Source organism: Streptomyces sp. NPDC001822 (assembly GCF_042892135.1).
GTDB lineage: Bacteria > Actinomycetota > Actinomycetes > Streptomycetales > Streptomycetaceae > Streptomyces.
Window position 1 is genome coordinate 172343 of sequence record NZ_JBIATW010000003.1, and the last position, 54168, is coordinate 226510.

General features: G+C 71.1%; 56 protein-coding genes and 1 pseudogene (2 of these 57 only partly in view). 30 read left to right on the plus strand and 27 right to left on the minus strand.

Going from position 1 to position 54168, the window contains the following annotated elements:
* The 5 genes in view from ACFYY2_RS08765 to ACFYY2_RS08785 are tightly spaced (at most 18 nt apart) and all read left to right on the plus strand, a layout consistent with a single transcriptional unit that may run on beyond the window.
* Nucleotides 1-707: the 3' portion of a beta-ketoacyl-[acyl-carrier-protein] synthase family protein gene (locus tag ACFYY2_RS08765; protein WP_388739004.1), read on the plus strand. Its footprint begins 562 nt before the window's first position; only the last 707 of its 1269 coding nucleotides appear in the window; its start codon lies off the left edge, out of view; it ends in the stop codon at nucleotides 705-707.
* Nucleotides 704-1963, plus strand: a complete 1260-nt coding sequence (locus tag ACFYY2_RS08770) for a ketosynthase chain-length factor (RefSeq protein WP_388739006.1) — start codon at nucleotides 704-706, stop codon at nucleotides 1961-1963. Before ACFYY2_RS08765 ends, ACFYY2_RS08770 begins: the two co-directional genes overlap by 4 nt.
* Nucleotides 1964-1978: 15 nt before the next feature.
* On the plus strand, nucleotides 1979-2236 hold the full coding sequence (locus ACFYY2_RS08775) for an acyl carrier protein (RefSeq protein WP_388739008.1): 258 nt from the start codon (nucleotides 1979-1981) through the stop codon (nucleotides 2234-2236).
* 1 nt (nucleotide 2237) lies between these two features.
* On the plus strand, nucleotides 2238-2717 hold the full coding sequence (locus ACFYY2_RS08780; protein ID WP_329034526.1) for an SRPBCC family protein: 480 nt from the start codon (nucleotides 2238-2240) through the stop codon (nucleotides 2715-2717).
* 18 nt (nucleotides 2718-2735) lie between these two features.
* A complete protein-coding gene (locus ACFYY2_RS08785) occupies nucleotides 2736-3068 on the plus strand; it encodes a TcmI family type II polyketide cyclase (RefSeq protein WP_388739011.1) in 333 nt (110 codons plus the stop codon).
* Nucleotides 3069-3147: 79 nt separating this feature from the next.
* Here the strand turns inward: ACFYY2_RS08785 and ACFYY2_RS08790 are convergent, their stop codons facing one another.
* Together ACFYY2_RS08790 and ACFYY2_RS08795 are read right to left on the minus strand one after the other, a co-directional pair.
* Nucleotides 3148-4233: a methyltransferase gene (locus ACFYY2_RS08790; protein WP_388739014.1), complete on the minus strand. Its 1086-nt coding sequence runs from the start codon at nucleotides 4231-4233 to the stop codon at nucleotides 3148-3150.
* Between the two features lie 34 nt (nucleotides 4234-4267).
* Nucleotides 4268-5425, minus strand: a complete 1158-nt coding sequence (locus ACFYY2_RS08795) for a nitrous oxide reductase family maturation protein NosD (protein ID WP_388739016.1) — start codon at nucleotides 5423-5425, stop codon at nucleotides 4268-4270.
* Nucleotides 5426-5712: 287 nt separating this feature from the next.
* On the opposite strand from ACFYY2_RS08795, the gene ACFYY2_RS08800 reads away from it, so the two are divergent.
* Together ACFYY2_RS08800 and ACFYY2_RS08805 are read left to right on the plus strand one after the other, a co-directional pair.
* Nucleotides 5713-6114 (plus strand): ACT domain-containing protein, encoded by a 402-nt coding sequence (locus ACFYY2_RS08800; protein ID WP_388739019.1) that lies wholly within the window; start codon nucleotides 5713-5715, stop codon nucleotides 6112-6114.
* A gap of 46 nt (nucleotides 6115-6160) precedes the next feature.
* Nucleotides 6161-6661: a hypothetical protein gene (locus ACFYY2_RS08805; protein WP_351274723.1), complete on the plus strand. Its 501-nt coding sequence runs from the start codon at nucleotides 6161-6163 to the stop codon at nucleotides 6659-6661.
* Here the strand turns inward: ACFYY2_RS08805 and ACFYY2_RS08810 are convergent.
* Complete coding sequence (locus ACFYY2_RS08810; RefSeq protein ID WP_388739022.1) at nucleotides 6600-8861, minus strand: family 2 encapsulin nanocompartment cargo protein terpene cyclase; 2262 nt, start codon at nucleotides 8859-8861, stop codon at nucleotides 6600-6602. The genes ACFYY2_RS08805 and ACFYY2_RS08810 overlap by 62 nt on opposite strands.
* Nucleotides 8862-9102: 241 nt before the next feature.
* On the opposite strand from ACFYY2_RS08810, the gene ACFYY2_RS08815 reads away from it, so the two are divergent.
* Nucleotides 9103-10434: an N-acetylmuramoyl-L-alanine amidase gene (locus tag ACFYY2_RS08815; protein WP_388739025.1), complete on the plus strand. Its 1332-nt coding sequence runs from the start codon at nucleotides 9103-9105 to the stop codon at nucleotides 10432-10434.
* Nucleotides 10435-10532: 98 nt separating this feature from the next.
* On the opposite strand, the gene ACFYY2_RS08820 is transcribed toward ACFYY2_RS08815, so the two are convergent.
* The gene (locus ACFYY2_RS08820; RefSeq protein ID WP_388739027.1) at nucleotides 10533-11669 is read right to left on the minus strand and encodes an aminoglycoside phosphotransferase family protein; all 1137 of its coding nucleotides are present in this window, start codon (nucleotides 11667-11669) and stop codon (nucleotides 10533-10535) included.
* Nucleotides 11670-11900: 231 nt separating this feature from the next.
* Between ACFYY2_RS08820 and ACFYY2_RS08825 the strand changes: the two genes are divergently transcribed.
* Entirely contained in the window at nucleotides 11901-13394 is a 1494-nt protein-coding gene (locus tag ACFYY2_RS08825; RefSeq protein WP_388739030.1) for a hypothetical protein, read from the plus strand.
* A 102-nt stretch (nucleotides 13395-13496) separates the two neighbouring features.
* Here the strand turns inward: ACFYY2_RS08825 and ACFYY2_RS08830 are convergent, their stop codons facing one another.
* Nucleotides 13497-14930, minus strand: coding sequence for a PP2C family protein-serine/threonine phosphatase (locus ACFYY2_RS08830; protein ID WP_388739034.1), 1434 nt, complete (start codon nucleotides 14928-14930; stop codon nucleotides 13497-13499).
* Nucleotides 14931-15438: 508 nt separating this feature from the next.
* On the opposite strand from ACFYY2_RS08830, the gene rpmG reads away from it, so the two are divergent.
* A complete protein-coding gene (gene rpmG / locus ACFYY2_RS08835) occupies nucleotides 15439-15603 on the plus strand; it encodes a 50S ribosomal protein L33 (RefSeq protein WP_388739036.1) in 165 nt (54 codons plus the stop codon).
* A 255-nt stretch (nucleotides 15604-15858) separates the two neighbouring features.
* Here rpmG and ACFYY2_RS08840 read toward each other — a convergent pair whose 3' ends face one another.
* Nucleotides 15859-16359, minus strand: coding sequence for a tetratricopeptide repeat protein (locus ACFYY2_RS08840; protein ID WP_388739039.1), 501 nt, complete (start codon nucleotides 16357-16359; stop codon nucleotides 15859-15861).
* A gap of 62 nt (nucleotides 16360-16421) precedes the next feature.
* On the opposite strand from ACFYY2_RS08840, the gene ACFYY2_RS08845 reads away from it, so the two are divergent.
* Complete coding sequence (locus tag ACFYY2_RS08845; protein ID WP_388739042.1) at nucleotides 16422-17276, plus strand: VanZ family protein; 855 nt, start codon at nucleotides 16422-16424, stop codon at nucleotides 17274-17276.
* Nucleotides 17277-17325: 49 nt separating this feature from the next.
* Here the strand turns inward: ACFYY2_RS08845 and ACFYY2_RS08850 are convergent, their stop codons facing one another.
* The gene (locus ACFYY2_RS08850; RefSeq protein ID WP_388739044.1) at nucleotides 17326-19080 is read right to left on the minus strand and encodes a glycoside hydrolase family 6 protein; all 1755 of its coding nucleotides are present in this window, start codon (nucleotides 19078-19080) and stop codon (nucleotides 17326-17328) included.
* 1175 nt (nucleotides 19081-20255) lie between these two features.
* On the opposite strand from ACFYY2_RS08850, the gene ACFYY2_RS08855 reads away from it, so the two are divergent.
* From ACFYY2_RS08855 to ACFYY2_RS08870, 4 genes are all read left to right on the plus strand, one after another.
* Nucleotides 20256-20969 carry a DUF4230 domain-containing protein gene (locus ACFYY2_RS08855; RefSeq protein WP_388739047.1) on the plus strand — a complete coding sequence of 238 codons (714 nt, stop codon included), beginning with the start codon at nucleotides 20256-20258 and terminating at the stop codon, nucleotides 20967-20969.
* A gap of 89 nt (nucleotides 20970-21058) precedes the next feature.
* Nucleotides 21059-21496 carry a nuclear transport factor 2 family protein gene (locus ACFYY2_RS08860; protein WP_388739049.1) on the plus strand — a complete coding sequence of 146 codons (438 nt, stop codon included), beginning with the start codon at nucleotides 21059-21061 and terminating at the stop codon, nucleotides 21494-21496.
* Nucleotides 21497-21667: 171 nt separating this feature from the next.
* Nucleotides 21668-22675: an alpha/beta fold hydrolase gene (locus ACFYY2_RS08865; protein ID WP_388739051.1), complete on the plus strand. Its 1008-nt coding sequence runs from the start codon at nucleotides 21668-21670 to the stop codon at nucleotides 22673-22675.
* 86 nt (nucleotides 22676-22761) lie between these two features.
* Nucleotides 22762-23268, plus strand: a complete 507-nt coding sequence (locus tag ACFYY2_RS08870) for a DUF664 domain-containing protein (protein WP_388739054.1) — start codon at nucleotides 22762-22764, stop codon at nucleotides 23266-23268.
* Here ACFYY2_RS08870 and ACFYY2_RS08875 read toward each other — a convergent pair.
* Entirely contained in the window at nucleotides 23265-24071 is an 807-nt protein-coding gene (locus tag ACFYY2_RS08875) for an AraC family transcriptional regulator (RefSeq protein WP_388739057.1), read from the minus strand. The two genes, ACFYY2_RS08870 and ACFYY2_RS08875, sit on opposite strands and share 4 nt — an antisense overlap.
* Before the next feature lie 112 nt (nucleotides 24072-24183).
* Between ACFYY2_RS08875 and ACFYY2_RS08880 the strand changes: the two genes are divergently transcribed.
* A complete protein-coding gene (locus ACFYY2_RS08880; RefSeq protein WP_388739059.1) occupies nucleotides 24184-24615 on the plus strand; it encodes a DUF2000 family protein in 432 nt (143 codons plus the stop codon).
* A gap of 123 nt (nucleotides 24616-24738) precedes the next feature.
* Complete coding sequence (locus tag ACFYY2_RS08885; RefSeq protein WP_327121704.1) at nucleotides 24739-25026, plus strand: hypothetical protein; 288 nt, start codon at nucleotides 24739-24741, stop codon at nucleotides 25024-25026.
* Between the two features lie 16 nt (nucleotides 25027-25042).
* Here ACFYY2_RS08885 and ACFYY2_RS08890 read toward each other — a convergent pair whose 3' ends face one another.
* The 4 genes and pseudogenes from ACFYY2_RS08890 to ACFYY2_RS08905 all read right to left on the minus strand — a co-directional run bounded on the left by ACFYY2_RS08890 (nucleotide 25043) and on the right by ACFYY2_RS08905 (nucleotide 27071).
* Complete coding sequence (locus ACFYY2_RS08890; protein WP_388740030.1) at nucleotides 25043-25441, minus strand: protein phosphatase; 399 nt, start codon at nucleotides 25439-25441, stop codon at nucleotides 25043-25045.
* 249 nt (nucleotides 25442-25690) lie between these two features.
* The gene (pfkB, locus tag ACFYY2_RS08895) at nucleotides 25691-26638 is read right to left on the minus strand and encodes a 1-phosphofructokinase (RefSeq protein WP_388739063.1); all 948 of its coding nucleotides are present in this window, start codon (nucleotides 26636-26638) and stop codon (nucleotides 25691-25693) included.
* Nucleotides 26635-26805 (minus strand): annotated as a pseudogene (locus tag ACFYY2_RS08900) (D-beta-D-heptose 1-phosphate adenosyltransferase); the annotation flags it as partial. The gene pfkB and the pseudogene ACFYY2_RS08900, both read right to left, overlap by 4 nt.
* A gap of 11 nt (nucleotides 26806-26816) precedes the next feature.
* Entirely contained in the window at nucleotides 26817-27071 is a 255-nt protein-coding gene (locus ACFYY2_RS08905; protein WP_388739066.1) for a DUF6296 family protein, read from the minus strand.
* A 276-nt stretch (nucleotides 27072-27347) separates the two neighbouring features.
* On the opposite strand from ACFYY2_RS08905, the gene ACFYY2_RS08910 reads away from it, so the two are divergent.
* Together ACFYY2_RS08910 and ACFYY2_RS08915 are read left to right on the plus strand one after the other, a co-directional pair.
* Nucleotides 27348-27602 (plus strand): DUF5133 domain-containing protein, encoded by a 255-nt coding sequence (locus tag ACFYY2_RS08910; protein WP_388739068.1) that lies wholly within the window; start codon nucleotides 27348-27350, stop codon nucleotides 27600-27602.
* Between the two features lie 236 nt (nucleotides 27603-27838).
* Nucleotides 27839-28654: a PepSY domain-containing protein gene (locus ACFYY2_RS08915; RefSeq protein ID WP_388739071.1), complete on the plus strand. Its 816-nt coding sequence runs from the start codon at nucleotides 27839-27841 to the stop codon at nucleotides 28652-28654.
* A 157-nt stretch (nucleotides 28655-28811) separates the two neighbouring features.
* Here ACFYY2_RS08915 and ACFYY2_RS08920 read toward each other — a convergent pair whose 3' ends face one another.
* Complete coding sequence (locus tag ACFYY2_RS08920; protein WP_388739074.1) at nucleotides 28812-29318, minus strand: GNAT family N-acetyltransferase; 507 nt, start codon at nucleotides 29316-29318, stop codon at nucleotides 28812-28814.
* A 270-nt stretch (nucleotides 29319-29588) separates the two neighbouring features.
* Between ACFYY2_RS08920 and ACFYY2_RS08925 the strand changes: the two genes are divergently transcribed.
* On the plus strand, nucleotides 29589-30599 hold the full coding sequence (locus tag ACFYY2_RS08925) for a hypothetical protein (RefSeq protein WP_388739077.1): 1011 nt from the start codon (nucleotides 29589-29591) through the stop codon (nucleotides 30597-30599).
* Nucleotides 30600-30775: 176 nt separating this feature from the next.
* Nucleotides 30776-31543 (plus strand): NPP1 family protein, encoded by a 768-nt coding sequence (locus tag ACFYY2_RS08930; RefSeq protein ID WP_388739080.1) that lies wholly within the window; start codon nucleotides 30776-30778, stop codon nucleotides 31541-31543.
* A gap of 57 nt (nucleotides 31544-31600) precedes the next feature.
* Here the strand turns inward: ACFYY2_RS08930 and ACFYY2_RS08935 are convergent, their stop codons facing one another.
* Nucleotides 31601-32032 (minus strand): VOC family protein, encoded by a 432-nt coding sequence (locus tag ACFYY2_RS08935; RefSeq protein ID WP_388739082.1) that lies wholly within the window; start codon nucleotides 32030-32032, stop codon nucleotides 31601-31603.
* Between the two features lie 276 nt (nucleotides 32033-32308).
* Here ACFYY2_RS08935 and ACFYY2_RS08940 point away from each other — a divergent pair, with 276 nt between their 5' ends.
* Nucleotides 32309-32575 (plus strand): hypothetical protein, encoded by a 267-nt coding sequence (locus ACFYY2_RS08940; protein WP_388739084.1) that lies wholly within the window; start codon nucleotides 32309-32311, stop codon nucleotides 32573-32575.
* 81 nt (nucleotides 32576-32656) lie between these two features.
* On the opposite strand, the gene ACFYY2_RS08945 is transcribed toward ACFYY2_RS08940, so the two are convergent.
* The 4 genes from ACFYY2_RS08945 to ACFYY2_RS08960 all read right to left on the minus strand — a co-directional run bounded on the left by ACFYY2_RS08945 (nucleotide 32657) and on the right by ACFYY2_RS08960 (nucleotide 36373).
* On the minus strand, nucleotides 32657-34162 hold the full coding sequence (locus ACFYY2_RS08945) for an alpha/beta hydrolase (protein WP_388739086.1): 1506 nt from the start codon (nucleotides 34160-34162) through the stop codon (nucleotides 32657-32659).
* 145 nt (nucleotides 34163-34307) lie between these two features.
* Nucleotides 34308-34688, minus strand: a complete 381-nt coding sequence (locus ACFYY2_RS08950) for a hypothetical protein (RefSeq protein WP_388739089.1) — start codon at nucleotides 34686-34688, stop codon at nucleotides 34308-34310.
* Between the two features lie 125 nt (nucleotides 34689-34813).
* Nucleotides 34814-35320 (minus strand): GNAT family N-acetyltransferase, encoded by a 507-nt coding sequence (locus ACFYY2_RS08955; protein ID WP_388739092.1) that lies wholly within the window; start codon nucleotides 35318-35320, stop codon nucleotides 34814-34816.
* Between the two features lie 150 nt (nucleotides 35321-35470).
* Nucleotides 35471-36373: a LysR substrate-binding domain-containing protein gene (locus tag ACFYY2_RS08960; protein WP_388739095.1), complete on the minus strand. Its 903-nt coding sequence runs from the start codon at nucleotides 36371-36373 to the stop codon at nucleotides 35471-35473.
* 146 nt (nucleotides 36374-36519) lie between these two features.
* Between ACFYY2_RS08960 and ACFYY2_RS08965 the strand changes: the two genes are divergently transcribed.
* Together ACFYY2_RS08965 and ACFYY2_RS08970 are read left to right on the plus strand one after the other, a co-directional pair.
* A complete protein-coding gene (locus tag ACFYY2_RS08965) occupies nucleotides 36520-37530 on the plus strand; it encodes an aldo/keto reductase (RefSeq protein ID WP_388739098.1) in 1011 nt (336 codons plus the stop codon).
* A gap of 31 nt (nucleotides 37531-37561) precedes the next feature.
* On the plus strand, nucleotides 37562-37978 hold the full coding sequence (locus ACFYY2_RS08970) for an SRPBCC family protein (protein WP_388739100.1): 417 nt from the start codon (nucleotides 37562-37564) through the stop codon (nucleotides 37976-37978).
* A 72-nt stretch (nucleotides 37979-38050) separates the two neighbouring features.
* Here the strand turns inward: ACFYY2_RS08970 and ACFYY2_RS08975 are convergent, their stop codons facing one another.
* Complete coding sequence (locus tag ACFYY2_RS08975; protein ID WP_327121732.1) at nucleotides 38051-38254, minus strand: cold-shock protein; 204 nt, start codon at nucleotides 38252-38254, stop codon at nucleotides 38051-38053.
* Nucleotides 38255-38590: 336 nt separating this feature from the next.
* Here ACFYY2_RS08975 and ACFYY2_RS08980 point away from each other — a divergent pair, with 336 nt between their 5' ends.
* The gene (locus ACFYY2_RS08980; RefSeq protein WP_388739104.1) at nucleotides 38591-39136 is read left to right on the plus strand and encodes an MOSC domain-containing protein; all 546 of its coding nucleotides are present in this window, start codon (nucleotides 38591-38593) and stop codon (nucleotides 39134-39136) included.
* 120 nt (nucleotides 39137-39256) lie between these two features.
* Here ACFYY2_RS08980 and ACFYY2_RS08985 read toward each other — a convergent pair whose 3' ends face one another.
* The 4 genes from ACFYY2_RS08985 to ACFYY2_RS09000 form a co-directional block, all read right to left on the minus strand.
* Entirely contained in the window at nucleotides 39257-39616 is a 360-nt protein-coding gene (locus tag ACFYY2_RS08985; protein WP_388739107.1) for a DUF6204 family protein, read from the minus strand.
* Nucleotides 39617-39707: 91 nt separating this feature from the next.
* A complete protein-coding gene (locus tag ACFYY2_RS08990; protein ID WP_388739109.1) occupies nucleotides 39708-40628 on the minus strand; it encodes an AEC family transporter in 921 nt (306 codons plus the stop codon).
* Between the two features lie 243 nt (nucleotides 40629-40871).
* Nucleotides 40872-42431 carry a mucoidy inhibitor MuiA family protein gene (locus ACFYY2_RS08995; protein ID WP_388739112.1) on the minus strand — a complete coding sequence of 520 codons (1560 nt, stop codon included), beginning with the start codon at nucleotides 42429-42431 and terminating at the stop codon, nucleotides 40872-40874.
* A gap of 7 nt (nucleotides 42432-42438) precedes the next feature.
* A complete protein-coding gene (locus ACFYY2_RS09000; RefSeq protein WP_388739115.1) occupies nucleotides 42439-44514 on the minus strand; it encodes a DUF4139 domain-containing protein in 2076 nt (691 codons plus the stop codon).
* Nucleotides 44515-44665: 151 nt separating this feature from the next.
* On the opposite strand from ACFYY2_RS09000, the gene ACFYY2_RS09005 reads away from it, so the two are divergent.
* On the plus strand, nucleotides 44666-45283 hold the full coding sequence (locus tag ACFYY2_RS09005; RefSeq protein ID WP_388739117.1) for a TOPRIM nucleotidyl transferase/hydrolase domain-containing protein: 618 nt from the start codon (nucleotides 44666-44668) through the stop codon (nucleotides 45281-45283).
* A gap of 116 nt (nucleotides 45284-45399) precedes the next feature.
* On the opposite strand, the gene ACFYY2_RS09010 is transcribed toward ACFYY2_RS09005, so the two are convergent.
* On the minus strand, nucleotides 45400-45759 hold the full coding sequence (locus ACFYY2_RS09010; RefSeq protein ID WP_388739120.1) for a UBP-type zinc finger domain-containing protein: 360 nt from the start codon (nucleotides 45757-45759) through the stop codon (nucleotides 45400-45402).
* 363 nt (nucleotides 45760-46122) lie between these two features.
* Between ACFYY2_RS09010 and ACFYY2_RS09015 the strand changes: the two genes are divergently transcribed.
* Nucleotides 46123-47211: a polyprenyl synthetase family protein gene (locus tag ACFYY2_RS09015; RefSeq protein WP_388739122.1), complete on the plus strand. Its 1089-nt coding sequence runs from the start codon at nucleotides 46123-46125 to the stop codon at nucleotides 47209-47211.
* A gap of 224 nt (nucleotides 47212-47435) precedes the next feature.
* Complete coding sequence (locus tag ACFYY2_RS09020; RefSeq protein ID WP_388739125.1) at nucleotides 47436-48236, plus strand: class I SAM-dependent methyltransferase; 801 nt, start codon at nucleotides 47436-47438, stop codon at nucleotides 48234-48236.
* 148 nt (nucleotides 48237-48384) lie between these two features.
* On the opposite strand, the gene ACFYY2_RS09025 is transcribed toward ACFYY2_RS09020, so the two are convergent.
* Complete coding sequence (locus ACFYY2_RS09025) at nucleotides 48385-50652, minus strand: FUSC family protein (RefSeq protein ID WP_388739128.1); 2268 nt, start codon at nucleotides 50650-50652, stop codon at nucleotides 48385-48387.
* A 304-nt stretch (nucleotides 50653-50956) separates the two neighbouring features.
* Between ACFYY2_RS09025 and ACFYY2_RS09030 the strand changes: the two genes are divergently transcribed.
* Complete coding sequence (locus tag ACFYY2_RS09030) at nucleotides 50957-51508, plus strand: DoxX family protein (RefSeq protein WP_388739131.1); 552 nt, start codon at nucleotides 50957-50959, stop codon at nucleotides 51506-51508.
* Nucleotides 51509-51676: 168 nt separating this feature from the next.
* On the opposite strand, the gene ACFYY2_RS09035 is transcribed toward ACFYY2_RS09030, so the two are convergent.
* Both ACFYY2_RS09035 and ACFYY2_RS09040 read right to left on the minus strand, forming a co-directional pair.
* On the minus strand, nucleotides 51677-52315 hold the full coding sequence (locus ACFYY2_RS09035) for a LysE family translocator (RefSeq protein ID WP_388739133.1): 639 nt from the start codon (nucleotides 52313-52315) through the stop codon (nucleotides 51677-51679).
* 61 nt (nucleotides 52316-52376) lie between these two features.
* Nucleotides 52377-53243 carry an oxaloacetate decarboxylase gene (locus ACFYY2_RS09040; RefSeq protein ID WP_388739135.1) on the minus strand — a complete coding sequence of 289 codons (867 nt, stop codon included), beginning with the start codon at nucleotides 53241-53243 and terminating at the stop codon, nucleotides 52377-52379.
* Nucleotides 53244-54103: 860 nt separating this feature from the next.
* On the opposite strand from ACFYY2_RS09040, the gene ACFYY2_RS09045 reads away from it, so the two are divergent.
* Nucleotides 54104-54168: the 5' portion of an arabinose isomerase gene (locus ACFYY2_RS09045; protein WP_388739138.1), read on the plus strand. Its footprint extends 1399 nt past the window's final position; the window shows 65 of its 1464 coding nt (coding positions 1-65); the start codon lies at nucleotides 54104-54106; its stop codon lies beyond the right edge, outside the window.

Consider the following 54168-nt stretch of genomic DNA (forward strand, 5'->3'; position numbering starts at 1 on the left):
TCGACGTCTGCATCGCCGGGGCCTCCGACACGCCGATCACCCCCATCACGGTGGCCTGCTTCGACGCGATCAAGGCCACCTCGGCGAACAACGACGACCCGGAGCACGCCTCCAGGCCGTTCGACGCCCGCCGGGACGGGTTCGTGATGGGTGAGGGCGGAGCGGTCCTCGTGCTCGAGGAACTGGAGCACGCACGGGCCCGCGGCGCCACGATCTACTGCGAGATATCGGGCTACGCCACCTTCGGCAACGCCTACCACATGACCGGACTGACCAGCGAGGGACTGGAGATGGCCGAGGCCATCAACACCGCCCTCGCGCACGCCAGGCTGGACGGCTCGCAGGTCGACTACGTCAACGCGCACGGTTCGGGCACCAAGCAGAACGACCGGCACGAGACGGCCGCGGTGAAGCGGGCTCTCGGCAACCACGCGTACAAGGTGCCGATGAGTTCGATCAAGTCGATGGTCGGCCACTCCCTGGGCGCCATCGGAGCGATCGAGATCGCCGCGTGCGTGCTGGCCCTCAAGCACCAGACGGTGCCGCCGACGGCCAACTACGAGACCGCTGATCCCGAGTGCGACCTCGACTACGTACCGCGCACGGCCCGGCCCCTCAAGCTGCGCAGTGTGCTCTCGGTCGGCAGCGGCTTCGGCGGGTTCCAGTCCGCCGTCGCCATGACCCGATCAGGCGGGAGGAACCCATGAGTGCCCCGGCAAACCCGGCACGCCGCAGTTCCGTCATCACGGGCATCGGTGTCGTCGCCCCCAACGGGACCGGCGCCGGCGCCTTCTGGAAGCAGACCCAGGAGGGGGTCAGTGTCCTGGACACGGTCTCCCGCGAGGGCTGCGAGAACCTCCCGCTGCGCATCGCAGGCGAGGTCCGGGACTTTGACCCCGTCGCGTTCATCGAGGAGCGCTTCCTCGTCCAGACCGACCGCTTCACGCACTACGCGATGGCGGCCGCCGACCTCGCACTCGACGACGCCCGGCTCGGCCGCGCCGACTACGAGGGCGCGCCCTTCAAGGTGGGAGTGGTCACCGCTGCCGGGTCCGGCGGCGGTGAGTTCGGCCAGCGCGAGCTGCAACGGCTGTGGGGGCAGGGGTCCCGCTTCGTCGGCCCCTACCAGTCCATCGCCTGGTTCTACGCGGCGAGCACCGGTCAGATCTCGATCCGGGGCGGCTTCAAGGGGCCGTGCGCCGTCGTTGCCAGCGACGAGGCCGGCGGCCTGGACGCCCTCATGCACGCGGCGCGCTCCATCCGCCGCGGCACGGACGCCGTCGTCGTCGGCGCCGCCGAGGCGCCGCTCGCACCGTACTCGGTCGTCTGCCAGCTCGGTTACGACGACCTCAGCCTGAGCGACGACCCCACCCGCGCCTACCGGCCGTTCACCAAGGACGCGTGCGGATTCGTCCCGGCGGAGGGCGGCGGCATGCTGGTGGTCGAGGAGGAGACGGCCGCCCTAGAACGCGGGGCCCGGGTCCGGGCCGAAGTGGCCGGACACGCCGCTACCTTCACGGGCGCCGCCCGGTGGGAGGAGTCGCGCGCGGGGCTCGCCCACGCGATCGAGGGAGCACTGCGCGAGGCCGGCTGCGCGCCCGAGGAGATCGACGTGGTCTTCGCGGACGCGCTCGGTGTGCCGTCGGCGGACCGAGCCGAAGCGCTGGCCATCGCCGACGCCCTCGGCGCGCACGGACGCCGCGTACCCGTCACGGCGCCCAAGACCGGCATCGGCCGCGCCTACTGCGGCGCCCCCGTACTGGACACGGCGGCGGCCGTGCTCGCCATGGAGCACGGCCTGATCCCGCCGACGCCCAACGTCTTCGACGTGTGCCACGACCTCGACCTCGTCATGGGGCGCGCGCGCCCCGCCGAGATGAGGACGGCCCTCGTGCTGAGCCGAGGACTCATGGGATCGAACGCGGCCCTGGTGCTGCGACGCCCCACCGACACCCCCGCCTGAGAAGGAGCAGTACCGATGACCGCTCAACTGACGTACGAGGAACTGGCCGGACTCATGAAGAACGGTGCCGGCCTCACGGTCGACCCCACCGAGATGGCGAACCGCCCCGCCTCCGCCTTCGACGAGTACGGCCTCGACTCGCTCGGGCTGCTCGGCATCGTCGCCGCGCTCGAGAACAGGTACGGCCACCCCCTGCCGGTCGACGCCGACCGGTGCAAGACGCCCCGCGAGTTCCTCGACCTCGTGAACACCACCCTCGTGACAGGAGCCTGACGTGTCCGGACACACCGAGAACGAGATCACCATCGCCGCGCCCCTGGACCTCGTCTGGGACATGACGAACGATCTCGAGAACTGGCCGCAGCTGTTCAGCGAGTACGCGGCCGTCGAGGTGATGAAGCGTGAGGGGCAGAAGACGACCTTCCGCCTCACGATGCACCCCGACGACAACGGCAAGGTCTGGAGCTGGGTCTCGGAGCGCACCACGGACCGCCAGGGACGGAACGTGCGCGCCCGGCGGGTCGAGCCCGGCCCGTTCCAGCACATGGACATCCGGTGGGAGTACTCGGAGGTCCCCGGCGGCACGCGCATGCACTGGCGCCAGGACTTCGCGATGCGTCCCGACGCGCCGGTCGACGACGCGTGGATGACCGAGAACATCAACCGCAACTCCCGCGTGCAGCTGGAGCTCATCCGGGACAAGATCGAGCAGCGCGACCGCGAGCGGCGCACCGCCTCGGTTCCCGCCAACTGAGCCCGGAAAGGCAGCCGGATGCACCACGCACTGATCGTCGCCCGGATGGCGCCCGAGTCCGCACCGGACATCGCGAAGCTCTTCGCGGCCTCCGACAACACCGAACTGCCCCACCTCGTCGGCGTGAACAGGCGCAGCCTGTTCCAGTTCGGCGACGTCTACCTGCACCTCATCGAGTCCGAGCGCCCCCCGGGCCCGGAGATCGCCAAGGTGATGGAGCACCCCGAGTTCAAGGCCATCAGCGACCGGCTGACCGCCTTCGTGAGCCCCTACGACCCGCAGACCTGGCGTGGTCCGAAGGACGCGATGGCGCAGCAGTTCTACACGTGGCAGCGGGACGGCTCGGCCTGACGCACGGACGATCGCCCCGGGTCCGGCACCATGGTGCCGGACCCGGGGCGATCTCTTCGTGCCTGCCCGGTGCTCCGCGTTACGGCACGACGCACTCGAAGGCGTGCAGGTAGGCGTTGACCGGGTGGATCTCGCCCACCCGCAGACCGGCCGCGGACATCCGCGTGACCAGGCTCTCCCGGGTGTGCTTGGCGCCGCCGACGTTGAGCAGCAGCAGGAGGTCCATGGCCGTGGTGAACCTCATGGACGGGGTGTCGTCGACGAGGTTCTCGATGATCACCACGCGCGCGCCGGGACGGGCGGCGGCGACCACGTTGGCGAGGGTCCTGCGGGTGCTCTCGTCGTCCCATTCGAGAATGTTCTTGATGATGTAGAGATCCACCTCGAACGGGATGTCCTCGCGGCAGTCGCCGGGCACGATCCGGACGCGGTCCGCGAGCGGGCCGCCGTCCCGGAGCCTGGCGTCCGCGCGTGCCACGACGCCCGGCAGGTCCATGAGCGTGCCGTGGACCGAGGGGTGCTTCTCCAGCAGGCTCGCGAGCACATGGCCCTGGCCGCCGCCGATGTCGGCCACGGAGGAGACGCCGGTGAGGTCGAGGAGCTCGGCGACATCCCGCGCGGACTGCACGCTGGACGTGGTCATCGCCTTGTTGAACACCTGGGCGGACTCGCCGGCGTCCTGGTGGAGGTAGTCGAAGAAGCCCTTGCCGAACGTCTCGGGGAAGACGCTCGTGCCGGTGCGCACGGCGTCCTCGAGCCGCGGCCAGACCTCCCAGGTCCAGGGCTCCGTGCACCACAGGGAGATGTAGCGCAGGCTGTTGGGGTCGTCCTCCCGCAGCAGCCGGGACATCTCGGTGTGGACGAACTTCCCGTCCTCGGTCTCCGCGAAGATCCCGTAGCAGCACAGCGCACGCAGCAGCCTCTGCAGCGGTACGGGTTCGGCGTCCACGACGAGGGCCAGCTCCGCGGCCGACGAGGGCGTCTCGCCCAGTGCGTCGGCGATGCCCAGCCTGGCCGCCGCGCGCACGGCCGCGGCGCAGGCCGCTCCGAAGGCGAGCTCACGCAGGCGCATGGACGGCGGCGGTGTCTGGGCGGTGGAGGACGCCGCGTGCCCCGCGGGGGGCGAGGCGACGGGGGTCTCGGGGGTGGGGCTCACGGTGGTCATACCGTCTCGTTCCTCCTGGTGCGGTGATCGGCTGTCATTCGGCACACATCCCGGCCGGGACGGACGTCCCGCACGTGTTGCTGACGAAGGTGTTGCCCTTGCCCGCGGTGTCGCGGTTGGCGAGGTCGGCCGGCTTGTTGCCGCGCACGAGGTTGCGGCTGATCTCGTTGTCGGTGTTCAGCGCGCCGACGAAGCTCTTGAAGAGCAGGATGCCGCCGGAGAGGGGGGTCGAGCCGACGTTGTCCCGGATGACGTTGGAACGAACGATCGTGCGCTCACTGCCGGTGAGAACGATGCCCGACCCCTGGATCGCCGAGAGCCGCGGGGTCGCGGCGCAGAACTTGTTGTTCTTCAGGATCCGGTTGCCGCTGATCGTGATGGCGCCGGCGGCGGGCTTCGACTCGTCGCCGACGACGAACACCCCGCTGCAGTTGCCGGTCATCGTGTTGCCGTCGATCACCATGTTCCTGACCCGGCGGGCCGTGACACCGATGCGGTTGCCGGTCACCGAGTTGTCCACGACGAGCGTCCCGCCGGTGTCGGTCGCGCCGCCCTCCTCGCTGACCGAGTTGGCGACGAAGATCCCCGCGTCACCGTTCGCGGTGGCCGTGTTGCGCCGGAAGTCGCCCCGGGTCGAGCGCTCCTGCGCGATGCCCCAGGTGCCGTTCTTCGAGGCGGTCACCCTGCGGACGGAGAGCCCGTCCGTCCAGGACGCCCAGACGCCGCTCTTGCTGAAGCCGGAGACGGTCAGCGCACGGATCCTGACATCGTCGACGGTGTGGCCCTTGGTGCCGATGACACAGATGCCGTTCCCGCCGGCCGCACACGCGTTGGCGGCCCGCGGGCCCCTCGCGGCCTCGGCGCCCTTGGTGGTCTTGGCGGGCTTCTTGGCCTTCGCGGGCTTGGAGGTCTTCGCCGGCTTGGTGGCGGGCGGCTTGATCACCGTGCGCTCGCCGGCCCCGCGCAGGGTCAGGCCCGGCGTGGTGATCAGGACGCTCTCGCGGTAGGTGCCGGGCAGGAGGACGATCGTGTCGCCCGGCTCCGCCGCGTTCACCGCGCCCTGGATGGATTCGCCCGGGTGCACCACCAGATCCCGGTGTCCGGCCGCTGCGGTGGGCACGGCCGCGAGGCCGAGCACGGAGGCGGTGACGACGGTGACGGCTGCCAGGCTGTTCATGTGTCTTGTTCTCATGAGCCGAAGCTATGGGCGATCAACCGCCGTTGCCACGCAAGGTGACCGTATGGATACAAGGCGTGCCTGAATGGCTTACTCGGCCCAGGCGGCCCGTCACGCACCGCATTCACGGGGCGGTGGGGCTCCGCCGCGGGCACCTCCTGGACGAGCGGGGGAACGTGATCACGGGCGCGTCGCGTTCGGCGCCGCGACCCCCGGGCCGGCGGTGACACCCGGACGGCAGGCGCGGAGCCCCCGCGCCCTTCGGGGCGTGCGGGCAGGACCCGGGCGCGTAGCGTGGCCCCATGACAGGTGAGCGAGACCTTCGGACGCTTCTGCGGAGCATGCGGCCTGAGCTGCACAGCGGCCGCTATGTCTTCACCACCGTGGCGGACGGCGAGGTCCCCGCCGGTGTCACTCCCGTCGCCACCGTCTCCGAACGGGAAGGGCTGACGCTGGTCCTTCCCGAGGCGGAGGCCGACGCGGCCGGTCTCGATCACCACTTCGTCGCCGGCCGCATCACCCTGCGTGTGCACTCCGCGCTGGACGCGGTCGGGCTCACGGCTGCGGTCGCACTGGCCCTCACCGATGCGGGGATCAGCTGCAACGTGATCGCCGGATTCCACCACGACCACCTGTTCGTGCCGTACGGACGGGCGGCCGAGGCGGTCCGGGTGCTCGAAGCCCTGGCGGCGGAGTCCGGGTAGCGGTGCCCGGCTCCGCAACGTGAGCCCGGACACGTAACATGGCCCCATGTCCTTCCTCCGCCGCCGCAGCGCCGCCACTCCCGCGGGCCCGGACTTCGACGTCCTGGCCATGGACCCGGGCGACTGGCCCGGCAACCTCGGCGCCGGTCTCCTGCCCGCCCCCGACGGGAGCTGTCAGGGCGTGTTCCTGCGCTACGACCTGTTCGGCGGACGCGGGCCCGCGATGATCATCGGCAACCTGCCGGAAGGGTCGCCGGCCCGCGAGACCGAGGAGGGCCAGGTTCCCTTCGAGGTCGCGCAGCTCCTCCTCGCGCTCGAGAACGACGAGCCGGTCGAAGTGACCGGCACCGAGGACATGCCCGTGATGCAGGGCGACAGCCTGCTGATCGTGCGCCGCATCAAGCTCTCCGAGAGCCGGATCTCCTGCGTCCAGTTCGACCGGAGCGACGGCGTGCTCGTCACCATCGCCAGTTGGGACCGTCCGATCACGGATGACCTGTACGCCCTGCTGAAGCCACTTCCGGCAGAGCTGTTCCAGCAGGGCTGAAACGTCCCTGCGCAGTGAGCACCCGGGTCACCCGCGCCGCCGACGTCCCGATCCCCGTGGGGCCGCCGAGGCGCCACGGGGTCCCGGTGCCCCGTCGCAGGTCCTCCTCGCGGTAGCGCCGGCAGTCGCGGTGCCAGACGAGGATGCCCGCCATCCAGTTCCGCAGCTCGGCGACATAACCGTCCAGGATCTCCCTGGTCTCGGCGTCGAGGCCGAAATCGTCGTACAGCACGGGGAGTTCGCGCTCCGCGACGTGCTGGAACTGGCGCATCCGCGACTTCATCAGGTCGTCCACGATCGCGACGCCGGTCGGGTAGTCCACTCCGAAGAAGTTCTGCACGACCAGGACGCCGTTGTGCACCTCGCCCTCGTACTCGATCTCCTTCTGGTACGAGAAGACGTCGTTCACCAGGCACGCGTAGTCGGCGGCCGCGTTCTCCAGGGAACGCATCGGGCCGCTGCGGTAGACGGCGTCCGGAACCCTTCTTCCGTGGCCCAGCCTGCACAGGCTCATCGTGAGGTCCGAACCGAACGTCGCCCGGCGCATCTCCATGTAGTCCACCGGGTCGGGAATCCGGTTCTGCGCCTGGTTCGCCAGCTCCCAGAGCCAGCTCGCCGTCATCTTCTCCACGGCGTCACGGAAGGTGCGGCGGCCGCTCTCGTCCATCGGGCCCGCCGTCCTCCGCCAGAGGTCCGCGAGTCCCCGCTCCAGTGCGTTGACCGGTTCGGGCAGCGACGCGCCGTCCAGCGGCATGAACCGAGACAGCCGCTCGTTGGCGAGCTTCGCCCCCGCCACATCACGCCTCCGCCCGTACACCACCGGGAACCAGTCGTCCCCGTACGTCCCCCAGGTCAGCCATCCCGACGACAGGTCGAGCTCGTCGGGGGTCGCATCGGGGTGCAGCCCGGCCGCGCACAGAGGCAGATCGGTCGCGACGAGCCGCTCCTCGTCCCAGATGTGGGAATCCGGTACGCCCGGCTGCGCCTCCAGCAGTCCCATCCGGTGCGACCACTCGACGATCCTGACGCGCGCGCCGTCCAGGTGCGGGCTGAGGGTCGTGCTGAACGGCATGTCGAAGTCCGGCAGCAGGGAAGGGCCGACGCGCTGGTAGGGGACGTGTGTGTGGCTGCGCCGGCGCAGGGACTCCGCGCGGGGGGTCAGCCGGATCGAGGCCGCGGCCATGCCGAATCCGGGGGTGCTCCGTGCCGCGTCGCCGTTCATGTACCTGCTGGAGCGCATGTGCCACTCATGGCCGCCGGACTGCCAGTCCTGGAGCCCCTTGACATAGGACAGGACCGCCACCGTCTCGTCCGGGGTCAGCCCCTTCTCCGCGCACAGGGGCCCGAGTTCGGTCAGGGCGGTGTTCTCGAACTGCTGAAGGCGCGAGGTCAGCAGATCGTTGACCGCCTCGGCCGCCTCCTGTGTCGAGCAGTCCAGGAACCGCTCCAGGACGAGTACGCCGTTGCTGTTCTCGCCCTCGTCCTCGACCTCGCGCTGGTACGAGAAGAGGTCGTTGCGCAGATGCACGGCGTCGGAGAACGCGTCGCTCAGGACCCGCAACGCGCGTGAGCCGGCCACCGGTGGGGGGATCTCCGCGTTCGCGGCGTACTCCACGAGCCCCGCGGACCACGGCGCCCCGCCCACCTTGCGGCGCATCTCGATGTACTCGACGGGGTTGGCGATACGGCCCTCGTTGATGTTCGCGAGCTCCCAGAGGGACTCGTTCAGGAGGTTCTCCGTCGCCTCGGCGAACCGGGCCCGCCACGCGTCGGACATGCTCGGCACGGTCCGGGCCCACAGGTCCGCGAGCCCCGCCTCGACGGGGTTCACCGGCTCGGGCGTCGCGGCGCCGCGACGCATCGGCATGAAGTCGGGAAGCCGGTCCAGGTACCGCTTGCCGCCCTCCCGGTCCGGCGTGCGCTTGAACAGCTCCAGGAAGTGGTCGTCGAAGAAGAAGACCCACACGTACCAGTCGGTGACGAGGGACAGCGCCTCTGCCGAGCAGTCGGGGTGGGTGTACGCGCAGAGCAGCGCGTAGTCATGGGATTCGAGGTCCTTCTCCTCCCAGATTCCCGAGCCCTCCAGCATCCCCATGCCGCGCGCCCACTCCCGGGTGTGGTCTCGGGCCGCCTCCAGATGCGGATTGAGACGGGCCGGATACGGTACGTAGAAGTCCGGCAGTGTGAAGGGCTGTGCCATGTGTGCGTCCGGCCTCTCAGTGAACTCCGCGTGAGTCACGCGGACCTGTCCTGTCGGCGGCAGCACTACCCCTGGGCCATCCGGGGCACGCACGGCGGGAAATAGTCACACAAGCTCAGGTGTCGTTGCGCACTGCACTCTTGACTCACCAACCCCTTGCGCAACAGAGTGTGCGCCGACGAACGAACGCGGAGAGCGCTCCCGAGGTGTTCCCCGACCGCCCGGCCCAAGAAGGGTTGTCATGACGTCGAAGCAGAGGTCCAGACTCGCGCTCGCACTGACCACGGCGGGAGCGCTGAGCGTGGCGCTCCTCTCACCGGCGGCGGCAGGCGCGGACACCGTCCGGCCGGAATGTCCCCGCAGCCTGTCCTGCGACTGGGTCCCCGCCGCCTACCAGCAGACCGGTGACCCCGCCGACAAGGACACGTACGGCAACTACGACACGGCGGACCGTCCGGACAGCAACCAGGTCAAGTTCATCGTCCTGCACGACACGGAGGAGGACTTCGACACCACGCTGAAGATCTTCCAGAACCCGCTCAACCAGACCTCGGCGCACTACGTCGTGCGCTCGTCCGACGGTCATGTCACCCAGATGGTGAAGAACAAGGACGTCGCCTGGCAAGCCGGCAACTGGTATCTCAACACGCACTCCATCGGCATCGAACAGGAGGGCGTCGCGGCCGAGGGCGCCAAGTGGTACACCCCCGAGATGTACCGCTCGACCGCACGTCTGGTACGTCACCTGGCGGCCAAGTACGACATCCCGCTCGACCGGCAGCACATCATCGGACACGACGGCGTCCCTCCCACCAGCGCCGCGGGAACGAAGAACATGCACTGGGATCCGGGCCCCTACTGGGACTGGAACCGCTTCATGGCCCTCCTCGGCAGGCCCAGCGTGCCGAGTGCGCCCAGGACCGGTGAACTCGTCACCGTCAGCGCGGACTTCACCAAGAACCAGCAGGAGTTCCGCGACTGCGAGAAGGGCGTGGACCTGCCCCGCCAGGGAAGCAGCGCGGTGCCCCTGCACACGCAGCCGTCGGCGGACTCACCGCTCTTCTCCGACCCCGGACTGCACCCGGACGGTTCGCCGGGGACGAACTGCGCCGCGGACTGGGGCAGCAAGATCAGCGCCACCCAGCAGGCCGTCGTCGCGGACCGGGCCCCCGGCTGGACGGCGATCTGGTGGTACGGCCAGAAGGCGTGGTTCAGCACCCCCGACGGCGCCCGCGTCACCGTCCCCACCTCGGGCACGGTCGTGCGGCCGAAGGCGGGCAAGGCGGAAGTGCCGGTGTACGGGGTCGCGTACCCGGAGAAGGGGGAGTACCCCGCGGACTTCGTGAAGCCGACCGTCGGCACCCCGCTCGTCTACACCATCAAGGAGGGGCAGGCGTTCCCCGGTGGCGGTCAGGCGCCCACCGGCTACTACTACGCCCCGACGATCGACGCGTCGAAGCCGTACGACCACACGTACTTCGCCGGGGACCAGAAGTACGTGACGGTGCAGATCGGCCATCGGATCGGCTTCGTCAGGGCGTCCGACGTCGATGTGGTGCGAGCGCGCTCGTGAGCGGCGGCTGAGGGCACGCGGCGCGCTGCGGGACCTGTGTGTCGGCACCGGTCCCGCAGCGCGTTCCCCCGTTCGTCAGGCCGGTCGCGCCGGCGTGGTCAGCGGGTCCCCACCGCGGCGCGCACGGCCCGCCGGGCCATCGCACAGTCGTCGTGCAACCTGCGCAGCAGGAGCCGCTGCTCCTCGCCGGAGGACAGCGCGCCCTGCCGTGCCTGGCCGCCCCCGGCCGGTGCGCCCTCGCGCATGGCCCGCTGCACGGCCGTCTCATAGGTGCGGATCTCGCGGGTCAGCACGATCATGAGGTTGATCAGGAAGGCGTCGCGGGCCGCGGCGCCGGATGCCTGCGCCAGCTGGCTGATCTGCCGCCGGGACGCCGGGGCGTCACCGAGCACGGCCCAGAGCGTCGCGAGGTCGTACCCCGGGAGATACCAGCCGGCGTGCTCCCAGTCGACGAGCACCGGGCCCGTGGGGGGGAGCAGGATGTTGGAGAGCAGTGCGTCGCCGTGGCAGAACTGGCCCATTCCCTGACGCCCGCCCGCGTGCGCCAGGCCGTGCAGCAGCTTCTGCAGGTCGCCCAGGTCGCGGTCCGTGAAGAGGCCCAGCTCGTGATAGCGGGCGATGCGCGAAGCGTAGTCGAGCGGGGCGTCGAACAGGCCCGCCGGCGGCCTCCACGCGTTGACCCGGCTGATCGCCCCCAGGACGGCCCGGAAGTCCGCACGGGGCGGCGCCTCCGCAGGGTGTCTCGTCAGCGCCGCGACGCGGCCGGGCATCCGCTCGATCACCAGGGTGCAGCTCTCCGGGTCGGCGGCGACGAGCCGCGGGGCCCGGACCGGCGGGCGGTGCCTGACGAACGCGCGGTATGCCGCTATTTCGTGCCGGAACCTCTCCGTCCATGCGGGGGAGTGGTCCAGTAAACACTTCGCCACCGCCGTCGCGCGGCCGGTGGTGCCCACGATGAGGACCGAGCGTCCGCTGCGGCGCAGCACCTGCACCGGGTTGAACTCCGGGCAGATGCGGTGCACCGAGGCGATGGCCATTCTCAACTGCGCGCCCTGGGGGCCCGACAGGTCGAGCCGTCCGCTGAGCGCCTGGGTGCCCGGTCCCGCCGCCCGCCGGGTCCGACCCGCGGCGGACGCCGGTGACGCGGCGCGGGGGTCGAGATACGGGCCGCCGCCCGCTCCCGCGGGACGGAGCGGCCGGGGCGGGGCGGTCACGGAGGACGATGCTGTGTACATGGGCTAGACAGATCCCTTCGTGCGCCGACAAGTCACGTGCGCCGCCCCGGCCGGCGGCCGTTCGGCACCCTGGGGAGTACCTAGGGCTGCCGGGCGGGGTGGCGCTTTCCTACCTGACACCGCGGCGTGGGTGGCACAACATCTGGCGACCCCTGGCGAAGCCTGGCGAATATTCACCCGGCATCCGCCGGGGGGCTAGGGTCAAGTCAGCCGAGAACCTGGGGGCTTGACGTGACCGGAGAACCCAACACCCGCCTATCTGACCTGTTCGGCCTGGCCGGCTGGTCCAAGGGCGAACTCGCGAGAATGGTGAACAGGCAGGCGGCGGCCATGGGCCACCTCCAACTGGCCACCGACACCTCGCGGGTGCGGCGCTGGATCGACATGGGGGAGTCCCCCCGCGATCCCGTGCCCGAAGTGCTGGCAGCCCTGTTCACCGAGCGGCTCGGCCGTGTCGTGACCATCGAGGACCTCGGGTTCGGCCGGCGCGGGCGTGTGGGAAAGCGGCAGAAAGCCGGGACGGAGAACAATCCCGACGGATTGCCGTGGGCGCCCGAACGGACGGCAGCGGTCCTCACCGAATTCACGGGAATGGACCTCATGCTCAACCGACGCGGCTTGGTGGGCGCGGGCGCCGCGCTCGCCGCTGGCTCAGCACTCACCGGCGCCATGCACGACTGGCTGCACTCCGAGCCCGCCCCGGCGGCCCGGACCCGCCCCGGCGACACCCTCCACGCGGACAACGCCGGCTTCGACCGGTACGAGGCCGCCCCCATCGGGTCCGAGGAGATCGAGGCCCTCGAGCGCTCGGTCGAGGTGTTCCGGGCCTGGGACGCCTCCCGGGGCGGCGGACTGCAGCGCAAGGCCGTGGTGGGCCAGCTCAACGAGGTGGGCGGCATGCTCGCCTACCGTCACCCCGACCATCTGCAGCGCCGCCTGTGGGGCGTCGCCGCCAACCTCGCGGTGCTCGCCGGCTGGATGTCCCACGACGTCGGTCTGGAGCCCACCGCCCAGAAGTACTTCATCATCGCCGCCCACGCGGCGCGCGAGGGCGGCGACCGTCCGCGCGCCGGGGAAGCGCTGTCGCGCGCGGCCCGCCAGATGGTTCACCTGGGACGGCCCGACGACGCCCTCGACCTCATGAAGCTGGCCAAGTCGGGGTCCGGGGAGGAGACTCTGCCGCGTACCCGGGCCATGCTGCACACCATCGAGGCCTGGGCGCAGGCGTCGATGGGCCATGGACAGGCCATGCGGCGCACCCTCGGCGAGGCCGAGGAGCTCTTCGTGTCCGACAAGCGCGATGTGCCGGCGCCCAGTTGGATGCAGCTGTTCGACGAGGCGGACATGCACGGGATGCAGGCCCTGGCCTTCCGGACGCTGGCCGAGCACGATCCGCGTGCGGCCGGCACGGCCCAGCGCCACGCCAAGCAGGCGCTGGAGCTCCGGATAAACGGTCGCCAGCGCTCCAAGATCTTCGACTACATCTCGCTCGCGTCGGCGTGCTTCATCGGCGACGATCCGGAGCAGGCCGACCGCTACGCACGCCTGGCCCTGGTGTCGATGGGGGAGACCTCCTCGCACCGCACCTGGGACCGGCTGCGGGAAATGTACCGGCTCACCGGGCAGTTCGCGGGTTACGCCAAGATCGAGGACCTGCGCGAGGAGATCGAGCGCGCTCTGCCGCCGAGTCCGGTCAAGAAGAAGACGAGAGGGTCGCAGATCTGACACACCGCGGCCGCCGGTTGGCGAAGGGCGTCAACGCCCGGGACGGCGCAGGTCCGCGGCTCCGGAGATCCCTCGTGGGCACACCATGAGCGAGGTCTGTCCTCACTCCGTCACACGGGCGACCAACACGCATGCGTCGTCGAGCCGTTCATCCGATGCGAGTGCTTCGACGACGATCCGCACGCACTCCTGTGCCGTGCGCGCGTGGGCGAGGCGTGGTGCCAGGCCCACCAGGGTGTCCGGACCCGCACTCCGGTCATCGTGCCGTGTCAGTCCGTCGGTGTGCAGGACGAGCACGTCGCCCGGCAGCAGGGCCACCTGGTCCTGCTCGTAGGTGACCCCGCTCGCAGCACCGAGCAGCACCCCGTCCGGCGCGGGCAGAGGTCGCCCCACTCCGTTGCGGAACAGCAGCGGCGCGGGGTGCCCCGCCTGCGCCCAGGAGAGCGTGCCGGTCACCGGATCGAAGCGACAGCACACGGCGCTGCCCAGGGCGGGCTGCGCCGAACAGTCGATCAGCTGGTTCAGATGCCCCATCAACGTGCCGGGGTCGACGCCGGCGACGGCCATGCCGCGCAGCGCACCGAGCAGCATCGCCATCGAGGAGGTGGCAGGGATGCCGTGGCCGGTCAGGTCGCCGACGCTGAGGAGGGTCTTGCCGTCGGGGAGAGGCAGGGCGTCGTACCAGTCGCCGCCGATGAGGTCGCTCGCGCCGGACGGGAGGTAGCGCGCGGCGAGGTCCAGCCCTCCCGCCCCCCGGCCGGATATCGGCAGGGAGCCGCGCCAGGGAGGCAGTACGGCCTCCTGGAGTTCCACTGCCATCCGGTGTTCGGCCCGAGCGCGCTGTTCGCGGCGCTGCAGCGTCTCCTGCGTCCTGTCCACGGTGTGCCGGCTGCGGCGCAGCCGGCTGACGTCGCGCAGGACCGCCCACATGGAAGCGGTACAGCCGTCGGTGTCGAGGACGGGCTCGCCCATCATGTGCAGGGTGCGCATGCCGCCGTCGGGCAGCAGGATGCGGAATTCGCCGTCCATCGGTCTGCCGTCCACGAGGCAGGCCGTGACCATGGACGTGAGCAGGGGCTGGTCCTCCGCGAGGAGCACGGAGGGAAGTTCGTCCAGAGACAGAGCGCCCTTGCCGGGATCCCTGCCGAAGATCGTGTACAGCTCGTCGGACCAGCTGACCTCGTCCGTCAGCAGGTTCCACTCGGCGCTGCCCACCCGGCTCAGCAGCGAGCCCGCGAGGGGACCGGCCGTGGATCCCCGGTACGAGTCCTCCGCGGTCTCGGCGTCCGTCGGACGGGGGATTCCGTCGCGCAGCTGCCCCAGGTGCTCGCCCAGATCGTCGAGCTGGTGGACCGCGAGTTCGCAGAGCGCCCTCTGCCAGCGCGAACGCGGATCGTCGTCGTCGACCACGGAGGTGTCCCGGCGCACGGCGTCCACGTCTCCGCGCAACAGCAGGGCCCGGTTGATGAGGGCGTCGACGGCATCCCGCTCGGGCGGCTGTGGGGCGGGGCGGTCCGCGAACAGATGGGACGGCATCTGGTACTCCGATACAGGCGGTGCGGCCGGTTCGTGGGGGTGGACCGAACACGACTGTTGCACAGGGCGGGGGAGCCCGTAAGGGGTTTGGCAACACTCGATGGGTTGTTGCTTCTGGCATATGCCATCGGCGGGGTGAGGCTGAGGTCCGCCGAACACCTTTGCTCCTGGCGGGTAGTTGACGCAAGTCGAGCGGCGCGATCAACCCGGCGTGCGCCCGCGCATGCGACCCCCACGCAGCTCACCGGTGCCCGAACAGGGGCGATGCGGTGTTGTGCGACGGTGTGGATCAAGCCTCGGGGGGTGCCGACCGCAATCCGGTTCGACGGTGTGTTCCAAGGGGCGTGCGCGTGTGTGTCGAGCATTCGTTCGCAGAGCGGCTCCGGAGGCTGGGCGGGGGCGCGGGTGGCGGGAATGGAGACGCCTCCCGTCGCGTTGAGAGGTCCGTAAGGAAAACGACACCCATTCCCATGCGGGACTGGGGTCGGCACCCCCGTCTGGAGGTCCCATGGCACGCAGTGAGACCAGGCCCGTCGTCCAGCTCCGTTCGACGGCCGGAACCGGCCACACCTATGTCACCCGCAAGAACCGGCGCAACGACCCGGACCGGCTGGAGCTGCGCAAGTTCGACCCGTCGGCCGGGCGCCACGTCCTGTTCCGCGAGCACCGCTGACCGACGGCGGGACCCCGCTTCCCCTCGGTCGGCGCGGGTCTCCGGCCTGCGTCGACCGTGGTGTGGATCACATGAGGACATGCGGATTCACGGGAACGCGCACTGGTGGTTTATCGTTCATCTATACGTGGGCGTGAGTGACGGAACCCGGCTCGACCGGCGACCGTCCCGCGAACACTCACAAGCCGCCCCGGCTGGATTCCCCCGATCCGGCCGGGGCTTCCACGTGCTCCGGCCCATGTGGCGCGGGGTGCGTCACATCGTGTGCGTGAGGTCCGCGGCGTAGTACTCGATGGCGGGCCGGTAGCGCCGCACGCGGTCGCTGTCGCTCGTCGACGCGACCAGGCGCAGCAGGATCTGCATGGCCTCGTGGTGCTCGCCCGTGTTGAACAGTGCCATGGCCAGGAAGGTCCGCAGCGCTCCGTCGTCCGGGAACTCGTCCACCCCGCGCCGCAACGTCTCGACGGCCTGTCCGAACCGGCCCAGCACGCGATAAGTGCTGCCGAGCCCGACCAGGGCGCCCCGGCGGTCGTCCTCACCGAGGCCGTCACCCTGCAGACAGCGCTCGTAGTAAGGAACCGCCTCCGCTTCGAGACCGAGCACATCGTGGACCCAGGCGGTCTGATAGGCGATGCCCGCGCAGTCCGGGAATTCGGCCGTGAGGGCGAGGAGGATTTCCCTCGCCTGCTCCGGATGGCCCTGCTCACGCAGCCTCACGGCCTCCGCGATCCGCTCGTCCTTGTCCTGTGCGCTCATGCGCTCATGGTCGCATCCGAACCGTGGGTGTGCGGAACAGGGTTGGGGGCATCAGTTCCGCCATGACAGCAGAGGCGGATCGTAGTACACGACGCAGAAGCGTGGGACGCCTTCTGCTGCGCGCAGCAGTACTGGCTGCCGCATTCCTGGCACTGGTGGCGTTCTCCGTCGTCCTGGCCAAGGTGACACTGACACCGTCACCGGCCTCCGAGGACATCGTGACGTCCAACATGAAGCCGGGGCGCTCCATCCGGCAGTACGCCGAGGACTACACCTTCCTCGGGGCGTGCAAGCAGGCCGGCGGGAACATCCTGCTCGGCACCCCCTTCGGCGTGCTCCTGCCGATCCTGGTGCCCCGGCGCCTGCGGATGCTGCGGATGACCCTGCTGACCGTGCTGGTCATGGCGGTCGTGGAACTCACGCAGGGCGCCCTGGTCGCCGGACGGGCCTTCGACATCGACGACGTCATCCTCAATACGACGGGCGCGCTGCTCGGCTACCTGGTGGTGGGCCGGCGCATCAGCCACCGCTACCACGCGCTGGCCGACGAACCGGTTGCGGTGGACGAGGGGAGGACAGAGCCCCGCACACCGGCGAAGGCGGTGCGGTCCGGCAAACGGGACGGCGATGCCGGTGGGGCGCCGAAGCCCGGGCTCATGGGCAGGCTCCGGAGTGCTGGGAGCGGGACCGGAGGCAAGACCGGGCCGGCGGGCACGCGGAAGAAGTCGAGTGGCGCGGCCAAGTCCGGTGGTGCGGCGAAGTCTGGTGGTGGTGTGGCTAAGTCCGGGGCCGGGTCGGCCGCACGCCGGAGCGCGCCCGCGCCGACGGCCCGCGGACGCGCTCTGTTCGACAGATGGCGCGGTCGTCGGGAGAACCCGGGCGGGGGAGCGCCCGGACCTCGCGGACGTGGGGCGTAGAGAATCCTGTCCGGATCAGGCCGGCCGGGCCTGATCCGGACAGCAGAGCCTAGAGCGCCGGGTAGGCGTTCTTCATGAGCTCCTGGAACTGGGCCGAGAACCACTTGCCGGAGACCGGCGCGTCGGGCAGGGCCCCTGACAGGTTGTTCCCGTTGCGGGCGTTGCCCGTGTAGGTCGGGTCGCACATTCGGTCGAAGCCCTTGCCCTCGTCGTTCGGGATCTCCTTGCTCGACCCGTCCGACTCCCCCGGGGGCTTCATCCAGACGTACGCGTCGATCCCCGCTGCCGGGGCCGCCTTCGGCCGCTCGCCGAGGCCGGCTCCGGCCTGGTTGCACCAGTTCCCGAGGTGGATGCGGCGGTCGTACCGGCCGCCGTTCACGTAGGTGTCGACGCTGGTGCCGGCACCCGGCCCGGTCGGCCGGTTCGCGCCGCCCCAGCCGTTGCGCGAGGTGTCGATCAGCATGCCGATGCCGGAGTCGAAGCCGACGGAGACGAGCTTGGTGCGGAATGCCTGCGCGAAGGACTGCTCGTCCGTGTAGCGGTTCCAGTCGATCCACTTCGACTGGCGCACGGACGTGCCGTTGACCGAGTCGTCGATGGAGAAGTTGGTTTCCCTGGTGGCTCCGTAGTTGGCGGTGTTGACGATGAATCCGTGCACGTCGTTGACGGTCGCGCCCTCCGACGTGGCCGCGATCTTGAAGGTGTCGGCCGACGGGCCGAAGTTGTCGTCCCAGCCGATCCAGCCGTGGTGCCCCGCGTCGATGTAGTTGTAGACGTTGGGCGCGTCGCCCAGCTTGTTCAGCGCGTAGCCGACGCCCTTCTCGTAGTTGCCGTTGGCCTTCATGACGTCACAGGCCGGGGTGGCGGTCGGGCGGCTGCCGGTGTTGGTGACCAGGTTGGGCAGCGAGTCGATCTCCACCGTGGTGACGATGCGCAGGCCGGCGTACTTCGAGTCGGCCAGGATCGCCGCGATGGGGTCGATGTACTCGCTCTTGTAGCGGCCGATCTCCGTGGGGCCGAGTTCGCCGTTGGACGCGAGTGCCGCGCAGTCCCGTCCGGGCAGGTTGTAGATGACGAGCTGGACGACGAGCTCCCCGGAACCCTTCTGGGCCAGGGCCGCGTCGAGGTGGTCGCGCAGGCCCATTCCACCGTTGGCGCCCTCGATGGCGGCGGTGCGGTCGAGCCAGACGCCGGTCGGCTGGCCGGCCACCCGGCTGCCCCCGGGTTCGGCGGCCGCCTTCGCCGACCACTCCGGGTTCACGTAGACCTTGGCACCCTCGTACGGATTGTTGACGCGGCTGCCCGCGGGCGGGTCGGTGGGCGGGTCCGTGGGGTCGGTCGGATCGGTCGGGTCCGTCGTCCCGCCGTTGCAGGTCACGCCGTTCAGCTTGAAGGCCGTCGGCACGGTGCTGTTGCCCTTGCCCGTCGCGTTGAAGCCGAAGGAGGCGGAGCCGCCGGTGGCGAGCGTGCCGTTGTAGGAGAGGCTCTTCGCGGTGACGGCGGCGCCGGTCTGCGTGATCGTGGCGTTCCAGCCCTGGCTGACACTCTCGCTGCCGGCGAACGACCACTCCAGTTGCCAACTGGTAACCGCTGCACCGTTGTTGGTCACACTGACCGCAGCGGTGAGGCCGCCGTTCCACTGGTTCTGGATCTTGTAGTCGACCGTGCAGCCGGCCGCGGCGGCGGCCGCGTATCCGAAGGGGGCCGCCGCGACGGCGGAGCCTGCGGCTGCGGCGACGAGGGTTCCCGCCGCTGTGAGCGCCATTCTGGACCGGCGCAGGTTGGTGCGGCTCGTGCGGCTCATACGAGTTCCGTTTCCTCAGCTGTCGAGGGCGCGCGAACGTCCGCGCAGCCCGATTCCGTACGGGGTGGGGTTACCGTCGTAGTCGCTGATCGGGGACGGTGCGGAGCGTCCCAGGTGCTCCGGTGCCGTCCGGTGGTCGCGTGGCGCGGTGATGCGTTGTGGCCGTCGAGCCGCCGTGAACTCGTGGGCGGCGCTCCGGTGCCGGTCCGTCCGGTCGAACTCGGCGCGTGCGGAGATGGCTTCGGCGTCGACCGGGGCGAGCGCAGGTGCCCGGCGGCCGTGCTCGGACGGGCTTCGGCCGTGTGGATGACCGGATGGCGATGCTGGGTTTCGTCGTGCGCGCAGATCTGTGGGGGGCGTTACCAGTCGGTTCTCCTCGTGCGGGGGGAAGCGGGCCGGCCAGGTGCTTCTGTGCTGAGACAGCCGCCGATGCGGCGGCGGTCCGTCGGCGTACAACGGGCGGACTCGCCGGATCGGTGGTACGCGAAGTGCTGTCGAAACCTGCCGTCCCACGGACTCGCGGTGCCGTACTCCACCGTGTGTGCGGGGACGACGCCCGGAAGTGGCGGCCATGGGTGCGACGCTGTTGCCGGCCGTGCCGGCGTGCCGGGCGCTGCTGCGAAACGCGGTTCGAACAGGTGCGGGAGGTGCCGTGGGTGTCGGTGAACGACTCTTGGCGGAACGACCGCGCCCTTACGGCACGAACGTCCGTGGAACCGCTCCCACTGGTGTGGCTTGACGGTAGAGCGTCAAGTCGTGTCGGTCAACATGCCAGTTCCGATCCATTGCCGTCGAGTAACTCGGCTCCTCACGTCTCTTGACTCCCCTCTTCCCCGTCCTCATGCTGGGAGCGCTCCCACTGGTTCAAGGCCTGTGCTCGACCCCGCACACCCCCATGTCGCCGAGTCGCGAGGAGGTGCAGCGCACGCCATCGGGAGGCGTACGAAGAACCTGGTCACCGAGGCCCCGTGGACGGGCCGAAGCCGACAGGCGCTGACGCTCGAATACGCCGACAACCGACATGACGTGCCAAGTGCCCGAGGAGGCCGCCGCACGCCTCAAGAGGCAGGGCGCCGGAGGGCCGGCCGATCCCGAAGGCCCGTGCCCGTACAGGAATTGACGTAGTCGTGACCGTTCGGCGGAGTGAAAACGCCGGACCGGGTCACATGTAAGGAATGACGTCCACTGACGTAAGGACAGACAGCACAGGCGATCCCGGCCAGGGCAGTTCGCCCCGGCGCCGCGCGCGGACGCGTGGGTGCCTGCCGTTCGCAGGGGTGGTCGCCGCGGCGCTGGTCCTGCTGCTCCTGGGCAGCAAGCTCAGCCTGCTGCCGGGATTCGGTGACCTCTTCGGCGAGAAGACCAACGACAGGTCGGGTCCCGCGGTGCTCAAGTCCATCCAGGACATGAGCGCGTACGAGGCAGCATCCGGCAACTTCCAGGTGGTCGTCGACCTGGAGAAGGACGCCAAGTACCTGCCCGACGCCATCCGCGGCACGCGCACCTTGTACGTCGGCGCGGGCACCGTCGGAGCGTCCGTCGATCTCGGCAAGGTCGGTGAGAACGGCGTGACGGTCAACGAGGAACGCACCACGGCCGAACTCCGGCTGCCCCACGCGGTCCTGGGCAAGCCCGCCCTGGATCCGGACCGCTCCTACGCCGTATCCAAGCAGCGCGGCATCCTCGACCGGCTGGGCGACTTCTTCTCCGACAACCCGGGCAGCGAGCAGGCGGTCAACAAGCTCGCGGCCAAGCACATCGGGGAGGCCGCCGAGGAGAGCGGCCTCACGAAGCGGGCGGAGAAGAACACCACGTCCATGCTCCAGGGCCTGCTCGGCTCGCTCGGATTCGAGAAGGTCACCGTCACCTACACCGACTCACCCGCCTGACCCCCCGTGCGCCGGACGGGAGGCCCTGCGGCACACTCACCGGAACGCACGGCCGTACCGTCGGCCGGCAGAGCCGGGGAGTGATGACCATGAGCGCCGAAACCGCCGAACGGTTCAGGGCCGCCGTCGAGAAGCACGATCCGGCGGCCCTGGAGGAGCTGTTCACCGAGGACGTCCGCCTCTTCAGCCCGGTGAAGTTCACCCCGTTCGAGGGCCGACCGATGGTGCTCGGCCTCTTCGGTGTGCTCCTGCGCACCTTCGAGGACTTCCGCTACATCGGGCACTTCGAGGGCGAGGCGCTGACCAGCGCCGAGGACTCCGAGGAACCCTCGGAGATCCTGATGTTCAGGGCGTCGGTGAACGGCAAGGCCGTTCACGGCATCGACCTGCTCCAGTTCGCCGAGGACGGCCGGATCAAGGAGTTCACGGTGATGGTCCGCCCGATGTCCGCCGTACAGGCCCTGGGCGAGGCCGTCCTGAAGGGTCTCGCCGCCGACGGTCTCGTGCCGGACCCGGCCGCGGGCTGAGACCTGTGGTGCCCGGCCCGGGAGGTATCCGGGCCGGGCACCACCGTGTCCGCCGTCTCTCTCCGCACTGCTGACCGGTCCGGTTTGCCGTAACGGCAAGTTGCCTTGTCCGGGACGCGCCGCCCGTCGAATGATGGCGAGGCCGACGTGCCCTGGACCACGAGGAGAACCATGCAGCAGCCCGCCTTCGCAGCCGAGCCCTCCACCACCGTCCCCGGGGCGGTCCACCGCCTGGTGGACGTGCCCGGCGGCCGCATCCACCTCCTGGAACAGGGAAGCGGCCCCCTCGTGCTCATGATCCACGGCTTCCCCGAGACGTCGTACTCCTGGCGCCACCAGCTTCCGGCCGTCGCCGCGGCGGGCTTCCGGGCGGTCGCCCTCGACGTGCGCGGCTACGGGCGTTCCTCGGTCCCCGACCCGGTGGAGGCCTACCGGATGACGGCCCACGTCGCCGACAACGTCGGCGTCGTCCACGCACTCGGGGAGGAGACGGCGACGGTGGTCGGCCACGACTGGGGCTCGCCCATCGCGGCCCACAGTGCGCTGCTGCGCCCCGACATGTTCACCTCGGTGGCCATGCTCAGCGTTCCCTACGCGCCCTGGAACCCGGTCAGGCCCACCGACGGGTTCGCACGCATCGGCGGCGACGAGGAGTTCTACGTCGGCTACTTCCAGGAACCGGGCCGCGTCGAGGCGGAGATCGCCCCCGACGTACGAGGATGGCTCGCCGGTTTCTACACCTCGCTGTCCGGCGACACGATGCCGCCGCCCGGCGCCCCGAGCCCCTTCTTCGTGCCCGCCGGTGCGGCGATGCGCGACCGCTTCACCGGCGGTGCCCTGCCCGCCTGGCTGAGCGAGGAGGACCTGGACGTGTACAGCGCCGACTTCGGCAGGACCGGCCTCACCGGCGCTCTCAACCGCTACCGCAACGTGGACCGGGACTGGGAGGACCTGTCGGTCTGGGCGGGGGCCCGGCTCACGAGTCCCGCGCTCTTCATCGGCGGCGGTCTCGACTCCTCCACGACCTGGATGGCCGACGCCATCGCCGCCTACCCGACCACGCTCCCCGGCCTGGTCTCCTCCCACATCATCGAAGGGGCCGGACACTGGATCCAGCAGGAGCGCGTCGCTGAGGTCAACGCGTTCCTGACGAAGTGGCTCCACACGGTGCACGCCTGATCCGTCCGCCGCACGTGCGGCCCGCCACCCCGGCCGGCCGCGTGTCGCACTCCGGCCGCCGCGCACGGACCGGTCATGGTGGCTGGATGAACAGTGCAGGGCTTCTCGCCGATGCGTTCGAACGCATCCACGAAACGGTGCACGCCGTCGTCGAGGGACTTCCACCCGAGGACCTCAACGCCAGGCTCGACAAGGACGCGAACTCGATCGCATGGCTCGTCTGGCACCTCACACGGGTGCAGGACGACCACATCGCCGACGCGGCGGGGTCGGAACAACTCTGGTTCCAGGACTGGGGCCCCCGCTTCAATCTGCCCCTGGAAAGGGGATCGACCGGCTACGGCCACACCAGTGCCCAGGTCGCCTCGGTGCGGGTGACGTCGGGCGATCTGCTCCTGGCGTACTTCGACGCCGTGCACGAGCGGACCATGGGATTCGTGCGGGATCTGGACGGTCATGCTCTGGACCGGGTCGTGGACGACGCGTGGTCGCCGCCCGTCACCCTCGGTGTGCGACTGGTCAGCGTCATCTCCGACGACCTGCAGCACGCCGGGCAGGCGGCCTTCGTCCGGGGTTCACTGCTGCGGCGCTAGAGGCCGCCGGCTCCCGTGCGCGCGTAGTGTCCCGGACTCGTGCCCACCACTCGCTTGAAGTGCCGGGAGAAGTGCGACTGGTCGTAGAACCCCGCCGCGGCCGCCACGTCCGGTGCGCGCATGCCCCCGAGCAGCAGCCGCCGGGACAGGTCCACACGGCGACCCGTCAGGTACTGATGCGGTGCCATGCCGAACTCGCGGCTGAACGTCCGTACGAGATGGGCGTGATGACAGTGCAGGCGCTCGGCCGCCTCGCGGAGGGTGAGTCCCTCCACGAAGTGCTGGTCGAGCAGGTCGCGCAGCTCGTGGGCGACCCTGCGGTCGGCCTCCCTGCGGCGTACGCCGAGTTCGTCGCGCAGATGTCCGGCGAGACGTTCGCGGACGAGAGCGAGCCTGCTCTGCGCCTCCAGTTCGTCGCCGGGCCGTTCGAGCGTGCGGTGGAGCTGGTGCACCCGGTGCCGCAGCGCTGGATCATCCAGCACCGGCCTGTCCACCGCGCGGCCGACGAGGTCCGCGTCGATCTGACCGGTGTCCAGGTAGAGGACGCGTTTGCGGAATCCCTCGGGAGTCACCGCGCCGCCGTTGTGCGGGACGTGCGGCGGCAGCAGGGTCACGACCGAGCTGGGCGCCCCGTGCTCGTGACGGTCGAGGTCGTAGCGGACCACGCCCTCGTCGACGATCAGAAGCGTCCAGGCGTCGTGGGTGTGCATCGGGTAGGAGTGATCCGCGAAGTGCGCGTGGAAGACCTCGTCGATTCCCTCGACCCGCGGACGCCAAGCGGTGATGTCCGGACGTGCACCCATGAGCGCAGTTTACGACGTGCACCCATGAGCGCCGATCACGGAGGGCCACCGGCCGCGCAGGACGCAAAGTTCGTACAAGACCCTCACCGCGCGGCCGGGCAGCCTGTTCCGTATGACCGATGACAACGCACCCGTACGCTTCGACACCAAGATCGCGGTTCTGCTCCGCGACGACCTGGAGACCTGGCAGCGCCTGAACGTCACCGCCTTCCTGGTGAGCGGGCTCGGCACGCGGGTCCCCGAGGTGGTCGGCGAGCCGTACGCCGACGCCGACGACACCCCGTACCTGCCCATGTTCCGCCAGCCCGTCCTCGTGTTCGCCGGATCCAAGGAACTGCTCACGCACGCGCACACCAGGGCGGTGAGCCGCGGTGCGACTCTGGCCGTGTTCACCTCCGACCTGTTCTCGACCGGCCACGACCGGGCCAACAGGGCGGCGGTCCGGGCGGTCCCGCGGAGCGGACTGGACCTGGTCGGGCTGGCCGTGTACGGGCCGCGGAACGCCGTCGACAAGATCCTCAAGGGCGCGTCCATGCACCCCTGAAGGGCATCGCCCCGTCACCGGCCGGATACTCACGGGCACACCCGTGCGGGTGAAGGTTCCCGGTGCCATACTCGAAAGCAGTCCGCTAGACAGGCTTGTCACCGTCCCGAAAGGCGACGCGTCATGAACTGGGCATCGTGGACCACCCTCGGTGTCTTCGCGGGAACCGGCGGAGTGCGCACCGAAGAGGTAGGTGTCGTGAGCGGGGATCTGACCGTGCACACGACTTGGACCGAAGGGCAGGCAGAGGTCGCCGTGCAGTTCAGCGGCGCCTCGGACTGGTTCACACTGGCCGGGAGCCCGGTGCCGTGTCCTTCCGAGGAAGCCAGCCGGTCATTCCATCAGAGCGTCGTCGAGGCGGTACGTGCCGGCGGTGGAGCCACGGTTCCGGTTCCGCACACGGTCGAGTGAGTTCCGCGCCACGACATCAGCCGCTTGCGAAGCCGAGTACGAACCGTCGCTGCCAGGGCGTCTCGACAGCCCTGGGGTGATAGGCGCGGCGGACGAACGCGACCGCATCCGCCGCCGGTACGCCATCCAGCACGGCCAGGCATGCGAGCGCCGTGCCGGTCCTTCCCCGCCCGCCTCCGCAGGCGACCTCCACCCGCTCGGCCCCGGCCCGGGCCCACGCCTCCTCCAGTGCGGCGCGGGCCGCCCGCCTGTCGGAAGGAAGACGGAAGTCCGGCCAGCGCACCCACCGCGACTCCCAGGCGACCGGAGGCGGAGGTCCGCCGAGGAGGAGTACGGCGAAGGCCGGCGGCGGCCCCTGTGGCAGGGGGCGCCGAAGCCCACGTCCGCGGACCAGCCGGCCCGAGGGAAGGGCCATCACCCCCGGGGTCGCGGGGTCCCAGGTCTGCTCCACGCTCTCTCCTCCGGTCGATATCCTTCGATAGAAGGGTAGCCAGCGCCTCCACAGCCCCGGGTGCGCCCTCACCCTCGGTGGACAACACCGGCGCACCCCCGATCCGGGCGGCCGGGGCGAGCAGCGACAGCATGGTCCGGGCGCCGACGGGACCGCGGCCCTCACGTGCGACCGGGTACGGGGACGTCGTTCGGGATCAAGGTGGTGGGGCTGTCACGGGGCCCGCTGCCTCAGGACCAGGTCCATGGGGATGTCGGCGCTGACGCACACGGCCGAGGGATCGAGGTCGGCCGGGGACGGCATGGCGCTTCCGGGCAGCTGTACGGCTGCGGCCCCGTGTGCCACAGCGGCGGCGAGCGCCGTCCTGCCCGTACCTCCGGCGGCGAGAAAGCCGGCGAGTGACGCGTCACCCGCGCCGACGTCGCTGCGTACGACAGGCACGTGGGCGGCGGCGAAGAACGCCCCTGAGGGTTCCACCAGCAACTGGCCCGCGGCGCCGAGGCTCGCGAGCACCGAGCGCGCCCCGCGGCCGCACAACTCCCGTGCCGCCTCAAGCGCGTCACCGACCGTCGTGAGGGTGCGGCCCACGGCCTCGGCGAGCTCCTCCGCATTGGGCTTCACCACGTCGGGCTGTTCGCCCAGGGCCGCGGAGAGCGCCGCGCCCGAGGTGTCGAGGGCGATCCGTACACCGGCGCGGTGGCTCCGGGCGACCAGTTCGGCGTACCAGCCCGGCGGCAGTCCGCGGGGCAGGCTCCCGCAGCAGGCGATCCAGCCGGCGCCGGCCGACCGGTCCCTGACGGCGTCGAGCAGCCGCTCGGCCTCGGCCGGGGTGATCTCGGGTCCCGGAGCGTTGACCTTGGTGAGGGTGCCGTCGGGTTCGACGAGGGTGATGTTGACCCGGGTACTGCCGGAGATCTCCACACCGGTGGCCTCGATGCCGTGTTCACCGAGGAGCCGGGCGAGCAACGCACCCTCGGGCCCGCCGAGCGGCGCGACGGCGACCGTGCGGTGTCCGGCCGCCGCTACGGCACGCGAGACGTTGACCCCCTTGCCACCGGGATCGACGCGCTCCGAGGCCGCGCGCAGGACGGCGCCGCGGACGAGTCCGGGCAGCTGGTAGGTGCGGTCCAGGCTCGGATTGGGAGTGACGGTCACGATCATGCGCGCACCACTCGCGTGCCCCGGCTCCCGATGGCCCGGGCGTGCTCGGGGCTCAGCCTCGTGTCGGTCATCAGCAGGTCCACGTCGGAGAGATCGCCGAACCCGGCGAAGTGCTCCTGACCGTACCTCTTGGACTGACCTCGCCGGCGGCCACGCCGCCGCGCTGCGCGGGAGAGAGTCAGTCGGTCCTGCGTCCCGCCGCTCCGTGACTCAGCGGTCGGGCGAGGAGCGGGACCCCCAGGACCTGGTGACCTCCGCTGGCCTGCATGCGCACCTCACCGCGCTCGCTGATCTCGGCGCGCACGATGCCCGTCTCGTCCTCGTAGACCGGGTAGCCACCCGCGCCGGACCGTGCCGTCAGGTGGACGATCACCACGTCGTCCGTGGCGCCCGCCGCCTGGAAGATGAGTTCGTAACTCTCCGGATACTCCATGTCGACCTCCGCCCGGGCTCGTGCGGCAGCCGCCGGCCCGTCACCCCCATTGTTTCTCACCCGGGACCACGACGCTTGGGGGAGAACGGCCGTGTGACCCTCGGTGATTGCGGATGCGAAATGGGTGAGCGGGAGCGACCATCGTCAGCAAGGGATCGGACGCGTGCTGTCGGCTTCGCACGGCCGCCCGTGACGCCAGGCGGATCCGCCGGCGCGATCGGTTTTCGTCGGCGCGGGACCCACGGGCTCCCGGCCGCCCCGTGGAAAGGAACTGCCGTGCTGATGGCCAATCCCGCAACGCTGCGAAATCTCGTCAAGCGCTACGAGACTGCGCGAAGCGCCCATGCACGGCTGGGTACTTCCGAGAGCAGCCGCACACTCGAGGACGTCTCCTACACCCTCTGCGTCACCACCGGGACGAGGACCGTCCCCGACGCCCTCGTGGTCGCCGCCGCGCAGCTGCGCACGCTGACCCCGGCGGGATCGCTGGGCGTGGCGGCAGCTCCCTCCGAGGTGCAGCTCACCGCCTGAGGCACCGTGCGGAACCCGCCATGACGCCCGGGCCCGCAGTGGGAGGTACGCCGCCCGGCGGCCCCATGATGACGCCGGTCCCCGGACCGGCGTCATCGGTGTGTCCGGAGGTGTGTCCGGAGGGCTCCGGGTCCCTGGGCCACGGCCCCGGCGAATGGGCGGACGGGGCCGTCGATCGGGTGACACCCGCCGGTGGGACAACATGACTGTTCGCCGGGGCGGCTAGGCATGCGGGTATGAGATTCGAGACCCGTCGCACCATGACCGTATCGTCGCGCACGCGCCGGCTCCGCGTCGTCGGCGTCCTCTGCGTCGCCCTTGCCGCCACCCTTGTGACCGGCTGCGGGCAGGAGAGCGGCGACAAGACCGCCGCCGAGACCTCCGAAGCCGCGAAGGTCCTTCCGAAGCAGACGACGAGTCCTTCAGGCAGTGTCAGCCCGTCGGGGACGGCGCAGCTGACCGAGGACCAGATGAAGCGCAAGGATCTGCTCTCCACCGTCAAGGTCCCCTTCGACAAGGCCGCCACGACGGCCGTCGGTGAGGTGTCCGGTGGCAAGCTGACCGACATCGACATCGAGGGCCTCGACGACGATGACGACTCCAGCGCCAGCCCGAGCCCCGAGGGCAGCGGCAGTGCCAGTCCCAGTGGCAGTGCCAGCCCGGGCGGCTCCGGCAGCCCGAGCCCGAGCGGCAGTTCCTCCGGCCCGAAGTGGGTCGCCGAGGTCGCCGAGAAGGACGGCACCGCGCACATCGTGACCATCGACGCGGTGACCGGAAAGGTCATCGACTCCGTGCCGGACGCGGACCAGAGCGACGCCGACAAGCAGGAGCTGGCCGGACGCCTCGCCCAGGCGAAGCAGACGGCCCAGCAGGCGGCCAAGATCGCCACGGACAAGCAGAAGGGCACCGTCACCTCCGTCGCACTCGACGAGAACGACAGCCAGGCCGTCGTCTGGCAGGTGGACGTGGTCACCAAGGACTGGAACAAGACCACCTTCGACGTGGACGCCGCCACGGGCACCATCACGGACGAGCAGGTCGACGACAACTGATCACCGCACCCCCGAACCCGTCCGACGGTGACGGGCCGCCTCGCGGTCCGTCACCGTCGTGCGTCACGGGTCCAGCTGTCCGGCACAGCGGTGAGGAGGCGGCCGGAGCGGCACCGGAGCCTTCTGCCCGGTCGCGGCCGGAGTGATCCCGGTGTCGTCAGTGTCCGGCGGCGCCGACCGGTTTCGTCAGATCACGGTCGAAGCACAGCCCGGGCTTCCCCATCAGGGTGATCGTCCCGGACTCCACGAACCCCGTGCGGGCGAGCACCGTCCTCGAACCCCCGTTGTCCCGCGTGGTGCGGGCCGTGAGAGTGATCAGGCCGTACTCGCCGACGGCCAGTTCGCAGACCTCGCGCACGGCGGCGGTGGCCAGGCCCCGTCCGGCGGCCCGCTCGGCGATGCGGTATCCGAGCTCGGCCGAACCCCCGGCGACGTCCACGAGATTGACACGGCCCAGCACGGCCCCGTCGTCGTCGGCCAGGACATGGAAGTGGAGCGTTCCCGCCTCTTGGTCGGCCAGCAGCGCGTTGTGACGCGAGGCGAATTCGGCGAAGTAGTCGTCGCCCCTGTCGGGAATCGAAGCGGCGAAGTACGCGCGGTTCTCCCTCTCGAAGGCGATCAGCGCCGGAGCGTGGTCGGGGCGAAGGCGTTGGAGGAGGGTCATTCGGCGACGATAGCCACCCGTTGCCGTCGGGGCGTATCGATAATCCGGCCGAGACGCCGTCCTGGGAGATCCTTGCGGCGAAGGCCCGCGGGAATCGGCCGCACCGCCCGGCGGGGGTGACCTCGCGCCCTCGCGCGCGTTGTAGAGGGTGTGCCTCCCTCTTCTCCCCGCCCACCGCATCCTCCGGCCGCCGTCGTCGTGCGGCCCGCTGCCCCTCCGTTCCTGCTGACGCATGATCAAGGGGAGGCGGCGCGGACCCTGCTGACGTACGTGAGCGCGCTTCCGCTGAAGGAGGCGGACGCCCAGCTCCTCGCGCTCGTCGTCACCATCCGCGCGGCCCGGAGCGGCATCGGCAACATCACGGGGCAGGACCTCCGTGCCCTGCGCCTCGCGGACGCCGGAGCGGCGGTGAACGGCCTCTCCGTCCTCGGCTGGCAGGGGCAGGACAGACTGCTGGGCGACGACCTCGTCACTCCCGTCGGGATCGGTGTGCCCGACCTGGCGGAAGGGCCGGAGCGCAGGCTTCCGTTCGGCAAGGTGATGCGCTCCCGGGTGTCGGGATGGGCGAGCCGGACCATGGCCGCCAAGCCGGTCAGGAAGACGTCGTCAGCGGCCCGGCTGGCCGCGCTCCATCTGGCCGCCCACTGGCCCGCCGACGACTACGGCACGCTGCCCGCGAGCCTGCCCGAGTCCGGCCGGGCCGCGCTGCCCGAGCTGGCCGCCAAGGGCTTCCTCGCGGAACTGGACGGGGACCGGTACCTCTTGGGGGACTCCGTCCGGCATCTGGCGGGCATGCGGCCACGGCCCGTCGTTTCTCCAAGGGCGCCCGAGGAGCCGGAGTTGGCCTGGGACGAGTGGAAGGACGGAGTGAGCGTCGCCCTGCGGCGCCACGTCGAGGCCGTCGAAGGCTGCGCCACCTGCGCCCTGTCGACAGCCAGGGTTTCCGAGGCCTTCATGCGCAAGGCGGTTCCCGCCCAGTTCGACGAGAAGGTCCGCGCGTCGTACGGGACATGGGCGGCCGGGCGACCGGGCCAGGGGCCGGAGGCGGCCGAGTTCGCGGCCGCGTTCCGCGCGGCACACGGCCACGGGCCTTCGGTCAAGCAGCTGTGCAAGGGCCTCGGCTGGGGGAAGATGTCCCGCGAACTGCGGATCTTCGCCGTTCGCCGGCTCATCGCGGACGAATGGCTGACGAACACCGACCCGGTGCCCTGGACGCTGCGCCCCGGCCGGGCCGCCCAGGGCGGCGCCGCCGCCCCGGTTTCGGCGAAGCGGCGCCGGTGACGGTGCTCCGTGGGGGTCCGGGTTCCGTGTGATCCGGTCTCCGCGTATCCGACTGTGCATCGGCCGGTCCCGGATCGGTCATCGGACGTTCCGGGGCCGGTGGGGTTCGAGGTGCTTGCTATGGGCATGCCAAGCGTAGCCGCGTGTCCCCGCAACGCGCCGACCCGGAGGATGCAGTGAAAATCAGCGCACCGATCAGCAAGGCCTCGCTCGTCGTGACCAGTGCCCTCGTGCTGGTCATCGGAACCGCGGGCAGCGCGCTCGCCGCCCCGCCGTCCGCGCTTCCCGCGAACGCGGACGGGACGGAGCAGACGTTCCAGCCGGCGTTCGACTACGACACGGACGGCTGTTACCCCACACCCGCGATCGGCACGGACGGCACCATAGCCCCCGGACTCAACACCACCGGCGCCGTCAACGGAAGCTGCCGCGACGCGGTCGACCTGGACAACACCAACGGCTACGCACGCTCGAAGTGCAACAACGGCTGGTGCGCCGTCATGTACGGGCTCTACTTCGAGAAGGACCAGGCGGTGGCCGGCAGCGGACTCGGCGGACACCGGCACGACTGGGAACACGTCGTGGTGTGGGTGCAGAACAACGAAGCCCGCTACGTCTCGACCTCGGCCCACGGCAACTTCAACGTGTACGGCCGTGACGCGATCCGGTGGGACGGCACCCATCCCAAGGTCGTCTACCACAAGGACGGGCTGAGCACGCACTGCTTCCGGCCCGCGAACTCCAACGACGAACCGCCGGAGAACCACTACGGGACGTGGCGCTTCCCCGCGCTGGTGGGCTGGAACGGTTATCCGGCGGGGCTGCGCGACCGGCTGAGCCAGGCCGACTTCGGCAGCGCGGTCTTCGGACTCAAGGACGGCAACTTCAACTACCACCTGGAGAAGGCCAAGCCCGCGGGCATCCCCTTCGACCCCAACGCCTGACCCGCCGGGGCGGGCGGACCCGCACCACCGTGCCGTCCGCCCGCCCCCGGCGCCCCGTCAGCGCTCCGCAAGCTCCGACGGAGCCTGCTGGACCACCCAGCCGTTCCCGTCCGGGTCGGCGAAGGACATGAACGAGTTCCAGGTGTCGCCCTTGCCCTCCTCCCAGCCGGTGGCACCCACGTGCCTGATCGGGGACACGTCCACCCCACGGCCCACCAGTTCCTCCCGGGCCGCCTCGATGTCGGTGACACAGACCTGAAGCCCCTGCAACGTGCCGGGAGCCATCACCTTCGCGCCGGGAAGGGCGGGCATGCCCTGCAGCATGGCGATCGAACACCGGGATCCCGGGGGAGTCAGCTGGATGATCCGCATCCCGGGTGCCACCTCGTCGTCCAGATCCAGCTTGAAACCGGCCTTCTCCGTGTAGAACTCCTTCGCGCGGTCCATGTCGGTGACAGGGACCGGAACAACCTCGAGCGTCCAGTTCATGGAGCCTCCTCAGCAGGGCCAGCACACCTGGCCGAACGGATCGTCCTCGGCCGAGCCCGGCGGGGCACAGCGCCACCGCGCGGTCCGGAGAGGTCCACCGTCACCCATGCAGGCACCTCGGCGCGCCCCGAAACGCCAGCGGGCGCCGCACTGTGACGATTTCGCCCACCGTGCGCGCCGCCTGCCAGGCGCCGTTCCCACCGCGGGAGCGCGCGACGGGTCTCCGACGCGACCGCACCACGGACGACTGTCGGTGGTGGCTGTGATGCTGGGGGCATGGACGAACTGATGAGGCGGCGTGTCTACGGCGCCGACCACGACGACCCCGATCCGGGGCCCCGGCCCGGTCACGTCTACGTGGAGCTGGTGGGAGGCCCGCTGGACGGGCTGCTCCTGGACGTCACCGGCTGGCCCGAGGACCGCCTCGCGGTGGGCGCCGCGCTCGGGACGGAGCTGGGGAGGTTCGGCTCGGGGGGCCGTGCCGTGTACGGGCCGACGGCGGCCGGATCCGACCGCTGGGCCTGGGAGGCGGACAGCCCCTGAGCGTGGCGCCCGGTCTGGTGCCACGCTCAGAGGTCGGGGCGGGCGCGGTTCGGGGCGCGACCGGTGGACGCCACGGTGTCGTCATCCGGCGCAGCGGGTGTCCCGGGCGGGTCGGTGGCCGGTGAGGAGGAACCGCGTCACGGCGCGGTCACCGCACTCGGTCCCATGACCCAGGTACAGCCCGTGCCCGCCCTGCTCCAGGGTGACCATCCGCGCCCGGGCACCGAGCGCGGAGCGCATCTTCAGCGCGCCGGTGTAGGGCGTGGCCGGGTCGCGGAGGCTCTGGACCATCAAAATGTTCGACGGACCGTCGGCGGTGATACGCGTGGGCTTCTCCGCGGGGGCGTCCTTCCAGTACGCGCAGGGGCCGATGTTGACGGGCATTCCGGCGGTCAGCGGGAAAGCCGCCCGGTCCGCGGCCACTCGTTCGGCGTACCCCGGACCGGGACCCGGCCAGCGCACGTCGTTGCAGATCGTGGCGACCACGAGCGACGCGTCCTCGTCCGGGATGGTCGTCGACAGGTCCGGAGGCAGGACGGGCCGGCCCTCGGGAGCCGAGGACTGCTTCACGAGGCGCGCCATCGCCGGGAAGGCGGTGTCGCTGTACAGGGCGTTCTGGAGGGCCTGCCGCAGGCCGTTGCCCGTCAGCGGCACACCGGGCACGTCCGACGTGCGCGGGAACCGGTCCAGCCGGGCCGCCAGCGCGAGGAACAGGGGCCGCACGTCCTGGGCGCGCACCGCCAGCCGTAGCCCCTCCGCCTCACGCGCCGGATCGGACGCCCATGCGGCGAAGTCCGGGAAGCGGTCGGCGGCGCCCCTCGACATGTTCTCCAGCCACCCGCGCGCGACCCGCGCCGGATCGGGGTCGCCACTGCTGTCCAGGACCATGCGGTCGACCCTGCCGGATTCCGTCTGCGCGTACACGGCCCCGACGTAGGTCCCGTACGACGTTCCCCACACCGACAGCCTCCGCTCTCCCAGTGCCTCGCGGAACCGGTCGATGTCACGGGCCTCGTTCCTGGTCGTGAACGACCGGAGGACTTCACCTCCGTTGCGGGCACACGACTCCGCCGTGCGCCGGGACCGTTCCGCGTTCTCGGAGATCCCGCCGTCCGGCGCGGGCCAGGACCTCAGCGTCACGAGCCGCCGGTCGGCCGCGGGAATGTCACACCCCGCCCTGATGCTGCCGCCCACGCCGCGCGGGTCCAGACTGACCAGGTCGTACGCGCCGTCCAGTGCCTCCCGCAGAGCCGGGCCCTTCTGGGCGAGCCGCTGAACCCCGGAGGAGCCCGGCCCCCCGGGGATCACCAGCAGCGTGCCACGCCGCCTCTCCGGCCGGTCGCTGAGCAGCCGGGTGACGGACACAGGGACGCCGCGCCCGTCCGGGGCGAGGTGGTCGAGGGGGACGGTCAGGGTCGCGCACTCCTGCCCGGCGGCAGGGGTGGTGCCCGGCGGCAGGTCGCAGGCGTGCCAGTCGAGCGGTGGGACCGCCGTTCCGTCGGCCGGCCGGGCGGCGGCGGCGACGGTCGTGGCCAGGACTGTCGCGCAGAGAGCCAGTAACGCCGCCTTTCGGGTCCAGTTCGTCATGACGGCAAGCCTGGTGCAGCCGTGTCCCGGGGCCCATGCGGGTGGCCCGCCTCCCGACGGGTGGAGAGCCCCAGGGGCGGGCATGGGGACCACACCCGTAACGCGGCCGATGGGGGATCACCGGACCGCCACGGCTGTCGGTCGTTCAGAGACCGCCCAACTGGGCCGCGAGGTCCTCGTCGCGCATGCCGGGGAGGGCGTAGCCGGCGTGCTCGTCCCACGGGACATCGAGGTCGTCCATGTGCACACGCCATTCCGCATCCGGCAGGCAGCGCCGCAACTCGGTGACGGTGTCGAGTACATGGGCGATCACCGGCAGGGCCCGGCCGGGGTCGAACGGCATCTTGACGGACCCGGCCAGGATGTCGTGCGCGTCACTCCCGCCGTGGTCGTACAGGTACAGGCTTTCCTCGTCCTGGTACGGGAAGGACGACGCACGGGCGGTGACGGTCCGGGCGACGGCGGCCGCCTCGGCATCGGTCGGGGGCGTCGCCCGGCTCGCGGTGCAGTAGAGAGAGACACTCATGACCCGACCGTAACGGAGGGGTACGACAGGGCCGGCCGGTGCAGGACTTCGCGTGCAGCATTGCAGTACGCGCCTGGGGCACATCGCGCGCGGCTCGTCGGGAGGCCGGCCGGCCCGGCGGGACCTCACACGTCGTGGCGCATGCAGACCCGGGGCCACCGGTCCAGGCCGTGGGCGGCTTCCCGCAGGCGGATCTCCCGGAGTCCGGGGCCGATTTCGTCGTCGGTCAGCGTGCGGAAGCCGCAGCGCCCGTAGTAGGGGGCGTTCCAGGGGACGTCCGTGAAGGTGGTGAGGGTCAGGGCGGGCACTCCGGAATGGACGGCGTGCTCCGCGAGCCGGCCGAGCAGCCTGCGTCCGACACCTCGTCGCGCGCTGCCGGGGTGCACCGACACCTGCTCCACGTGCAGGTTCCCGTCGACGGGGTCGGCGATGAGGTAGGCCACGGGCAGGTCCGCGCCATCGACGGCGACCCAGGCCGTCCCACTCCCGGCGTACCGGGCCAACTCCGCCACGGACAAGGGTTCGTCGTCCGCGATCTCCGGCATCCCGATGTCCCGGAAGCAGCTGCCCGCCGCTCTCTCGATGTCCTGGAGGAGCGGCAGATCGCCGGTGTGCGCAAGCCGGATGTGCATGGCCTCGATTGTTCCAGCCGCACCGTCGGCGTGCACGGGGCACCCGTTGCCGCAGGTCTTGCAGCGCACGGGCCGGCGAGCCGGACGAGCCCGGAGTTCAGGGGCCGGACACGCGGCACAGGGGCAGTCGGGCAGTCCTCGGCGGGCGCGTCACGCGCCGGGTGCGCGCCCGGTCAGAACCGTCTCGCGGAACGACGCCACCACGGGCCGCAGGTCCACCCTGTGCCACGCGGCCCACAGGTGCACGGACGCCTGATACCAGGGGAGTTCGCGCACCTCGACGCCGTCGGTGGTCCCGCGGACCATACTCCGCTGGATGAGCGCGAGGCCCAGGCCTGAGGCGACCAGCCCGAGGGCGGTCAGGGGATCGGGCGCGTCGAGGCGGATGTCCGGCGTGAAGCCCGACGCCACGCACGACGCGACGAACGCGTCCCGGGCTCCCGGCTCGCCGGAACTCTCGACCGCGATCCAGGGCAGGCCGTCCAGATCCGCCGCCGTGACCGTGCCCCGGCCGGCGAGAGGGTGCCCCGCGGGCAGGGCGAGGAGCAGCGGATCCTCCAGCAGCGGGGCCGAGAGCAGGTCGGGGTCGTCCCCGGCCGGCGGCTGCTGGACCAGGGCGATGTCGAGGCTGCGCTGGCGGAGCCCCACGAACTGCTCCTCGGGTGTCAGGCTGTAGAGCGAGACGTGGATGCCCGGGCGCTCCTCCTGGAGGGCCCGCAGCGCCGCCGGCAGCACACCGGTGTGCATGGCGTCCGCGACGTATCCGATGCACAGGCCGCCCTCCTCGCCACGCCCCAGGCGGCGGCCGAGGTTCTCCAGCCTGTCCGCGTGGCGCAGCAGGGCCCGTGTCTCGGTGAGGAAGACCTTGCCGTCGGCGGTCAGGCGGATGCGCTGCTGGCTCCGCTCGAAGAGCGTGAGGCCCAGGTTCTTCTCCAGCTGGGCGATCTGGCGGCTGAGGGGCGACTGCGAGATGTGCAGCTCCTCCGCGGCACGGCCGACGTGCTCGGCCTCGGCGACGGCCACGAAATAGCGAAGTTGTCGCAGGTCAAGCATGTAAGACCTCGGGGGACTCAACTCAGTCCAAGCGTGTCTTGGACAGTCTCAAGTATCGATCCTAACCTCGAACGAGTAAGACCGACGAACCGTCGTACATCGCACGAAACGGCGTCGGAACCATTCCCCACGTAAGGAATCACCCCATGGGCATCGCTCCCCTCCTCTCCGGACCGCTCGGCTTCGGGACGGCTCCGCTGGGCAACATGTTCCGCGCCATCCCCGGCGCGGAGGCGGCCGCCACGGTCGAGGCCGCCTGGGACCACGGCATCCGCTACTTCGACACCGCCCCCTTCTACGGCGCGGGCCTGGCGGAGATCCGGCTGGGCGAGGTCCTCGCCTCCCACCCCCGGGACAGCTACGTCCTCAGCACCAAAGTGGGCCGCGTCGTCCTCGACGAGGTCGAGGACCCCGCGGCGCGCGAACTCGGCGAGAAGGGAGGACTCTTCGAACACGGCCGCCCCAACAGGATGGTGAACGACTACACGGCCGACGCGACGATGCGTTCCATCGAGGACAGCCTCGCCCGGCTGAAGACCGACCGCCTCGACATCGTCTGGGTGCACGACATCGCGCAGGACTTCTACGGCGACGAATGGCTCGCCCGTTACGAGACCGCCCGCACCGGCGCGTTCCGCACCCTCGAAAAGCTGCGCGCCGAAGGCGTCATCAAGGCATGGGGCCTCGGAGTGAACCGGGTGGAGCCACTGGAGCTCACCCTCGACCTCGACGAGCCGAAGCCCGACGCGTTCCTCCTCGCCGGCCGCTACACCCTCCTCGACCACAGCCGCGCCCTCCAGCGCCTCCTGCCCGCGGCCGCCGCACAGCACGTCGACATCGTCGTCGGCGGGCCCTACAGCTCCGGAGTCCTCGCGGGAGGCCGGCACTTCGAGTACCAGGAAGCACCTGCGGAGATCGTCGCCCAGGTGGAGCGGATCAAGGCTCTCGCCGAGCGACACGGCGTCGGCATCAAGGCCGCGGCCCTGCAGTTCTCGCTCGCCCACCCGGCAACCGTCGCCGCGATTCCCGGCGCCACCAGGCCGAGCCGCATCGCCGAGGACGTCGCCGCTCTGGGCGAGCGGGTCCCCGCCGCCTTCTGGGCGGCGCTGCGCGACGAGAGGCTGATCGCCGCCGACGCCCCCGTACCCACGAACTGACCCTCTGTCGCACACCCTCAAGGAGAAACTGATGGCCACGACCCGTGCGTCCGTCCGCATTCCCGTCCCGCCGGAGCGTGTCTGGGAACTCATCGGAGGATTCGGGAGTCTGCCGGACTGGCTTCCGTACATCCCCGGCAGTGAACTCGGTGAGGGCGGGCGCGTCCGCAGCCTCACCAACGCGGAGGGCGGGGTGATCGTCGAGCGCCTCGAAGCGTTCGACGACAAGGCCCGCACCTACAGCTACTCGATCCTCAGGGCGCCCTTCCCGGTGACCGGCTACCTCTCCACCCTCACCGTGCACGGGGACTCCGAGGCGGGGACCTCACGGGTCGAGTGGAGTGGCACGTTCACCCCGGACGGCGTCGGTGAAGCCGAGGCGATCGCCCTGTTCCGGGGTATCTACGCCGACGGGCTCGCCGCGCTCCGGCGCACCCTCGCGGTCTGAGGCGGTGCGACGGACGAGGGGTGTGGCGGCTGCGCGCAAGGCGGCCGCCACACCCCTCGGTGTACGTCCCGGTCAGCCCCGCACGATGTTCTGTGCCTGAGGGCCCTTCTGCCCCTGGCCGATGTCGAAGGTGACGTGCTCGCCCTCCGTCAGCTCGCGGTAGCCGGAGCCGTTGATCTCCGAGTAGTGGGCGAAGACATCGGGGCCCCCGCCCTCCTGGGAGATGAAACCGAAGCCCTTTTCGGAGTTGAACCACTTCACGGTGCCGCTCGCCATACCGTTCATCCTTCGTCCCATCCCAGGAGCCGCCCTCGTCGAGCGTGCCCCGGCCCCTGCGACGACAGGAGCCATCAGCCGTACTACCCCGACTCCGGCCCTCTTATCCGACATGCGGCGGAACACGAGGCGCGCACGAAGGAGCCGTGTGCGGGAGGGGTCCCGCCCATTCGCGTTGCCGAGCCGCGCATCGGCCTCCGGGGCACGGAGTGCGGCGCCACGAGGTCAGGCGTCTGCCACGGGGTGCTCGCGGTGTGCCCGGGGCTGGGCGCGAGCCCCCTCGGGCGCTCCCTTACAGTCTGACCGGCGTGTGTTCCGAGGACAGGTGGGTGCAGGGTGATGGGCCGGGTGACAGCCGTCAGCAGCAGTGCGACGTACGCGTTCAGCAAACCGAACCGTGAGGTCATCACCTTGATCGCCGGCCTCGGCGTCGAAGGCGACGTGCATGCGGGGACGACGATCCGTCACCAGTTCCGCATGACCTACGAACCCGACCTGCCGAACCTGCGTCAGGTCCACCTCATGCACGAGGAACTCTTCGACGAGCTCGCACAGAAGGGGTTCGCCGTCGCCGCGGGCCAGCTCGGCGAGAACATCACGACCCGTGGAGTCGACCTGCTCGGACTGCCGGAAGGCACCCTGCTGCACCTCGGAGCGGAAGCCGTGCTCGAGGTCACCGGTCTGCGGAATCCGTGCGCGAAGATCAACGACTTCCGGCCGGGACTGCTCGGTGAGGTCTTCGCCCTGGATCCGGGGTCGGGCGAGTTCACGTTCAAGTCAGGCATCATGACCGTGGTGCGCAGGGGCGGCCCCGTGCGCCCCCACGACACGGTCCAGGTCGAGCTCCCTCCCGTCCCGCACCGCCCGCTGGAGCGCGTCTGAGCGCTGCGGGGAGCCGCCGGCCCCGCCTGTGACCCGATGGCCGGAACCGGGCCCGTCGTGCGCTTACCGATGCCACGTGGGTTCACGGCGTGAGCGAGCCGGGTGCCGGGGGGCCTCGTCTCAGACGCCCTTCCTGGCGGCTTCGCGGCGCTGACGCTTGCCCATCGGAGCCTGGGAGAGGTCCTCGGAGCTGCTCCGGAGATTCTTGTACCCGTAACCCCGCTCTGTCAGCCACTGCCTCGCCGAGGCCTCGGCGCGCTCCGCCGCCTCCAGGATGTCCTCCTCCTCTTCGCCCGAGTCGAGGAAGCGGAAGGTGAAGGCGGCCCGCGCGGCCACGTCGTAGGTGAGATGGCCCTCGGCCGTGAAGGCGGAGCGCAGGACGTCGTGCTCGTCGGCGTGCGCCAGGAGTTCTGCCCGCTGCCCCGTGCTCAGGCTGTCGAAGACACCGCGGACGGTGATGCGGAATGTGCGGTTGCTCATCCGCCGAGCTTAACCAGCGCACCCTTCCGCAGTCGCCTGGAATAAACCGGCCCACGTCCTTCCGGCCGGTACGCCCATGAGGCCCGGGCCGTCACCCCAGGAGGGCGGCGATGGCGATCAGCGCCGGCACGGAGAAGGCGGTGGACAGGAGGATGGATTCCCGCGCGAGCTGTTCGGCCACGCGGTAGTGCGCAGCGTAGGTGTAGAGGTTCTGGGCCGCCGGAAGCGCGGCGGTGACGACCACGTCCAGCAGAGCTGCCCCGTGCAGATGGAAGACGCCCGCCCCGAGCCCCCAGGCGACCAGGGGCTGGGCCGTCGTCTTGAGCGCGGCGGACAGGGCGATGGCCGGCTTGTTCTCCCCTCGCGCAGGCAGGCCGCTTCCCCGTAGGGAGATGCCGAACGCCAGAAGGACGGCCGGCACCGACATGTTGCCGATGAGCGTGAGGGGTTCGAGGGCGGGCGGCGGGACGGTCCAGCCGGAAGCCGCCACGGCGGCGCCCGACAGGGAGCCGATGGCCATCGGGTTGCGCAGCGGGGTGGTCAGGCGACGCCAGAGGGCGATCCGTTCGGCGTTCCGGTGGAGGTCCAGGACGGTGAGCGCCAGCGGGGTGACCACGATCTGCTGGAAGAGCAGCACCGGGGCGACGAGGGACGCGTCCCCCAGCACGTAGACGGCGATCGGGATCCCGAGGTTGCCCGCGTTGACGTAGCTGGAGCACAGGGCGCCGATGGTGATCTTCCCGGTGCCCCAGCCCCGCAGGAGTCCCACGGTGACGAAGACGGAAGCCGCCGCGGCCGTGGCGGCGGCGGTGACCATAAGCCGTTCGGAGAGGATGACCGACAGGTCGGCACCCGCCAGCGTCGTGAAGAGCAGGGCCGGGGTCGCCACCCCGAAGGCGAGGCCGGTCAGCACCGTCCGCGCGTCGTCACCGAGGCTTCCGCGGCGGCCGAGCAGATAGCCGACGGCTATGACGAAGGCGATCACCGCGAATCCGGTGAGAACTCCCTGCATGTGCGTTTCCTCGGTGCGTTTCCTTGTTGCACTGATCGAAGGGGGCCGGGCGGCGACGCAACGGTCCCACCGCACAACTGCCCACGGGCGCCCGGCTCGTGTGCCCGAGTAGCGCCTCGGGAACGGCACCACGGCCCACCGGGAACGGCCCGGCCCTGGGGCGAGGCCCGGATCCGGTCGCCATCCGGCGATGGTGCGCTGCTGCCCAGTCCCGGCACCGGGCAACCGCACCGGCCCTCGGCCTCAGAGGCCGGTGACCTTGGCGCTCGCGGAGATCTCGTAGACCAGGGTGACCGTACGGCGGCCGTCCGGCGGCAGAGAGACGTCCCAGCGGGCGATGCCGTCGGCGTCCACCTCGTCGGGTACGGGAGAACAGGACTCCGTGCGCAGCAGTACGTCCACCGAGGAGACCTCGGACACCGGAATCCTCTCCCGGAGTGCGATGACCCGGTCCCCACGCGCGTCCGGGGCACTGAACCGCGACACATGCAGACGGACCGTGCGCGTGACGACGGTCCGCTGGGTGATCCCGGCCGTGTCGCGCGACTCCTCGGCCTGGCGCACCACACGGTGGTCGTCGCAGCTCCCGAAGGGCAGTTCGACGGAGGCCCCGGGGGCGGTGAAGGCCAGTGCGCCACGGCCGCTGAAGCCGCTGTCCCCGACCAGGTCCACCGGACCGGCCAGCAGCGCGTGGCCGGCCCGGTTGTCGAACCGCACCACTCTCGTGACCAGGGCGGAGAGCTCCGGCGCACAGGCGTACTCGCTGCGCGCGGCGGTGGTGAAGGCGGAGAGCGGCACGCGGTGGGCGCGCCCGTCACCAGGTACGGACACCGGAACCGGAGCCCGCAGCACCCGAGTCTCACCACCGTCGTCCACCCCGGGCAGACCGACCACCGTGGCCGGGCGCAGGGACCCGATCTCCTCCTCGCGCAGTTCGACATCGACGGTGCGGCGCTCCGCTGCGGAGCGGTCCGTGAGCGTCAGCCGGTCCTCGGTGAGCCGCGGCGGATCACCGGCGAGCGCGGAACGGGCCGTCGACAGGGTCAGCCGCACGTCCGACCAGTCCTCGCCGGTGCGCTGCCAGACCATCGCGTCGGTCTCCAGCATCACGGTGTCCCCGTCCAGCACGGCGCGGTAGGCGGGACGCCACAGGGCACACGGAGTGAGATGACCCAAGCGCAGCGCGACCCGGCCGGCGGCAGCCGCCTCCACGGTCAGCTCGATGTGCGCGGTCAGTTCGGTCGTCTCCCCTTCGGTTGCGTACACCGCGCACTCCGCTTCCTCCAGTTGGCCGGTGACCTCGGTCATCTCCTTCTGAATCAAGCGGAGTTGTTCGCCGCATGTCTCGCGTTCACCGTCCAGGCGGTCCAGTTCGCGGGACCAGCGCGGCTCGTCGGTCTCCCCGTGTCCGGCACCCTCGCCGATCTCCCGCAGCAGATCGGTGGAGAGGCGCCCGAGCAGGTCGAGCCGGGTGCGCAGGCGGTCCCTGTGCCGGGTGAGCGCGAGTTGCCGGTCTTCGAGTGCGCTGATCCGGTGCCGCAGGGCGGAGTCGTCGGCGGACGGGACCGGCTCGCGGGGCGTCCACGCGCGGACGATCCGCAGGTCCAGCACGGAGGCCGGTTGTTCGCCCGTCAGTTCGGCATGGAGGGTGCGGTCGACCGCCAGGGCGCTGACGGGCCCGAGGCGCAGTCGCTGGACGCCCGCCTCCAGGTCCAGCTCGGCGGCACGCTCGACGTGGGCGCGGTCCTCCAGGCAGGTGGCGGCGGTGACGGGGAGGGGTATCGGCTTCGGGGCCGTGGTCATGAGGTGGTCAGCTCCTGCGGTTGCCGCCGACGATGGCCTTGACGGCCGGGATTCTGATCTCGTAGCCGCCGTCGAGTGCCGCCGTTCCGCCGGCGGGCAGGTCGACCCGTCGGATGCGCGTGCCCGGAGCATGATGATCCGGCCCGTGCCCGTCCTCGGGTGCGGTCCAGCCGGCCCGCTCCTCGATACGGACGTCCGCCTCGGAGGTGACGGGTATCCGCTCGCGGACCTCGAGGACGACCGGCCGGGTGAGCCTGTTCGCCACCTCCAGATGGACCCGGTGGTCGAGCACGGTGACGTTGTTGCGCAGACCCGAGACCGACTCGCGCACGGTCGTACGCCGGGTCACCTCGATGCCTTCGGCGCGTCCGAGCCCGACTCTGCGGACACCGCCGGGTGCGAGCGTGGGCAGTGCGGTGGTCATCAGGAACTCGTCGTCGACGGTGACCTCCACCGGCCCGGCCAGCAGCGCCTGGCCGGTGGAGTTGGACACGACGAGCGTGGCGTACACCGACTGCTCGACCGACGGGACGCTGAGGTACTCGGTCTCCAGGCCGATCGGTATCTCACCGATGGTGACGGTGTGCCAGGTGCCGTCCGACGGGATGTCGGCGCGCGACGCGGTGTCGAAACGGTGGTCGAAGGAGCCTGCCGACTCCCGGGGCCGCACCGCGTGCCCCGGCAGCGGCAGCCCCGCCACCGATTCGGCACGACGGCGGTGCTCCGCCGCGACCGGGTCGAAGGGTGAACCGGTGAACAGGCGGCCCCTTCGCGCCCCAGGCTCCTCAGGGCCGGACAGGACGAGGGCGGCGTAGTCCAGCTCGGCGCCACGCGGCTCCGGCGGGCCGGACACGGGTGCCGGAAGGGTGGACGGCATGGTCCCGCCCGGGACCGGAGGCGCCACGGGGGCCGCGGACGACCTGCCGGCCGAACGGGCCCGGCCGGAGGGCCTGGGGGCCGGAGCTCCGCCCCCGAAAAGTTCCGGAGCCACGCCTGCCGGGCCGCCCGGAACCGGGGGCGCGACAGCCGGGGGAGCCGCGGGGGGAGCACCGTACGCCTGCGGGGCCGGCGGTGGTGGCGGTGGCGGAGCCACCTCGGCGGAGACGGGCACGGGCGCCGTCACCGGGCGGGGGCCGGCCACGTCGTATCCGGCGAACAACTCGCCGAGTCCGAGCGGTGGTTCACGCCAGCCGGAAGGTGCGGGGGAGGGCTGGCGACGGCCGACGCGGATCGAGCGCAGCTTCGGCAGTGCCGTGTCCCGGCGCAGATCGGCGGTGGCCAGGCCCACGGACACTCCGGTCCAGTCCTCGCCGGTGCGCTGGGCTATCGAGGCGCGCAAGGTCAGCCGGCCGGTGGGCTCGCCCTGCCGGTGGGCGAGCCGGTAGGCGGGCACCCAGACGGCGCCCGGCACCGCGTACTCCAATTCGAGTTCCACATCCGTCTGAGCGTCGTGGGTGTCCGTGACATCGAGCGTCACGACAGCCGACACGGTCGTGCGGATGTGCGCCGATGGGGCGTCGGCGGCCCCGGCCCCGGAGTCCGTTGAGGCGCGGGCCAGTCTGTCGAGGGCGACATCGAGCGCGTGCGCGGCACGCCGCTCCGACTCCTCCAGCTCCCCGAGGGTGTCGTGCAGCCCGCTCAGGCGGTCGTCCACGAAGGAGCCGAGCTCCAGCCAGGCGTCCACCGGGGTGCGCCGGTGCGGCTCGTCACGCCTGCGGGGAGGCGGAACCGGGCGCAGCGAGCCGATCTCCTGGATGAGGCCGAGCGTGCGCTCCCGTCGCCCCCGGACCGCCGCGCACACGTCGGTCAGGCGCTCGACCTCTGCCCGCAACTCGTCCTGCACGGAGGCGTCGAGCGTCTCGGCCTCGATCTCGACCCGCGCCCCGCTCACCCGGACCCCGTCAGGGCCGAGGACCCGGGCCCTGAGGGAGTCCCGGTCCATGGAGCGGGGCAGCCCCACCACGCGCACGCTCCCGAACGGCCCTACGCCGCCCCGGGCGAGGCGCCGGCACAGGGCGCCCTGCTCGTACACCACCACGGAGTCGAGGGTCGAACCCCACCTCTGCGCCGTCTCGGTCGTCATATGATCCGCCCCCGTCCGCACGGAGCGAAGCCTACGCCCCCGCGTCGGGGACGGGCGTGGCACGCAGGACGCCTGGATGGACGCCCTGACAGGACGGCGCGCCCGCCGAAATCGCCTGGCATGCCCGCCGCAGAGGGCGGAGACTCGACCCGTGAGCGACATGGTGACGTTCCGCGACGCGGTAACCGACTGGGCGGCCGGGGGCGACGGCGCGGCCGCGCGCGAGCTGGCGGCGAGCGTCTCCGTCCGGGCGGTCGTCCTGCTCGAAGGGCCCAGTGACGCCGCCGCGGTCGACGCACTGACCGGGAGCCGCGGACGTGACCTCGCCGCCGAGGGTGTCTGCGTGCTGCCCATGGGCGGTGCGATGAGCGTGGCGCGGTTCGCCCACCTCCTCGGCCCGCCCTGCCTGGGACTTCGGCTCACGGGACTCTGCGACGAGGCGGAGCGCGGTTTCTACACCCGTGGCCTGGAACGCGCGGGCGCCTCGTCGCAGGGGTTCTTCGTCTGCGCGGCAGATCTGGAGGAGGAGCTGATCCGCGCCCTCGGCGTCGCGCGAGTGACTGAACTCGTTGAGGAACAGGGAGACTTGCGTGCCCTCCAGACCTTCCTGCGGCAGCCGGCACAGCAGGGCCGGACCGCACAGCAGCAGCTACGGCGATTCCTCGGCACGAAGAAGGGGCGCAAGATCCAGTACGGTCGCGTCCTGGTCGAGGCCCTGGACCCCGAGCGGGTACCCGCGCCACTGGACGACGTGCTCGCCGCTCTGTGAACACGGGAGCGACCTGACCTCGTGACGGGCCCGTCGCGGCGAGCACGTGCGGTGCGTTCGCACAGGACGAACGGGTCCGCGTCGACCGCCCCACCGGCGCGGCACGCACCGCCCGGTCAGTTCAGCCGCTGCTGCCACTCCGACGGAACGGACCCCGCAGGACCCGGAACCGGCTGCTCGGTCGGGTGCGAGGTGGGCGAGGCGAGGGACGGCCCGTCGAAGACCTGCTGGGTCTCGAAGTTGTAGTACCAGTTCTCTCCCGGCTCGAAGCTGGTGACCACGGCATGGCCGGTCTCCTGGAAGTGCTTTGTTCCGTGCTGGGAGGGGGAGGTGTCGCAGCAGCCGATGTGCCCGCACTCCGCACAGCGCCGCAGATGGAACCACCATCCGGGCCCATCCCCGTGCAGACAGTCGGCGCAGCCCTCACCGCTCGGGGCCGCCTGTGGATTGATGCCCGGAATGTGTTCGTCAGACACCTGCACTCCTCGTACGGTGGGCGCCGAGACGGCCCACGCCGACCGGCGGAGGGCGGTTGCCCCTCCTCCAGGCTGCGCCTGCGGGCATGTGGCCGCGAGTCGAGTCCACGCGACGGAAAGCCACCCCATGGGGACGCGGAGTGACGCAACGTGGACGAGGCGTTGCGACGCAGCCGGGGTGAGGCAACGGGAGTGACGTGCGGCGCGCGCGGATCCGGGACGGGCGCTTCGGCAGTTCGCCACACGCCCCCGCTGACCACCGCCCGGCCTGTGTCCGTCCGGCCTGTGTCGTCCGGCCCCGTGTCCGCGCGGCCCCGGACGTCTGACAGCGTGATACCCCGAACCTCGGGAACTGGAGAACCGATGACCGACACCGCCGCTCTGCCCGCGCAGATCAGGGATCGCCTGGCCGGGTACGGACGCCGCTTCCCGGTGCTCTTCGAGGAGTACTTCCAGCACGTGAGCCGCACGCTCGAGGCGCCGTCGTTCAGCCGCTTCACGCCCGAGTGCCTGGGACTCCTCAGGGACCTGTCGCTGCGCGGCGGCAAACGGATGCGGGTCGCACTGCTCTTCGAGGCGGCACGCCTGGTCACGGACGAGCCCCTCGAAGGCCTCGACGAGGCAGCCCTGAGCATCGAGCTGTTACAGACGCACGCCCTCGTGCACGACGACATCATCGACGACAGCCCCACGCGCCGGGGCGGCCCCTCCACCTACTACGCCTACCGGGACAGGTTCCCCGGTCACCCGCAGGCCGCCCTGGGGCTCGCCCTGCTCGCGGGTGATCTCGCACTGACGTCGGCGCTCCAGGTGCTGCTGGACTCCACAGCACCACTCGCTGTGCGACAGGCGATGGTCGAGGTGCAGACGAGGGCGGCCTCCGCCACGTTCGTGGGCCAGATCATCGACATGGAGCGTGACTTCACCGACAACCCGGGCAAGGACGTCCTGCACCAGGTCGCGGACTTCAAGACCGCGCGCTATTCGGCCCTCGCGCCCATGCAACTGGGTCTGATCGCCGCAGGGGTCGAGCCCGCTTCCTTCGACAAGGAGCTCCGTCGCTACACCATGCTCGCGGGCATCTGCGGTCAGATGCGTGACGACTACCTGGACCTGTTCGGCGACGCGGGGACCATGGGCAAACCGACGGGCACGGACATCCGCGACGGGCGCCGCAACTACACCGTGCGCGCCATTCTCGACGTGGCCGGCGGGGCGGAGAGGGCGGTGCTGGAATCCTGCCTCGGTGACCCCTCGTGCGGCGAGGACGCCATCGAGTCGGTCCGCGCCATCGCCCGGCGCCACGGCGTCGAGGAGACCATGCGGACCGACATGCGGCACTGCGCGGAGCGTGCCGCGGCAGAGGCGGCCGGCTGGCGTTCCCATTGGCGCGAGGAGGCGGTCGCGTTCTTCGAGTACCTGCCGATGTGGAGCGTGGAGCGCGTGCGCTGACCGGTGTGGAGGTCATACGGCAGTGCCCCGGCCTCGGTGCCCGGGTCCCCGCGGCCGAACGGGGCACGGGCCCGGGACCCGGGAGCCGGGAGCCGGGAGCCGGACGAGCATGCGGTGCCCGGCGCGCCCGGGTCTCGGCCCGGGCGCTTCGTGGCCGCGCATCGGCCGTGGCCACGGGCCTGCGGGGGCCGAGCGGAGTCGGCACCGTCTGCCAGAATCGGCGTATGGAAGAGAGCGGCGTCGGCCAGGGCTATCTGCTGGACAACGGACAGTCGGAGGCGGGAGTCCGCTTCGGGGCCCTTGCCGAGCTGTTCGATCCGGTCACGTTCCGGCATGTCGACCGGCTCGGCATCGGTCCGGGTGCGCGCTGCTGGGAGGTCGGCGCCGGAGGCCCCTCCGTCCCGCTGGAGCTGGCACGGAGAGTGGGCCCCGGTGGTTCGGTGACCGCCACCGACATCGACGTGTCGTGGATCCGCCACATCGCCGGCGGCACGATCGAGGTCCTGTCCCACGACGTGGCGGCAGACCCGCCCCCCGGCCGGTTCGACCTGATCCACGCCCGGCTGGTACTGGTGCACGTAGCCGACCGCGCCGAGGCGGTGCGCAGGATGGCCGGTGCGCTGAGGCCCGGCGGCTTCCTCTTCCTGGAGGACGCGGACCCCTCCCTGCAGCCGCTGCTGTGCCCCGACGAGTCGGGGCCCGAGCAGCGGCTCGCGAATCGGCTGCGGTCCGGCTTCCGCACCCTGATGGCTGCGCGCGGCGCGGACCTCGCGTACGGGCGGACCCTGCCCCGGGTGCTGCGTGAGGCCGGCCTGGAGGATGTGCGGGCCGACGCGTACTTCCCGATCACCTCGCCGGCGTGTGCGCTGCTGGAGGACGCGACGGTACGTCAGATCCGTGACCGCCTGGTGGAGGAGGGGATCGCCACCGACGAGGAGGTCGAACGTCACCTGGCGAACGTAGCCACCGGACAGCTCGACCTGGCCACGGCCCCGATGATCTCGGCGTGGGGCCGCCGCCCGTAACCGCGGCCCGCGCTCCGCGCATACGGCAGACCGGGCCTTGCAGGCTCGCCGCGTACTCCGCCGGTCGGCGCCCGCGGGCCGGTGCACGACTCCCGTACCTCCCGCACCTCCCGCGGGTCCGGCGTCCTGCAGGGGCGGGGAACCGCCGTCAGCCGATCGCCGCCTTCGCGACGGGCTGCTGATCGGCAACGGGCACGTTCAGAGGGCGGGCGAGACCCACGACGCCCTCGTCGAGCCGCTGCAGGTGCCGCAGGACGCGGGACGTCACCGTGCCCGCCGCGGGGGTGCCGGAGCCGTCGTCGCGCAGCGTCGAGGCGATGCTGGCGCCGGACCGGACCTCGCCCCGTGCCGTCTCGTCCTCGACGTGCGCGGCCAGTACCGCGATGTTGTGGGCGATGCGCCGTCCCGCCCGGTGCAGGCGGGGATCGGCCGCGATCGTCCTGCTGTGCGGCAGCAGCTCCGCGGTCGCGGCCAGTGAGCGGGCCTGATAGGCGCACGTCTCCAGCAGCGCCACCAGGTAGCGGACCGTCTGCCGCCTGCCGCGCAGGGGGGTGATCGGATAGGTCAAAGGGGTCGTCGACGCCCTGAGTTCGTCGAGGGCGGTGTCCAGGTCACGGGCCTTGCCGAGGAGATCGGCCGCGGGCCCGCCGCTCAGCTGCTCCACCGCGGCGGAAGCGACGTCGCCCAGACGGTCGAGGACCGTGCCCAGCAACTCGTCGGTACGGCGGTCGGTGTGCACCGGCAGCACCAGCACGGCGGCGACCACACCGCAGGCCGCGCCGATCGCGGTCTCCTCGATGCGCAGGACGAGCACGCCGAAGCTGTACGAGTTCAGCAGGGTGTACAGCAGCCCCAGCATCGCGGTGACGAAGAACGACATCACCGCGTACGACAGCGGGGCGGTGAAGAACATCGCGAAGATGAAGACCAGCACCAGCGCGAACGCGAGCCAGGTGTTGCCGCCGACCACCCCCGCCAGCGCGACACCCGCCACGGCGCCCAGCACCGTGCCGATGAGCCGCCGGTACCCCTTGACCAGGATCTCCCCGGTGGAAGCCGTGTTGAGGAAGACCACCCAGCAGGTGAGGACGGCCCAGTACCAGCGCTGGCTGGAGAGCAGCTCGCCCCCGATGATCGCCAGGACCGACCCCACCGACACCTGGAACGCGGCCCTGGTCGTGGGACGCCGCAACCCGGTGCGGTCGTCCTCCCCGGCCTCCTCCGACGATGCGAGGGCGATGTCCTCGGCGTCGAACTCCTCGCGGGAGCGCGTGGTCGCAGGGGAGTCGTCCGACTCGTCCTGGGGCCCGTCCAGAGCGAGCCGCAGGCCCAGGACGGAACGTGCTGCCTCACCGATGCCGCGGAAGGCGTCCTGGAGGGCCGGGGACGCGGCCGGCAGCCTCTCCTCCTCGCGGTAACCCAGCAGCCTGTTGCGTATGTGGGCCACCGCTGTGCCCTCGTCGCCCGACGCCGGCCGGACCACGAGGAGATGCAGTGCCGCGAGGTCCCGGCGCAGGGCGATGGTCGCGTCGTCCTCGGCCGGCCGCCAGTCGCCGGTGAGCGGCACGGGGGCGTTCGGCAGATGGAGGGTGAGCGTGTCCGCACGCTCCGCACTACGGGCGTTCAGCAGCAGCATGCCCAGCCGCTCCGTCGCGATCTCGGCCTCCGCGACCCGGCGTTGCAGCAGCGCCGCCTTGTCCGCGTCCTTCGTGCCCTCCTCCAGACGGCTCTGAATCATCAGCGCCGCCTCGTGCAGCCGGGCGGTGCGCCGGCGCATGTCGTCGAGCACCTTCTCCAGCTGACCGGGCTCGGCATCGAGCATCTGGATCTGCATGGACACGAGCTGGGCGAGCCGCGTGCGGAAGGCGTCCCGCAGGCGCGTCAGCACGCGGCGGGGCGTCTCGGGCACGACGGCGAACCTGACCACCGCGCTGCAGGCGAACCCGAGTGCCAAGGCCCCGTAGAGCGTCGGCAGGGTCGTTGCCGCTGCCCCGACGAACAGGGAGAGGAAGTAGATCTGGAAGCCCACGAGACCCAGCGCGGTGCCCCGCTCGCCGAATCTCCGGCAGTAGACGGCGCCGAAGATGAGGGCGACGAAGAACAGGTCGCCCAGGACGACCTGCGAGGTCAGGAACGCGCCCAGCGACGTCGCCACCAGGGCGACCGGCAGCCCCAGGGCGAGCGTGACCGCCTGGTCGCGTACGAGCGTGTCCTTGACCGCGAAGGTGGCGGTCATCGCCGTCATCGCGCCGGCCACCATGTGCGTGACGTCGCTCCCGGACATGACGAGGACGACCAGGGTGAGCGCGATCGCCGAGACGGTTCTGAGCCCCGCCGTCAGCCGCAGGAGTCCGGGATCCGACGCCGCGAACCGATCCCACGTGATGGCCCCGCCCCGCCGCCGCACTGCCCTCACCCTGCCGTTTCTTCCGGTACCGCCAAGATCCTCGTATCCGTCTCAGCATTGCACGGCGCACCGCGCCCGGGGGAGGGCAGGTCCTCGGGGGACGGTTGCGTGATCACCGGTGCTGTCCGGGCGGGTGTCCGGAGCCGGTGCCCGCCCGACCGTGCGAGAGACGGTGCGCGCCCGACCGCGCGAGACACGGCGCGCGAACGGAATGCCGGGGCGTCAGGGGCGCGCCCCCGCACGGCTGCCGCTTCACAGAGCATCGTCCGAGCTCCGGGTGAGTGTCCCGCGGGAACCCGGGCATGCGCGGGGCATGGCAATCCTCAGGACAGTCGCCCGCCCCCTTCTCGCCTCCGTCTTCGTCTCCGGCGGACTCCGTACGCTGCGCGACCCGCACTCCGTGGCGCCGGCCGCCGAGCCGGTGGCGCAGCTCGCCGCGGCACGTGTGCCGCGACTGCCGAGCGAGACGGTGCGGCTGGTGCGGATCAACAGCGCCGTGCAGATCGGAGCCGGCGCCCTCCTGGCCACCGGACGCTTCCCGCGCGCGTCCGCCCTCGCACTGGCGGCCTCCCTCGTGCCCACGACTCTCGCCGGGCACGCCTGGTGGAAGGCCGAGGACGCCGACGAACGCGCCCGTCAACGTGTCCAGTTCACCAAGAACATCTCCCTCCTCGGCGGACTGCTGATCGCGGTGGCGGACACCCATGGGAAGCCCTCACTTGCCTACCGGTCCCGCGCCGCGGCCGCTGCCGGCAGCCGCAGCGCCAGGAGGGCCGGTCACACCGTGAACGCAGTCGTGGCCGACAGGGCGCAGGAGGTGAGGTCGACCGCGCACTCCGTGCGGGACCGTCTTCCGCTCGGCTGACGCCGGGACCGTAGCGACTGCGGCGGCGACCGCGCGGGGAACCGCCCGGGCAGTCCACAAGGCTTCCGACGGTGGTGCGCCGGGTTCGGTACGGCGCCGGCGCTCGTGTTCCGCGGTTCGACGCAGGCAGCGTGGACCAGGATCCACTGCCGCGCGTTCGTATGCGCCTCAGTCCTTGCGCCCCGTCACGGCGACGGTCACGCCGAGCCCGATCATCGTGAGGCCGCCGACGCCGCCCACGCGGGCGAGCCGCTGCGGGGAGTGCGTGAACCAGTCCCTGGTGCTGGACGCGATCAGCCCCCACACGCTGTCGCAGGTCAGTGCGAGGGCGTTGAAGACCAGGCCGAGCACCAGCATCTGAACGGTGACGTGCCCCAGGCGGGGCTCGACGAACTGAGGGAGCACGGCGGCGAAGAAGACGATGGTCTTGGGATTGGCCACACCGACCGCGAAGCCCTCCAGCAGGGTGCGCAGGCTTCCGCCGCCCGGACCCCCGTCGCCGAACGAGGCGTGCAGGGAGCCCCGTTGACGCATCGCCTTCACGCCCAGGTACACGAGGTACGCGGCGCCACAGAGTTTGAGCGCGGTGAAGACGACGACCGAGCGCTCGACGACGGCCCCGACACCGAGGGCCACGGCCACGACGAGTACGTACGACCCGAGGGTGTTGCCCACGACCGTGGTCAGAGCGGCTCGGCGTCCCTGCGCCAGTGCGCGCCCGATGACGAACAGCACACTGGGGCCGGGGATCACGATCAGGAGGAGCGATACGGCCGCGAAGGCCAGCAACCGGTCGACAGACACCATGAGGCGCATCCAACACGGCGGGGGCGTGAACGCGCAGCCCTTTTTCCGGAGGCCGCCCTCCTCAACGGCCGTCGATCCGGGGCCGGGGCGGGTGATGCCTGCTGATGTTCCCCTCCAGCAGTTCGGTGGCGGCACGCACGCCCACCGAAGTGCCGGGAACGAACTCCGGGAGCCGTCCGTCGGCTTCCTTCAGTTCGCTGAGCGCGGTGTCGATCGCGGAGTGCGCGGCGAACAGGCAAGGGGTGCTGTAGATGGCCACCTGGCACTCGAGCTCGGTGAGTTCGGTGAGGGACAGCCTGGGCGACCTGCCGCCGGCGATCTGGTTGAAGAGCAGCGGCTTGTCGTCGATGACCTTCCGGATCCGGCGGATCCACTCCACGTCGCGTACGCCATCGACCAGCACCACGTCGGCGTCCGTCTCGGCGAGCGCCTGGGCGCGGCGCAGGATGTCCTCGCCCTCGGTCGCGTCCGTCCGCGCCACGACGACGAGGTCACGGCGGCTCTCCAGGACGAGGTTCAGCTTTTCCAGGTACTCCTCCAGGGGCAGCACCGTCTTGCCGTCCGCGTGACCGCACCGGCGAGGGCGCTTCTGGTCCTCCAGGACGACCCCCGACGCCCCGGTCCGCTCCAGCCCCTGCACCACGTGACAGGCCACCTCCGGGTCGACGTAGCCGTCGTCGATGTCGACCAGCAGGTGGTGGGAGGGGAAGGCCAGGCGGAGTCTCCCGACGAAACCGATCATGTCCGGCCAGGCGATGAAGCCGATGTCGGGCAGTCCGTAGTGGGACGCGGCGAATCCGAACCCGGACACGAAGAAGCCGTCGTAGTGCCGGGCCGCGACCGATGCCGAGTACATGTCGTAGACGCCCACGAGCGGGGTGGTCCCGGGGGCGTGGATCTCGTCGCGCAGGGCGCTTCCGTAGGACATGACTCTCCTTGGCCGCGCCCGGCGGGACGGGGCGGGTTGGTGCTCGGGGCGGAACAGGACCGGGTCGACTGTGCGGTGGGGTACGGAGACTGCCGAGGGGCCGTGGTGGTCCGGCCTTCGAGGGCGCTGCACGCTCACGAGCCCACGTACCCGGGCCCTCATGATCGCTTTGCGAGTGCTTACCTACGTATACCGCTGTCGCGCGTGCTTAGGTGGCCGACACGCTGCTCGACGCCCCCGGTGGTGCGAGGGTCGTCGGCCTTCGCCCGCCCCCGCTCCGCACAGAGGGCGCGAACGTCCCAACTGGCCTGCTTCTCCGTGGCTCTGGATGGACTCGGCACGTCGCGTGTTCTTTCCGGGAGTCCGTCGGCCGGGCGCGGGCGCGTGGGAGCCGACGCCCCTCGCCGGCTCCTGAGCCTCGCTTGCCGGGGCGCGCCGCGCCCTGGCATCCGCCGATGTCCTCATGGCGGCTGCAAAGGGATGCGCAAAGGCGCCTGGGGCGCCTGCCGGGCGGCTCCTGGACGGGTGCCGGCACGGTGGCGGGCGTCGGTGCGACCCGCCGGTCCCCAGAGGGTGCTCGTGAGGCTTCCGCGCAGCGTGACGGCCCTGGCGGCGGCCGGATTCCTGTCGCTCAGCGTGACACCGGGCGCGCGAGTCCGAGGGGGTCGGCCGGGCCGGACGACCCCCGGCGCCGTGACCGTTCGCAGCGGCGAGAAGCGCCGTCGGTCAGGGGCCGTCGCCGGGCGCGTGCGCCGGGGGCACCCCGTCCGACGGGTGCATTGATTCGTTTCAAACCCTTGCTCAAGTGCTGCTTCCGCGTTTACCTTCCCACCGAGAGAACCCCTCGAAGGGAAGCACCCATGGTTGCCGCATCCGCCGTTCCGTCCAGCGCCGCACTGGAGCGCATCACCCGTCGCACGACGCG

Excerpts from the sequence above, each read along its gene's own strand:
- ACFYY2_RS08805 (WP_351274723.1), top strand. The coding sequence starts at position 6,161 with ATGTCCTTCCTCCGCCGCCGCAGCGCCGCCACTCCCGCGGGCCCGGAC.
- ACFYY2_RS08975 (WP_327121732.1), bottom strand. The coding sequence starts at position 38,254 with ATGGCGAGCGGCACCGTGAAGTGGTTCAACTCCGAAAAGGGCTTCGGT.
- ACFYY2_RS08880 (WP_388739059.1), top strand. The coding sequence starts at position 24,184 with ATGACCGATGACAACGCACCCGTACGCTTCGACACCAAGATCGCGGTT.
- ACFYY2_RS08890 (WP_388740030.1), bottom strand. The coding sequence starts at position 25,441 with ATGGCCCTTCCCTCGGGCCGGCTGGTCCGCGGACGTGGGCTTCGGCGC.
- ACFYY2_RS09015 (WP_388739122.1), top strand. The coding sequence starts at position 46,123 with ATGACCGACACCGCCGCTCTGCCCGCGCAGATCAGGGATCGCCTGGCC.
- ACFYY2_RS08775 (WP_388739008.1), top strand. The coding sequence starts at position 1,979 with ATGACCGCTCAACTGACGTACGAGGAACTGGCCGGACTCATGAAGAAC.
- ACFYY2_RS08855 (WP_388739047.1), top strand. The coding sequence starts at position 20,256 with ATGACGTCCACTGACGTAAGGACAGACAGCACAGGCGATCCCGGCCAG.
- ACFYY2_RS08865 (WP_388739051.1), top strand. The coding sequence starts at position 21,668 with ATGCAGCAGCCCGCCTTCGCAGCCGAGCCCTCCACCACCGTCCCCGGG.
- ACFYY2_RS08960 (WP_388739095.1), bottom strand. The coding sequence starts at position 36,373 with ATGCTTGACCTGCGACAACTTCGCTATTTCGTGGCCGTCGCCGAGGCC.
- ACFYY2_RS09030 (WP_388739131.1), top strand. The coding sequence starts at position 50,957 with ATGGCAATCCTCAGGACAGTCGCCCGCCCCCTTCTCGCCTCCGTCTTC.
- ACFYY2_RS08795 (WP_388739016.1), bottom strand. The coding sequence starts at position 5,425 with ATGAGAACAAGACACATGAACAGCCTGGCAGCCGTCACCGTCGTCACC.
- ACFYY2_RS08875 (WP_388739057.1), bottom strand. The coding sequence starts at position 24,071 with ATGGGTGCACGTCCGGACATCACCGCTTGGCGTCCGCGGGTCGAGGGA.
- ACFYY2_RS08990 (WP_388739109.1), bottom strand. The coding sequence starts at position 40,628 with ATGCAGGGAGTTCTCACCGGATTCGCGGTGATCGCCTTCGTCATAGCC.
- ACFYY2_RS08845 (WP_388739042.1), top strand. The coding sequence starts at position 16,422 with ATGACAGCAGAGGCGGATCGTAGTACACGACGCAGAAGCGTGGGACGC.
- ACFYY2_RS08770 (WP_388739006.1), top strand. The coding sequence starts at position 704 with ATGAGTGCCCCGGCAAACCCGGCACGCCGCAGTTCCGTCATCACGGGC.
- ACFYY2_RS08820 (WP_388739027.1), bottom strand. The coding sequence starts at position 11,669 with ATGTACACAGCATCGTCCTCCGTGACCGCCCCGCCCCGGCCGCTCCGT.
- ACFYY2_RS08860 (WP_388739049.1), top strand. The coding sequence starts at position 21,059 with ATGAGCGCCGAAACCGCCGAACGGTTCAGGGCCGCCGTCGAGAAGCAC.
- ACFYY2_RS08790 (WP_388739014.1), bottom strand. The coding sequence starts at position 4,233 with ATGACCACCGTGAGCCCCACCCCCGAGACCCCCGTCGCCTCGCCCCCC.
- ACFYY2_RS08810 (WP_388739022.1), bottom strand. The coding sequence starts at position 8,861 with ATGGCACAGCCCTTCACACTGCCGGACTTCTACGTACCGTATCCGGCC.
- ACFYY2_RS08800 (WP_388739019.1), top strand. The coding sequence starts at position 5,713 with ATGACAGGTGAGCGAGACCTTCGGACGCTTCTGCGGAGCATGCGGCCT.
- ACFYY2_RS08815 (WP_388739025.1), top strand. The coding sequence starts at position 9,103 with ATGACGTCGAAGCAGAGGTCCAGACTCGCGCTCGCACTGACCACGGCG.
- ACFYY2_RS08785 (WP_388739011.1), top strand. The coding sequence starts at position 2,736 with ATGCACCACGCACTGATCGTCGCCCGGATGGCGCCCGAGTCCGCACCG.
- ACFYY2_RS08945 (WP_388739086.1), bottom strand. The coding sequence starts at position 34,162 with ATGACGAACTGGACCCGAAAGGCGGCGTTACTGGCTCTCTGCGCGACA.
- ACFYY2_RS09020 (WP_388739125.1), top strand. The coding sequence starts at position 47,436 with ATGGAAGAGAGCGGCGTCGGCCAGGGCTATCTGCTGGACAACGGACAG.
- ACFYY2_RS08850 (WP_388739044.1), bottom strand. The coding sequence starts at position 19,080 with ATGAGCCGCACGAGCCGCACCAACCTGCGCCGGTCCAGAATGGCGCTC.
- ACFYY2_RS08950 (WP_388739089.1), bottom strand. The coding sequence starts at position 34,688 with ATGAGTGTCTCTCTCTACTGCACCGCGAGCCGGGCGACGCCCCCGACC.
- ACFYY2_RS08870 (WP_388739054.1), top strand. The coding sequence starts at position 22,762 with ATGAACAGTGCAGGGCTTCTCGCCGATGCGTTCGAACGCATCCACGAA.
- ACFYY2_RS09040 (WP_388739135.1), bottom strand. The coding sequence starts at position 53,243 with ATGTCCTACGGAAGCGCCCTGCGCGACGAGATCCACGCCCCCGGGACC.
- ACFYY2_RS08905 (WP_388739066.1), bottom strand. The coding sequence starts at position 27,071 with ATGGAGTATCCGGAGAGTTACGAACTCATCTTCCAGGCGGCGGGCGCC.
- ACFYY2_RS08830 (WP_388739034.1), bottom strand. The coding sequence starts at position 14,930 with ATGCCGTCCCATCTGTTCGCGGACCGCCCCGCCCCACAGCCGCCCGAG.
- ACFYY2_RS09000 (WP_388739115.1), bottom strand. The coding sequence starts at position 44,514 with ATGACGACCGAGACGGCGCAGAGGTGGGGTTCGACCCTCGACTCCGTG.
- ACFYY2_RS08920 (WP_388739074.1), bottom strand. The coding sequence starts at position 29,318 with ATGACCCTCCTCCAACGCCTTCGCCCCGACCACGCTCCGGCGCTGATC.
- ACFYY2_RS08885 (WP_327121704.1), top strand. The coding sequence starts at position 24,739 with ATGAACTGGGCATCGTGGACCACCCTCGGTGTCTTCGCGGGAACCGGC.
- ACFYY2_RS08935 (WP_388739082.1), bottom strand. The coding sequence starts at position 32,032 with ATGAACTGGACGCTCGAGGTTGTTCCGGTCCCTGTCACCGACATGGAC.
- rpmG (WP_388739036.1), top strand. The coding sequence starts at position 15,439 with ATGGCACGCAGTGAGACCAGGCCCGTCGTCCAGCTCCGTTCGACGGCC.
- ACFYY2_RS08995 (WP_388739112.1), bottom strand. The coding sequence starts at position 42,431 with ATGACCACGGCCCCGAAGCCGATACCCCTCCCCGTCACCGCCGCCACC.
- ACFYY2_RS08985 (WP_388739107.1), bottom strand. The coding sequence starts at position 39,616 with ATGAGCAACCGCACATTCCGCATCACCGTCCGCGGTGTCTTCGACAGC.
- ACFYY2_RS08970 (WP_388739100.1), top strand. The coding sequence starts at position 37,562 with ATGGCCACGACCCGTGCGTCCGTCCGCATTCCCGTCCCGCCGGAGCGT.
- ACFYY2_RS08840 (WP_388739039.1), bottom strand. The coding sequence starts at position 16,359 with ATGAGCGCACAGGACAAGGACGAGCGGATCGCGGAGGCCGTGAGGCTG.
- pfkB (WP_388739063.1), bottom strand. The coding sequence starts at position 26,638 with ATGATCGTGACCGTCACTCCCAATCCGAGCCTGGACCGCACCTACCAG.
- ACFYY2_RS08965 (WP_388739098.1), top strand. The coding sequence starts at position 36,520 with ATGGGCATCGCTCCCCTCCTCTCCGGACCGCTCGGCTTCGGGACGGCT.
- ACFYY2_RS08955 (WP_388739092.1), bottom strand. The coding sequence starts at position 35,320 with ATGCACATCCGGCTTGCGCACACCGGCGATCTGCCGCTCCTCCAGGAC.
- ACFYY2_RS08940 (WP_388739084.1), top strand. The coding sequence starts at position 32,309 with ATGGACGAACTGATGAGGCGGCGTGTCTACGGCGCCGACCACGACGAC.
- ACFYY2_RS08915 (WP_388739071.1), top strand. The coding sequence starts at position 27,839 with ATGAGATTCGAGACCCGTCGCACCATGACCGTATCGTCGCGCACGCGC.
- ACFYY2_RS09035 (WP_388739133.1), bottom strand. The coding sequence starts at position 52,315 with ATGGTGTCTGTCGACCGGTTGCTGGCCTTCGCGGCCGTATCGCTCCTC.